Here is a 49,323-nt window from a genome sequence, read left to right on the forward strand (position 1 = left end):
ACTGGCCTTCACCGAGGTGCAAGCCATACGCCTGGACGATCACGACGGGCGGATCAGCCTGTCCACCGTGCCGCGCCCGGTGGAGGTGACCGATCTCGTGATCAGGGTCCGCGATCCGCGGACCGATCCCCGGCCCGATCCACGGACCGAACCGCTGTGCGCCGGCTCGGACCACGTGGCCGTCACGCCGGCACAGTACGTGCAGGTCGTCGGTGGTGGGCAGGTCGAACGCTTCCCCGACCGGGTCATAGTCCGGCGGTGCCCTATCGGCACGGATGCCTGCGCCCTGGCGCTGACCCTGCGTGGGGTCGTAGAGCCGTCGCTGCGGCGGGGGCTGATGCGGCTCGGCAACTCGTTCGTGCCGAAGCTTGACGGCGCGCTGTGGTATCTGCTCGGCAGCGGCCCGTTCCTGCTGGTGTTCGTCGCGGTGCGGCGCTGCGGGTACCGGCTGGGGGCGGCGTACCCGACCCTGCGGCGGATCGCCGGCGCCGCGTTCGCCGTACCGCTCGGCCTCACCGCCCTTGACCTCGCGGTCTGGGCCCTCGACAGGGTCCTCACCTGGGACACGTTCCGGCTGCCCGACCAGAGCTGGCCGGGGCACGCGCCGACCGTCCGCACACCCGCGTGGGACCTGGACTGGTACGCCGGGGCCGGGTGCGTGGTGACGGTCGCGGTGGGCTGGCTGTTCGCCGTCGGCCTGGTGCAGGCCGCCCGGCCGGTGCAGGCCGCCCAGCCGGCGACCGCGTCGCCGCCGGTGCTGGAATCGTCGGTGTGGTTTGCGGCTCTGGCCGCTGCCGCCGCCGTCGCGGCCACGGCGATCGTGGCCCGGCCGGGCGCCGACGGCACATACGTGGCCAACGTTGCGCTCTTCACCGCGGTGCTGGTCGTCGCGCTCGGCTTGATGTTCGACGTGGCGCTGCGATGGTGGGGAATCCGCAACCGACTCGCCGCGGTGCTCGGTGCCGCCATGACGGCGGGGACCGCGATGACCGGCCGGATCCTCGCCGTTACGTACTGGGGCGCGGAGAACACGGCAAGGATGTGGTTCTTCGGCGTGCTGGCGGTCGTGCTGGTGGTGTGTTTCGGTGTGTTCATCTGGGCAGCGACCCGGGTGCTGATCAACCTGGGCGGCGTCCCCCACTCGGGCGCGTGGCCCTGGCTGACGGCCGCAGTCTGCGCGACGGCCTTCCTCGGCTGGTGCGCGCTCGACCCGCTGCGCGCGACCGGGCCCGAGGCCGACATCGGGCCGTGGAACGTGAACAGCGTCTTCATGGCCATGCTGTGGATCGCCGGCTTCCTCGACCTCGCGCTGGTGACGATCGTGTGCGGAGCCGTCGACAGCACGTTGGTGCGGCCGGCCGTGGTGGCGGCGGCCATCGGCTTCGGGCAGTTGGCGTTCTACTGGGACGACCGGTGGTTCTACCTGCCGGTCACGCTGGTGATCGGCATCGGCGCCATCGCCCCTGCCGCTCCGCCACGACATCGACCGAGCCGCCGTCGCCCGACAGGCGCACCAGCTGCAGACGGTGATCCGGTCGGTGAACCGGGAACATCATGCGCTCCTCGCGCGCCGCAGGGCCCTCACCGACGCGTTCCGCACCGGCGACCAGCCGATCCGCGAGTACCGCAAGGACCGCAACGCGATCGACGGCGCGATCGACGCCATCGATCCGCGGATACAGACCCGCTGGCGCGTCACGCCCGGCAGGCTCGCTGAACTCACCGGCGGCGGCTGGAGGCACGGCATCCGAGCCGCCGCCATCGGCGGTGTCCTCGGCCTGCCCTGGATGGCACTGCTGCTCGCGGGCCTATGGAGGGCCGCGCCGCCGCTGCCGGGCGACGGTCTCGCGGCGGCCGAGTTCGTCATGATCCTGGCCTGGAAGCTGGTGCAGTGGCCCCTGCTGCCGCGAAGAGCCGGGCGCCGATCGCCATGACGCCGGCGGTGAACGCGAGTGCACGGCGGCCGCCGGCTCGGCTGGCGACGTCGTCAGATTCGATGAGGACCAGGCGCCGGCCTCGACGGGCTCCGCGCAGCTCACGAAGTCCGGGTCAGCGTGGCACGCGCGGCTGGTCGACGCATTCGGGAGGCAGGTCGAACCAGCGCAGCCGCTCGAATTCGGCCGGCACTGCCGGCGCGGTGGACGCCTCGGACACTGCCGGCGGTGCGCCGCTACCGTGGGCCGGCTCCGTTGCAGCGAAGATTGCCCGCGCGTCGTCGAGGTACCGGTCGAGCGGGACTGCCGGTGCGGCGCCGAGCCCCGTACCAGGGTGGCAGAGCGCGCCCGTCTCGTCATACGAGACGCCGGTCAGGCCGGGCGCCTGGGCGGGCCGGTCCCGGTGAGACCACAGGCCGCTCTGCGGGTCGAACCGGTAGCTCGGCTGCAGCCGGGCACCGTAGGTGGCAACCAGGTGGACCGCGGCGACGATGTACTCGAACGTCGCCTCCGACAGGTAGTAGCTGAAGCTGAGCCGGGTCCAGCCCGGCTTGATCCCGGACCAGCCGTCCATCACCTGCGCGGCCATCCGACGGGCCAGTTCCGGGCCGATGCGCAGCAGGTCGTGGCCGTACGGGCCGGCGCAAGAGCACCCGCCCCGGCTCTGGATGCCGAACAGGTCGCTGAGCAGCGCGACCACCAGGTTGTGGTGCAGCCGGCGTCCGCTCGGCCCGTGCACCACGAGCGAGACGATCGGCAGCCGTTCGCCGTCTGGGTCGCCGAGCAGCTCGATGGCCCGGTTCCGGCCCCACGACGTCAGCGCCCGGCGGACGAAGTCGGTCTCGCGACGGACGATCGCCTCGACGCCGACCGCGCGGTGCAGCTGGAACACCAGGCCGGCCCGGATGGACTCGACGATCGCGGGCGTGCCGCCCTCCTCGCGGTGCACCGGGTCGTCGAGGTAGTACCGGTCGCCGGGGTCCACGTAGGCGATCGTGCCGCCGCCCGGCACGGTGGGCACGGGGTTGCGGACCAGGTCGCGCCGCACGACCAGGACGCCCGGGGTGCCGGGACCACCGACGAACTTGTGGGGCGAGAGGAACATGGCGTCGCGGTGTCCCAGGGGGTACCTGCCGGTGCCGTTCATGGCGAGGCCGACGTGTGGACCGGCCGCCGCGTAGTCCCAGCAGGCGATCGCATCGTGCCGGTGCAGCAGGTCGCAGATCGCATCGGTGTCGGTGAGCACGCCGCTGACGTTGGAGCCGGCCGAGAACGAGCCGATCCGCAGCGGCCGGTCCGCGGACCGGCACAATGCCGTCTCCAACTGTGCGGGATCGACACGGCCGGACGCATCGGCCCCGATCCGCACGATGTCGGCGGTGCTCTCCCGCCAGAGCAGTTCGTTGGAGTGGTGCTCGTACGGGCCGACGAACACGACCGGCCGCGCCTGTGACTGCGTGGACCAGCCGGGCGACCGGGTCAGGATGCGCAACAGCTTGTCGATCGCGCTGGTCGCCCCGGAGCCGCAGAAGATCACCGCGTGCGTGTCGTCGCCGCCGACCCCCTCCAGCACCAGTCGGCGCGCCTCCTCCCGGAGTTGGGTGGTCCGCCGCCCGGTCGCCGAGGCTTCGGTGTGGGTGTTGGCGTACCACGGAACGACCTGGTCGCGGAGGAAGTCCTCGATGAACGACAGGGCCCTGCCGGAGGCGGTGTGGTCGGCGTAGACGAGCGGTCGTGGCCCGAACGGTCCTGGTATCGCGGCGCCGTCGCCGATGACGGCGTCCCGGATCCGGCGCAGCAGCGGAGTCTCATCGGTGGTCGGCTGCGGCTCGCTGATGCGCTCATCCATGGTGCGCTCCCGACAGAATGCGACGTGTGCCCCATGGCACGTCCAGACAGGCGAAACGGCACGGTGGAGTCGTCGATCCGACACGCGTCCTCAACGGCGACGGGAATGAGATCGCTGCGGGAGGGGTCGGCGCGGCGGAGCCGCGGAAGTGTCTCCTGCGCCCGCTCGGCGGGCCCTCATGGGTGAGTCGGGCCTCTTGGTTGAGCGGGGTGAGGAGTCAGCGTCATGATCGGTTTGAACTCGTCCAGCTTCGACGGCCGCGGCGGGAGCGGCTTGCGCGGCTCGGGCCACGCAGATTGCAGCGCCGAACGCACCGTGCGACGGCTGACCCGATACTGACGAGGTGGTCGCCCCGCACCTCCGGCAGCACGCACGAGTTCGTCGACCGGCGTACCGTCGGGGTTGCACACCTGTTGGTGTTCGACGACCTTGGCGATCAGATCCTTCTCGTAGTCTTCCGGCATGCAGTCGTCGGCGCAGCGGAAGACGTGCCACCAGGTGTAGTCGCCGTCGTTCTCGTACATCTGCTGCCGCCACTCGTGGATCGCGGCGCAGTAGGCGATGCACAGACCGGTGGTCGCGTCCCAGACCAGGATCGGGCCGTTGTGGTCGGGGATCGGGGTGTTCTTGTTCGGGACGAACACCACGTCGGCGCTGATCGACGGCGGCAGGGCGAGTCGAACTGCGGGATTGCGTCGCCCCAGCCGATCATGCGGATGCGGGACGCCCCGGTCTCGGGCGCCGACTTCGTTGTCGACAAGTTCCTCATGGACTGCTGGGAGTACGCAGCGCAGCCGTCGACGGACTGCAACTACGTCGATGCCGTCGAAGCGGCCGACAAGGCCGACTACTTCACGGACATCGCGCTCGAGGTGGGGGGCATACCTCGTCGGCCGGCGCGGCGGGCAACGCCCCGAGCTCAACGAGCAGCAGAAGGCGGCGAAGGAGTCGCTGGAGAACCTGGCGGCCAGAGCGTGCCGAGATGTCCCCCGGGGAGCGACCGAGGAAATGACGGACTGGGGCAAACGCGTACACAAACGGTTTCGACGAGCTGGCGAAAGGCCTGAACGACCCGAAATTCGCCGGCGAAACCGGCTATCTCGACGAGCAGGTCGTGGGCACCGTTGTCGGCAGCGCCAAACCGCTCAATTCGACGTGGCCGGACGCTGTGTACGGCGTCGGCGGCGTGAAGAAACCGGAGCTGATTTTTGATCTGAAACGGGTTCAAGGGCATTGCTGGAAAATGGGTCACTAAACTCACTGTCAACCTCCCGGCCGGCTTCAAGAACATTCCCGTCTTCCGGCTGGGCTGCTGAAGACATCTGAGGTGTCCGGAGGAGCAATCGATCCCGTACTTCGACGAACTCGGCACGACGACGGGCTTCCAGGCCGCCATCGAGGAACTGGCGCGCGAGACGCCGGAGGACCTCCACTACCAGGAGGCGGTGTTCTGCATTCGGCTGATCAACGGCGACGCGGCGGGCGCGCTCGACACCGCCGCCGCAGTGGCGGCACTGGCGGCGCACAAGGACGCGGAATGGGCGCGGAAGGCGGCGGACCGAGTGTCGACCGCGGCCGGGCAACTGCGGACAGATCCGGATGCGGCGATCCGCACCCTGCGGACGCATGCCGAAACCTCACGGAAGCACCTGCGCCTGCCCGACCCGAGCTGATCCACGCACCGCAGCGACCTGGACGGGTCGAGCAGTGCGCGGGCATAGGGATCGTGGATGGCGGTGGTCGCTGTGCTGCTGCTCGGCGTAGCTGCCTTCTGCCTGATCGTCTCCGTCGGCTCCGCAGCGGCCGCCGGGTCGGGACTGCCGTTCGCGGGGCCCGCCACCGTTGCGGGGGTTCCCGCTGGCCTGCTCGCGCTGGTCCGGCGGCGGACGCACGACCTGCTCGGTCCGCCTACGATGCCGCGACGGTCCAGTGGGAGCGGTCGGTGTTTTACCGGCAGTGTGCCGTGATCTGGGTGCCTGACGATACCCACACTCAGAGCCGCGGACACGCCCGTTCAAGTCGGCGGTTGGCGTCGTTGCGGCATCCGCACCGTTTGAAGATCACACCTGTGTCCGCCATGACCGCGCCCTTCTCTCCGCCCGTCCTGGCATCCAGGGTGAGTGGGCGTCGGTACGGTCCCGCTCGGTGACCTCGAAGATGTGCCCCGAACTGAAGAACACCAGAGTCGGCCGCATCGTCGGCGGCTGGGCGCCGGATCCCTCGGGCCGAGTGGTAGAGCTGCTGTCTGCGACGCGGAACAGGACCCGCTGCGGCTGCTCCACGCTCCGTAGCCAGCGGCCGACACGGCACGTGATCACACTGGCGATCAGCGCATCGCCAGACGGTATATTGGCCGCACCGATGGAAGGACGGATATGTGGGTCCCCAGTTGACGCGCATTCTCGACGAGCTCCGGCGACTCGTCGAAGCGGAGTCGAAAACCAATGACCTGCCCGCCATTGTCGGATGTGCCCGCGTGCTCTCAGCTGTCGGCACCGACATCCTCGGCTCCGTGCCGTTATCTGTCTCGACACCGCACGGGCCGGTGCTGCAATGGCGATTCGGGTCTGGTCCGGCGCGCGTGGGTCTGATCGGCCACTACGACACTGTCCACCCTGCTGGATCGCTTGAGCACTTTCCGTTCCGGATCGACGGTGACCGGGTCAGCGGTCCAGGCACCTTCGACATGAAGGCCGGTCTGCTCACCATGCTGCACGCCGCCGGCGCCGTCCGCGACAAGGATCCCGGCGGCCTCGACGGAGTCCTGCTGCATTGCGGTCCCGACGAAGAGGTCGGCTCCCCCTCGTCGAAAGCGTTGCTGCAGGAGGCGGTTGACGATGGCATGAGGGCGGCCCTCGTTTACGAAGGTGCGGCGCCCGGGGGTGCCATCTACGAGTCCCGCCGCGGCGGACTCTGGTTGAAGGTCGTGTTGAGCGGTCGGGACGCGCACGCGTCTCGGGCCTACGAGGGCGCGAACGCCCTGCATGCGCTGGCTGATTACGTCGGTCGAATACTCGACCTGGCCGCACCCGACCTGGGGACCACGGTCACGGCAACGGAGGCGGCAGCCGGGACAGCTATCAACACCGCACCGGGCCTCGCGTCGCTGACCGTCGACATCCGCAGTGCAACCATGAGCGAACAACTTCGCGTGTTGGAAGCCATGACCTCGATGGAATCCGCAGTGCCCGGCGTCATGGTTCACGTGTCGGTAATTCAGCAGGTACCGCCGTTGGAACTGACACAGTCCCGGCCTGCGCTGGAGTCCATCCGTGAGGCAGTGACGCTCAGCGGCATGCAGTGGCCCGGCGTCGCTACCGGAATGGGCATATCGGATGCGAACCATCTGTCACTGATGGGGGTGGCTGTGGTTGATGGGATGGGCCCGGTCGGCGGCGAGGACCACTCACCACGGGAATGGGTTTCTGCATCGAACATCCTCGACCGCATCAACCTTTCGGCCAGCTGCATTGGGGTGCTCCGGAAGGCGTTCAGCTGAGTTCGTCCCTCAGCTCGAGGAGGCGGTCCAACAGCGTGTTGAGCGCTGCGCGCTGATCCTGACGAAGCGGGCGCCAACCGTCAGACAACATCTGCTGGACGCCTCGGATGGTGTCGTTGAGGATCTGACGATCCGGCGGTACCCAGCCAGGTCGGCCTTCGACCAGGCAGTTACGCAGTTCGGCGTCCACATCGTCGGGGATGTGCGTAGGCACATATATGCGAGCTGCCTTCGGTTCCCCGTTCAGTGTGATGCTCAGGGTGTCACTGCGGTACCCGCGACCAGCTTCTGCAACGTCGAGCAACTTGAGCTGCTCGTGCGGAATCCTGAGGGCCAGAACCGGCTCACCTCGCGACTTCGTTGATCTCATCATGCCCAGCGCGCACTTCCGCGGACTTTGGCAGTCCGGCGGTGCGTAGAACGTGCGCGTCCAGCCGTGGAGGGTGACCATGCCGGCGGGCTGTGCACCCGGCGTCGTTGCGCGGTTGTAGTTCTTGTTCATATGGTCGCCGTAGGCGACGACCAACTCACTTTGCCCTAGCTTCTCAATCCCGTCTGCATCCAACTCGTTCTTCGGTTCATCCAGGGCGATGAAGTGTTTGGAGAGGCTGCGCGCGAACTCCTGATCGCCCCGGACGACCTCGGCAGTGACGAATCGAGTTCCGTCCCACGCGTCGGACTCGAACAGCAGGACAACGATGGCGTCACCGTCCGGGTCGACGATGCAGGCATCAAGCGGCCACGGCATGGGAGTCGACAGCACCCGGTATCGGTCACCGTAGTCGCGCTTGATCTGAGCCAGCATCGCTGCCCACGTCGGATCGACGACTGGACTCGTCTGGATCCGGATAAATTCCACACCGCGGGCGAGTGCGGTGCGTTCCGCCGCCTCGAGTTCGCGGAAGTATTCGGTGGGTGGCCTCAGGCTGCCGGTGCCGGAGCGGTAGATGTGCGACTGAGCACCGGCGGTGGCAATGACGAGTTCCCTCTGGAACGTACCCACGTCCTTGATGTGGGGCCTGCCGGTGAGCGCAACTTGCCCGGGCGCCGCAAATGCCTCGTCGTGCCGGTCACCCGCAACCGTAAGCTCCGGTTCCGCACCGTCCAGCTGTTCCGAATGGCCAACCGCGGAGGTGGCACCAGCCGCCGTTCGGACCGAGGCATCGGCGGGTGGCTGCTCTGCATCCGACGTTGCTGACGTCGTGGTGCCGACCGATTCGGCTGCCGCGTACAGCGCCAACGCCCGCATGACATCACGTTTCGTACCGGTTACGATCGCCCACGGCAAAACGAATTGATGTAGGTCGGGAAGCTTTCGTCCCAGCCCGGACGGCCGGTCGAAGGCGCGCCACGCGTCGCCCCAGCCCGATTTACTCGGATACGGGTGGATGTGCTGCTGGGCGAAGCCGGGCGGCATCTTCGCTTGGCGATCCAGCGGCGGGATCTTCAAAAACCCGTTCCGGATCTCGTCGAGGCCCCATGGCCGTACTGGTCGGCTGTTCTTGAGGTACGCGAGGTGATCGCGTAATTCGTCCCACTCCCGCTGTACCGCCAATGTTGGTCCCCGGGTCCAGGCCTGCCCGGTGGCGGGCCGAGGTGGTCGCAGTCGTCGGCAATCGTCCGATATTCGCGCTGGTAGCGCAATGTTCACAGGGTCGCGACCGGCCGCGACCATCCACCGACTACTCCCATCAACCGATATCCCCAGGTCAAGGTGTCCTTAGCACTCGACGATTCACGGCGCCGATTCGGGCGAGTGTCCACTCAGACCACTGAGCCTCTAGGGGAAACGTGATGACCATGCTACCCATCAATCAACTCGAAGCCCGGCCCGTGCCGGGTACAGCGGACATCAATCGACGCCCGCCGAACATTCGGCACCTCGTGGCGGTGCTCGCCCTAACTGCCATCGCCGTCGTCGGCAGCATCGCAGCGCCGCCGAGGCCCGCCAGCGCCGCCGACGGAGGGTCGGTGAAGTTCGACTACAACGGTGATGGGCGAGCGGATCTCGCCACGTGGCGGCCGTCCAACGGCAACTGGTACATCGCCGGTCAGTCCGTCACGCAGTGGGGCACCGCCGGCGACGTCCCGGTCCCTGGCGACTACAACGCAGACAACCGCACCGACATCGCCGTGTGGCGTCCGTCGGAAGGCAAGTGGTACGTCCCGGGCCAGGCCGCCGCGACGCAGTGGGGCGCCGTCGGCGACGTGCCGGTGCCAGCCGACTACAACGGCGACGGCCGCACCGACATCGCCGTCTGGCGCGCGTCAGAGGCCAAGTGGTACGTCAAGGATCAGTTCACCACCGTCCTCGGCGCCCCCGGCGACGTGCCGATGCCGGGCGACTACAACGGTGATGGCCGAGCGGATCTCGCCACGTGGCGGCCGTCCAACGGCAACTGGTACATCGCCGGTCAGTCCGTCACGCAGTGGGGCACCGCCGGCGACGTCCCGGTCCCTGGCGACTACAACGCAGACAACCGCACCGACATCGCCGTGTGGCGTCCGTCGGAAGGCAAGTGGTACGTCCCGGGCCAGGCCGCCGCGACGCAGTGGGGCGCCGTCGGCGACGTGCCGGTGCCAGCCGACTACAACGGCGACGGCCGCACCGACATCGCCGTCTGGCGCGCGTCAGAGGCCAAGTGGTACGTCAAGGACCAGTTCACCACCGTCCTCGGCGCACCCGGCGACGCGCCAGCAGTCGCCAGGTCGGCGGTGCTCACGGGGTCGTTGGGTGGACCCCAGTTGAACACCTCAAAACTCGCGATCACCAGCTGCATGACCAACGCACCGATGCCCGGCTCGACAGCAGCCCACCTCAACAACGACCCGCGGCCTGGACTGCGGATGGATACCAACGTCACCGTCGACCGGGCAACTGGCACGGTCACCGGATCCACCCGGATTCAGTCGCTGTACCAACTGGAGGGCTTCACCGGGAGCGTCTCGGTCATCATCCGTGACGCGTGCGGCCTGCCCCTGGCACAGACGAACGTCGTCACTGGCGGGGTCAACCCGATCGTCTCGTGTGCGCTTCCGCCGGGATGTGACCGGACTCTTCCATGGAGCCAGACCTTCCCGGTCGCGGCCTTGGACCATGCGTCCAACATCGAGATCGTCCACAACTGGAACCCGCAAAGCATCATCGCGCTGTACAACCGCTACGAACCGTACATCACCAAGATCGTCGCTATCCTCATCTCCATCTTCGGATAGGACGTCGGGTCCGTGCCGGACAGCAATCGCGTCCGGCACGGACCCACCGACGCTCACAGCGCGACGATCGCACCGGCGGCCGCGAACTCCAAGCCGATGTCGTGGGCCACGAACACGATGAGAATCGACTGGCAGATGACGATCTCGAACGGCAGCGCCCCAGACGGTGCCGAGCACCCGGCGATCAGGCCAGCTACCGATCTGCATCTTCGCTTCGGTGTCCTGCAGCCTGACGGTGCCGGTGGACATGCCAGCCGGACGGCAGATACACCTGGTAACCCGGTCGTGAAAGAAACACCTGCGGCGCCGACGCCGAAGGTGCGACGGCGAACAGCTTCGCAATGGACAGCTGCCAGCCGCGGCGGCCAGGGGCACGCTCAGGCATAGCAGCAGCGGCATCACCACAGCACACCATCAGCGTCTGGGGCGGTACCCGGCAGACCCGGGCAACGGCTAACAGCCCGACCTGAAGCCACGGCACCAGATGGCCGCGCAGAGCGCGGCGACCTGAAGTGCCGTGGCGTCGATCATTGCTCGCCCAGTTGGCTGGGCCGGCCTTTCAGCGCACCAACGACCCGGTGAACCTTCCCGGTCAGAGCACTAGCCGGCCTGGGGTAGGTCGGTCGTCGCGGCCAGTTCGGTGACCACGTCGAGCAGGTTGTGTAGTGCTGGTTTGTTCGTGTCGGGGTGCCATGCGGCGACGGTGTCGGCGTGGTCGCCGGTGAGGGGCACGAACGCCACGCCGGTGCGGCGCAGGCTGTGGGCTGATGCGGCGAGCCGGGTGACGCCGACGCCGGCGGCGACCAGTCCGAGCAGGTTCGACACGCTGGTGGCCCGCTGCACCACGTTCGGCTCGAATCCGGCGTGGTGGAAGTCCTGGTCGTATTTGTGGTGCCAGGGCGGCCAGGAGGTTCGTGGTGTGAGCACCCATGGTTCGTCGGCGAGGTCGCGCAGCCGCAGTTCGGCCCGGGTGGCGAGCGGGTGGCCTTCGGGTAGGACGGCGCAGACCGGTTCGGTGACCAACGTCTTGGTGGCGAGGTCGTCGACGAGGGGTGGCCGGGTGAACGCCGCGTCGTAGCGCCCGTCGCGGAGGCCGGCCACGAGTTCGCTGATACTCACGTCGTCGGTGGTCAGCTCGACGTCGGGGAACCGTTCACGGAACGCCCGCACGACCGGCGGGAGCATGTAGTTGGCGGTGGAGCTGAGGAAGGCGAGGTTGAGCCGGCCGATCTCGCCGCGTGCCGCGCGCCCGAGGACGGCCACGGCTTCGTCGGCTCGGGCGAGGACCGCGCGTGCCTCGGGCAGGAACATACGGCCGATCTCGGTCAGCCGGGCGCCGCGGGTGTCGCGGTCCAGCAGCCGCGCGCCGAGGACACGTTCCAGCACGGTGACCTGTTGCGACAACGATTGCTGGGCGATGTGCAGTGCGTCGGCGGCGCGGGTGAAGCTGCGGTGTTCGGCCACCGCCACGAAGTACCGCAGTTGCCGCAGCTCCGGGGTCACAGGCTCTGACTGTAGCCGCTGCAGGAAACGGGTGTTGGCCGCTCGCGAGGCGGCTGATCAAGACTGGAACGCGGGCCCGGCCGGGCCAGATCCGCTACGGAACATCGAGGAGCTGTACCGAATGTCAGAACGGGAACGCGTGTGGCTGATCACCGGCTGCTCGGCGGGGTTCGGCCGGCACCTCGCCCTCGCCGCGCTGGCGGCCGGCGACCGGGTCATGGCCACGGCTCGGCGCGCCGAGCAACTCGCCGACCTCGTTGCCGCCGGTGGTGACCGGGTGCGCGGCACCACCCTGGATGTCACCGACACCGCGACGATCGAGGAGGCGGTGGCGGCCACCATCGACGCGTTCGGGCGGATCGACGTGGTGGTCAACAATGCCGGCCACGGCTCGGTCGGGGCCGTGGAGGAACTGGCCATGCCGGACCTGCGCGCGCTGATGGAGGTCATGTTCTTCGGCGCGGTCGCGGTGACCAAGGCGGCGCTGCCGCACCTGCGCCGGCAGGGCAGCGGGGCGATCGTGCAGATCAGCTCGATGGGCGGTCAGCTCAGTATGCCTGGCTTCGGCGCATACTGCGCGGCGAAGTTCGCGCTGGAAGGGCTGTCGGAAGCGTTGGCCGCCGAGGTCGCGCCCTTCGGCATCCGCGTCCTGATCGTCGAGCCCGGCGCGTTCCGCACCGAGTTCGGCGGGCATCGCATGCACCGCTCTGAACACATCGAGGCATACCAGGTGTCGACCGGCCAGACCAGGATGGCCGTGGACAGCATGAACGGCAGCCAACCTGGTGACCCGGCCAAGGCCGCCCAGGCAATCCTGGAGGTGCTCAACAGCGACGACCCGCCGCTGCGCCTGGCCCTCGGAAACGATGCGGTCGACAGCATCCGCGGCCACCACGAGCAGCTCCGCACCGACCTGGACCGGTGGGAGAAGCTGAGCAGGTCGACCGACCTCAGCTGACAACCGGTCGAGGTGGAGTCCGCGCAATCGGAAGCGGTGGCTGGTACCGCGTGCCCACGTTGTGATCCATGGATCCTGGCAGACTGGGGAGAGTGACGCGTCCCGGCCACGCCGCCCCCGCGCTGCGGTGGCTGCGCCGACTCGGTATCACCGTGTTGGCCGGGTTCGTGCTGGTCACGGTGTTCTCGTTCGGGTACAACGCGGCCACCGCGGGTCGGGCCAGTGCCCCGGCCGGGCTGCGGTTCGTCACCGCCGACGGGATCCGCACCCGGTACCGGCAGTGGGACGGACCCGGGCCGCCGATCGTGCTCGTCCACGGCTTCGCCGAGTCCGCCGACACGTTCGACCCGCTCGGGCGGGCGCTGTCGAAGACCCGCCAGGTGTACGCGCTGGACCTCACCGGGTGGGGCTACAGCCAACGGGTCGGGCCGTACGACGCGCAGCACCAGGCGGCGCAGTTGCTGGGCTTCCTCGACGCGCTGCATCTCGGCCGGCCGGTGCTGGTCGGGCACTCGACCGGCGCGGCCGTCGTCGCCGAGGCGACGCTGCGCGACCCACGGCGGGTCGGCGGCGTGGTGTTCCTCGACGGCGACGCCCTGAACATCGGCGCCGGGTCCCGCTTCGGTGGGCTGCGATCCGGCCTTGTCGACCCGTACCGCACCACGCTGCTGCGGTTGGCCATCCACTCGGACCGGCTGATCCGCAGCATCTACTCGGCCAACTGCGGGCCATCCTGCCCGCCATTGGACGCGGCCGGGGTCCGGCAGTGGCGGCGCCCGTTCGAGGTGCCCGGCGCCGAGCGGGCCATCTGGCAGTTCACCGGCCTGGTGGGCCTGCCGGCGTCCCGGGTGGCCGAACTGGCGGACGTGCCGGTGCCCAAGGCGGTCGTGTTCGGCGCCGACGACGACGTGTTCGACCATTCGGCGCCGTACACGTCCGCGACGCGGATCGGCGCGCCGGCACCGACGGTCATCCCCGGCGCCCGCCACCTGTCGTTCATCTCGCACCCGGACGCGGTGGCAGCGGCAGTGTCCGCGCTGCCCGGGTAGGGGCGCGCCCGCGGACGTTGGTTCAGGGTCCGCGGCGATTGGCTTCCCGCGCGGCCGGAAATCCGGCGCGGCGAGCGGCTGGTGCACGACTGCGGGCGCCGAGCAGCGCACCGATCCGGGGCAGGCGGCCAGACGGGTGGCGAACTGCAGGGTGGTCAGGTCTGCATCGCGACACCTCGTTGTGAGCTCGCCGGGCGGTAGCCGGCCGAGGCGAGCTGCGCTGGTCAGTGACCGAGCGCGACCTGGACGACCTTGATGGTGACCAGGATCATCGCGACCGCGAGGTAGAGGCGAAGCGCGCCGATGCCGAGCTTGCGGCCGGCGGACATGGGGGCGCGGCCGAGTTCTGCCAGCGGCGTCATCCGCCAGTTCTCCCGGTCCTGCCGGTCGATCGGCGCCGCGACGGTCCGGCGAGTGGTGGTCAGGGCGAAGCCGAGCGCGGCCGCGGCGGCCAGGCCGCAGCCGGCGATGATGGCCAGGATCGCGGTCGTGGTGATGTCCGGGAAGAGGACCGAGGTGGTCAGGATCACCGAGAGGGTCACCAGGACCGCGACGACCAGCGCGGCGAAGGCGTTGCGCCCGCGGCCGTTGACCCATGGGCCGAGCACGTCCTTGTCGTTGCACAGCAGCAGCAGGAACATCGACGCGGACGGCAGCAGGACGCCGGCCAGGACCTGGACGCCCTGGGTGAGCAGGCCCAGCGGTGTGCCGGGCAGCAGGACCAGGGTCGCGGCGGTGCAGATCAGCAGCGCGTAGACGGCGTAGAAGGCTTTGGCCTGCTTGACCCCGCGGTGCAGGGAGTGCTTGACGCCCAGTGCGTCGCCGAGGGCGTAGGAGGTCGCCAGCGACACCGCGAACGCGCCGATGATCGAGGCGTCCAGCAGCGCGATCGCGAACAGTACCCCAGCCGCGTTGCCCGCGTGGGCGGCGATCCCGGCCGCCAGCCCGGTGGAGTCGGTGTAGGTGCCGGCCCCGGAGGTGCCGGCGAACGCCGCGGCGGCAGCTCCCATGATCGCCCCGGCGCCGATCACGACAATGAGGACGCCAAGCCACAGGTCGGCCTTCTCGTACCTCATGAACTGCGGCGTGATGCGCTTGTCGATGATGTAGGACTGCTGGAAGAACAGCTGCCAGGGGGCGACGGTCGTGCCGACGATGCCGATGATCAGCAGCATGACGGCGGAGAGCTGTCCGGCCCCGCCGGGCATCGTCGGGGTGAGGAAGCCGCGGGCCATCTGCGAGGTCGCGGGATGGGCCATGACGTAGACCGGGATCAGCAGCAGCGACCCGGCGCAGAACGTGACCGCGATGCGTTCGAACCGGCGGAAGCTGCCCGTGAACGCCGCGGCGACGATGACCGCGGCGGCCAGCAGCACGGCGGGGACCTTCGGCAGGCCCAGGTACCCGGCCGCGAGGGTGATCCCAATGAACTCGGTGACGACGGTCAGGGCGTTGAGGATGAACAGGTCGATCACCGAGAAGGCGCCCCAGAACCTCCCGAACCGTTCCAGGATCAGGCGTGCGTGCCCGACGCCGGTCACGGCGCCCAGGCGCACCACCATCTCCTGGTTGACGTACAGAACCGGGACGAGCAGCAGCAGCGTCCACAGCAGCGCGGTGCCGTAGTTCTGCCCGGCCTGACCGTAGGTGGCGAACGCGCCGGCGTCGTTGTCGCCGACCATGACGATGAGGCCCGGCCCGACGATCGCCAGCAGGGTCATCAGCTTGCGGCGCGGACCCCGGCGCGAGGTCACGTCGTCCCGGCGGATGGTGCCCAGGGCACCGCGGATGTCGCCGACACGCGCGTCGTCGCGCGCCACGGAACGCGTCGTGGTGGTCGTGGTCATGGCGGAACCCTCCCCGCCCCGCCGAGGGGCGTGCCATCACGGGAGGCGCGCAGCATGCATCCACCCAGCCGGGAGCACGGCGACGCATCGGTCACCGCAACATCCGGGTCACCGCAAATAGGGAAGGGAGGGGGCTACCGCGTGTCGGAAACGGAGCACAGGCACAGACAGATGGACGGCCTGAATCGGCCAGAATTCCTGGGTTTCATCTGGACTCGCCCCCTCCGGCCAGGGCACGCGAGCGTGCCGAACGATCGCAACGGGAGGTCCGGCATCATGTGCCGGGTGACACCCCCACTCGTCAGAGCTTTGGCACTCCACGGCGTAGCGCGAGACCGCTGAGGTCCTGCCTGCGCAGCCACCTGGCCTTTCCCCTTAGCCCGGGGAGAGGTGTCCTGATCCGGAGGGTCTCTCGACCGGCGGGATCAGTGGCCTGTGTCCGTGGAGACGCCTCACCGAACGAGGTGTCTCATGAAGAACACTTCAAAGTATGCGCCCACCCGAGCGGCGGTCCAAGGCCAGTGAGGCCTGACGAGAAGCTTGTTACTGCCTCTTGAGCTGCCGCCACCAGTGCAGATGTCTGTGCAGATGCCAAATCGGTCGCTCGTCCGGGTGAGCCAGCCGCGACGCGATACACAGCGTCGTCACGGCGCAAATGAGCAACAGCGCCATGAACACCAAAACGCCTGGGAGAACCATCCTCAGCCGCCCTTCGGGCCACCGCTTCCCCAGCAGAAATCCTATGTCGCTCAGCGGCACAACAGCCGCAGCAACAATCCCGGGGCGGCAGCGCTCCCAGCCCAGCACCAGCCCGATGCCCGATGCGCTCGGTGCTCACAGCACAGGCCTATGCGGGGCCTCGGGTCCCGTCGGACCGCGCGGCGTCCAGGGCGGCGCCGGTCTGGTCGGCGAGGGTGACGGCGACGAGGCGGGCTTGCAGAGGCACGGAGGCGCCAGGGGTGGGCTGGAGCATGAACCGTCCGTAGAATTGCCCGGCGGCCGATGCCCGCAGTTCGACCTCTTCGTCCGGGAGCTCGTCGCGGGTGGGGTGCCTGCGGGCACGTCCATGGGTGATGCTGCCGTCGCGTTCCAGGCGTGCCGGGCGACCGAGCAGCTTGCCATACTCAAACTGGCATCCCTGCAAGTGCAGCAGGTCGACCAGCTGCGTGCGCACCTGGTCGACCACAACGCGGCTCTCGGCACCGGACTGGACCAGCGCGGTGGTGCGCTCGATCTGCGCCAGGTGGTCGGCGTCGGTGATCGTGACCAGGTGCAGGCGCCGTGCCCGCGCGGCGAGCTGCGAGACCGCCAGGCCCACGACGAGCAACAGCACCGCCGTGGCGATGTCGGCGGGCGCCGTGATGGTGAACTGTCCGTAGGGTTTGGTGAGGAACAGGTCGAACCACGCTGCGGCCGACAGAGCCGCGAGCGCCCCGGCCAGCCGGTTGCCGTTGGCGGCCACCGCCACGACGACCACGACCAGGACGAGTGCCGCGTTCGCCGCCGACAGCCTGCCACGAAACGGGGTCAGTGCCACGGTGATCGCGAGCGGCGCCACAACGGCGGCGGCCAGTGCGAGCAGGTCTCTGCTGGGATTCTTGGGCATGGGACGCACCTCCTGCCTCCGGTGTGACCGTAGCGCGCGCGGCGCTCGCACCCCAGCACGCGACGGACCAGCCGGGCCCGCACCGCTCAGCGGTGCGCGGCGCTCATCACGCCGAGCGACGTGCTCGCCAAGTTGCTGAAGCACGCTCGTGGACCTGTCGGTCACCCAGGTGGCCGCGCCGGCGGGCGCCGCGGACACGCAGTGTCGGGCGCGCCCGACACAGGAGATGTCCGGCCCCCCACATCGCCAACCACTCGGATCGCAGTCCGACGAGAGCGTGTGCGTCATGTGGCGTACCCATCCGAATCGCTACGCCTGCGGCGATCTAAGGTCGAGTCCATCCAACGAACGTGATCGGCGGTAGGCGCCGGATCAGGAGGGCAGGTGCGTCGTTGTGCGGATCGCGAGTGTGAACGCCTGGGGTGGCGCGCTGTCCGACGAGCTCGTTGCGTGGCTGCCCCGCAGCGAGGCGCATGTCGTCTGCCTGCAGGAGGTGACTCGGACGCCTGGCCTGACTGGATGGACCCGCTTCGAAGACGGTGAACGCACGCTGCCGCAACGTGCTGATCTGCTCGACGATGTCCGCGTCGCGCTGCCACGCCATCAGGCGATCTTCCTCGCCAGCGACTCCGGCCCCGTGCATGACGGCACGGGCGGCCGTCATCGGCAAGACTTCGGCCTGGCGACCTTGGTCGCCGAGCACCTGCCGGTGGTCGGTGTCGACTCCGCCTTCGTGCACGGGCAGTTCGTCGACCACGTCGAGTGGACGGTCGCGGACCGTCCACGCATCGCACTGGCCGTGCGTACCGTCGACCGCGCCGCCGGCCGGTCGGTGTGGGTGGTACAGGTACACGGGCTGCGCGACCCGGCCGGCAAGGCCGACACCCCGGCCAGGCGCGGCCAAGCCGACCGACTCGCGGAACTCGTACGCCGGATCCGCAGTCCGCAGGACCTGGTGGTGGTGTGCGGAGACTTCAATCTGCTGCCCGACAGCGCGACGTTCGACGTCCTGGCCGAGATCGGCCTGACCGACCTGGTCGGCGCGGCAGACACCCGGACGTCTCGCTACCCGAAGCCGGTGCGACACGCGAGCTATCTGCTCATCTCCGACGTCGCCGCCGTCAAACGGTTCGAGATCCTGACCGAACCAGAGGTTTCCGACCACCGTGCACTGATCCTCGACATCTAACCCGCGCGGGAACCGCCCCGAACACGCGCAGACCTGCTCAACGTCGGCAAGGACCTCGGACGTCATAGGATCGGGTCGTGCGGGAGCGGATCGTCGTGATGGTCGCCTACGATCACGCGGAACTGCTCGACATCGCCTGCGTGACCACCACCTTGGGTATGGCCAACCATGTGGGTGCGCGCTGCCCGTACCGTCAGGTCGTCGTCACACCGGCGGACCGGTCCATCGAGTTGCACTCGGGGCTGACGCTGACCGGCCAGCAGTCCCTCGAACGGTTCACCGGGCCGCTGGACACCCTGATCGTCTCCGGTGGTCCGGGCCATGACGAGGCCGCCGCCGATGCTCGGCTGGTCGGTCATGTTCGTTGGCAGAGTTCTGCATGCTGCTGGACGTAGCGCTCGGCGTCGGCGTCGCGATCCTCGCGGTGTTCGGCTAGAAGATCCAGGATGGTTTGGTTGCGCGAGCGGCCGCGCTGTTGCGGGCCGGCGCCTCACCGTCGGAGGTGTTCGCGCCTGTGGCCACCGGCAACGGCGGCGGCGGCGTGTCCGGGTGGTATTCGGTAGCCACCGCAAGGTCACGGATCTTCGACGAGTCGGGGTCGGCGGTGCCCCCACGGTGGCGGGCATGCCATGGCTACAGCAAAGTCGTCAGCAACGTATCTGGCCCAGCGGTCTCGATGCCCCATTCGAGCTCCTCGCGCACGCCTTCGACCGTGTCGTCGTGGCCCAGCACCTCGGCAACATCGTTGCCGAGTTCCAACTGCTCGAGCATGTCGTACGCCTCGCCCAGCGTCGAGGCACCCATCTCGCGCGCCCAGCGCAAGGTATTCCGGGCCCCCGTCGAAGGGGCGAACTCCTCATCCCATGGACTGCTCACCGGCTACATCTAACCATTGGCGTACCGCGCGATCGCGGCATCCGGATCCGCTGCGATCTACGCGGTCCTCCGCCGATTGGCGTGGCCGTAGACCCGCCGCAGCAACGAGTCGACGTCGACGTACGCCTGCTTCGCCGCGCCGGGGAGCAGCGGCGTGGCCGTGGCGAGGGCGCCCAGCAGGCCCCGGGCAGCGGCCTCCAGCTTGCAGGGCGTGGCCCCAGGTGAAGAACCGCAGGAACGACCCCAGCGTCGAGGGCGCGTACATCCCGCCGAACAGCGTGGACATGCCGCCGTGCCGCAGCACGTTCAGGTCTCAGACACGCCCTTGACCATCCACAGAACCGCTAACTGAACGGCGTTGCCCCTAGAACACGGTTACGAGGAGCCAACTCAGGGCCGCGGTGAAGACGATCGCACCGATGAGGTACGCGGCGATCTTGAGCCGGAGCCGGCGGTCGTCCAAGCGCTCCCGGGTCCGCTCGACGACGGTGCCGATGAGCTTGAGGTCGTCGACGAACCGTGTACCAGACTGTGCTGACCGGCGCTGCCCGGCCACGGAGTCCGCGGCAGGAGAAGGCGACGCCGTGGGCGTACCTGGAGCCGTTGACGGCACGTCGGCCTCAGCGGGCGGCGTGGCGGCAGGCGGTGTTGCGGATGCCGTCGTCGGCTCGGGCGATGGCCAGGACGCGGACGGAGCGGGTTCAGGCGAAGGCGCCGCGCGAACGCCGGTGAAGGTGGCCGGTGGCGTCGCAGCGAGGTCGGCCATGTAGAGGGCGCCTTCGGCGACGACGAGTTGCGGCTCCTCGAGCACGGTGGGCGCTACACCGGATGTACGGTGCAGCAGCGTGGCGACCAGCGGCGTGCGAGTACCGCCCCCGACGAGGAACCAGCCGACGACCTCGTCGGGCCGCACTCTGGCCTGCTTCAACGTGTCGAGTGCGAGGTCGACGGTCCGTTGGAGGACCGGTTGGGCCGCAGCCTCGAATTGCTGCCGGGTCATCAGGACCTCCTGGTCGGCGGCCGCGATGAACATGCTGGCGGAGGATTCCCGCGACAGCGCTTCGCGCAGGTGCCGGGCATCGGTCCACATCATCGTGACGTGCCGCAGGTCGGCCGCGCCCTGAGGCGTGGACAGCCGTTGCCAGACATCCGGCGCCGCCGGGGCGATGACCGATCGGGCGTGGGCGACCACGAGCGCGTCGAGGTCGACGCCGCCGACGTCGTCCAGACCGCGACAGGACAGTTCGCGGAATCCGTCCTCGGTACGCTGCACGACGCTGGCGTCGAACGTACCCGCACCCAGGTCGTATACGACCACGCATTGCCCGGGCCGCATCCGGTGCCCGAGCACGGAGGCGAAGTAGGTGGCCGCGGCGACCGGCTCCGCGACCAGCGTCGGCCTCGGCAGCCCGGCAGCCATTGCGGCATCGATGAGCACCTGTCGGCGGGCGGTTCCCCAGGTCGCCGGATAGGTCATCGTGACGTCTGGAACCGTGCCACCGCGAGTCCGTGCGGCCTCCGCACGCACCCTCGTCAGCACTGCGGCGACGAGTTCCGTGACGGCGTAGGCGCGCTCACCCAGCAGCACGTCCAGATCGTCGATGCGCCGCTTCGGGTGTGGCTCGAACCTGGCCGGATCAAGCCGGGCGGAGCGCTCGGCATCGCGGCCGACCACGAGACGACCGTCGTCGGTGATGAACACGGCCGACGGCAACAGCGGCGAAGAATCGAACAGCAGCGGCCGGAACTTGCCGTCTGGATGGCGTAACACCGCCACCGTGTTGGAGGTCCCGTAGTCAATTCCAAGCGATGCGTCCAACACGAACATCAGAATAGAGATCAACGCGCGGGTCGTTGCATCAGACGATTGGCCGTCGGGGCGGCAACGATTGACCGATGGAGAGCGTCGTGTAGCGGCTCGGCGACCCGGACGCGGTCCTGGATCGCCTCGACCACTCAGGACACTAGGGCAGCTTCGCGAGAATCAGCTTCACGTATTCGACCAGCACGCGGTCGACATAGAAGGCAAGGGCAGCGCCCTTTTGGCCGGCGAAGTTCACGTCCTTCGTCACGCCGCCCGACAGCGTGAAGTCGACCCCGCCCTTCCGGCACTTGTACGCCGCAGACGTGCGGTGACACATGTCGGCGCCCGGCAGGGCCACCTCCGTGCCGTAGTCGTCATAGTTCTGCTTGACGTAGAACTCCGAGCCGACGAAGTCGAGCGTCACATGGACGTTCGCGTGCTCGGGCTCGCCGTTGCCGGGCAGGTCGAACTCGATCTGGCACGATGCCTCTGGAACCTCAAAGGAGTTGGTCCCAAGGGCACTCTTGAATTTCTGTCCTGCCGGCTGCCGCTTGACGGCAGTGGCCTGAGACAGCACCGCGTGCAGCTCGTCGTCGCTGATGAGGCTGCACGCGCGAGGCCACTGCGAACCCGGCACCACGCCGCTGCTCGCAGGCTCGTCGATGACCACCCGCGTCGGGTTCTGCGGTGCCGCACCCACACGAACCTCGGGCCCAGGGCGCTCGATCCACCAGGTAATGCCGCCGCAACACGCAACGAGCGTCAACACCACGCTCACGATGAAGACGACCCGACCGATCGACCGTTGGGAGCGCTCCCCTGTATCTGCCACGGCCGCACACCTTACGACCGTTGATGCACTGTCGCGATCCGCATACCGCCAGGTGGACGAACGGCCGCTGCCTGACCTGTCCCGACTCCGATATAGGTCCGAACCGATCTCGGGTAGCGTCGCCTGACGCCCTTGGAGATCGGGGCTTGAAACGGATCGGGACGTCGAGGGCCGGTGATTGATCGATGGGGATGAGCTTCACGGTGATCGCGGTTGCCGGGACGGGCCAGGAGCACTCGCCCGGCGGTTCACCCAGAGCTTCCACGCCGACAACCCGGGCCGCTTCAACACCGTCGGCGGGGTCACCCCTTCCGGCGGCACCGCGGGGTGAGCGGACCGCGCACCTGCCGGCGAGCGAGCCATCGCGCGCCACGGTCCGCAGCCGTCCCGGGACCCGGGCCGGACGGTGCCAGGATGCGATCGGGTGACAGGCAGTATGGCTGCTGGCCGAAACGCGGTGAGCGCTCACCGGCCCCGGTGACAGTGGCGCCATGCGGAGAACGCTCGCTGTCCTGCTCTGCCTCGTGCTGGCCGTCCCGGCGACGGACGTGCCCATCCACCCCCATCCGCATCCGGCCCGTCCCGCTGGCGCCGGCGGCCCCGGCAAGCCCGCCACGTCGGATCGGCCGTCCGTGGGCTTGCTCGCCGCCCCGGCCCGGCCGGCCAACCTCAGCGTCGTCGCCGCCGGCGACCTGTTCGTCCAGCCCGCCCTGAGCCAACAGGCCGCCGACGACGCCCGTTCAGCCGGCCGGACCGGCCACGACTTCACCCAGATCCTCGCTGCGGTCACCCCGACCGTCCGGCAGGCGGACCTCGCGATCTGCCACATCGAGCAGCCGCTGGCCCCGCCCGAGGGCCCGTTCACCGGCTACCCGATCTTCAGCGCACCGCCGCAGCTCGCCGACGCGGCGGCCGACAGCGGCTTCGACACCTGCTCGACCGCCTCGAACCACACCCTCGACTACGGCGAGGCCGGCGTGCGGCGCACCCTGGACAACCTCGACCGGGTGCGGCTGCGGCACACCGGGTCCGCCCGCACGGCGGAGGAGGCCGCCACCCCCGACGTCGTCAACGTGCGGGGCGTGAAGATCGCCCAGCTGTCGTACACCTTCAGCTTCAACGGCCTGCACCGGCCGACCGGCAAGCCGTGGATGGCCAACCTCATCGACGTCGGCCAGATCCTCGGCGAGGCCCGCGCGGCCCGGCAGGCCGGCGCCGAGATCGTCATCCTGTCGCTGCACTGGGGCACGGAGTACCAGAACCAGCCCGACCGCGGCCAGCTCGGCCTCGCCCGGGAGCTGCTGGCCAGCCCCGACATCGACCTGATCATCGGCATGCACGTGCACGTCGTGCAGCCGTTCGAGAAGATCGGCGACAAGTGGGTCGCTTACGGCCTGGGCAACCTGCTGGTCCGGTTCGCGGACGGGTCGAAGGAGAACACCCAGGACTCGGTCGTGCCCCGCTTCACGTTCACCGAGGTCGCGCCCGGCCGGTGGCGGGTCACCGACGTCACCGTGCGGGCGTTCTTCATGCGGTACTACCCGCAGCCCCGGCTCGTCGACGTCGCCGCTGCGGGCGACGCCTACGGCGGCGTGTACCGGCGCATCGCCGGCTACGTGGACCTGCGCGGCGCCGTGGCCGACGGCCTGCGGATGGTCCAGTGAGCGGTCCGGAGCGCAGCGGAGGGGCCGCGAACCCGCCCACCCGGCGTGGCGAAGCCCGGCCAACGCGCGCCCTCCCGCGATGCTCAGCATGATCGAGCGAGCCGGCGGTGCGAAGGCTACCGCCGGTCAGCGCCTGGCAGCGGCAACATGAACCCGCGATCCTCTGCCTCGGCCGTCCACGCGGCGCTGGGCTCGAGCATCCCGGCCAGCCGGTCCACCTCCGGCAGCAGGCGTACCGCGAGGATGATCTCGCCGAAGCCCACACCGGCGGCGGCGACGACCAGCCCGGTCGCCGGTGCGACGGCGACCGCCATCGCGGCGATCAAGGAGCAGACGGCCCGCACCCACAGGCAGCCACGGGCGAGGCTGGGGAACTGCGCCGCGACCCCGGCGTCGGCGGCTGCCGCGACGCCGAAGGCCAAGCTGGTCATCGCGACCGCGACAGCCGATTCGTACGCCGGCTGCTGGATCACGATCACGCCGGCCACCGCCAGCAGCGCGGCGCCGGACTGCAGGATGTGGGATCCGCCGTACCGGGCCAGCAGCAGCTGCCCGCCGCCGAACCTGCCGAACGCGACGAACAGCAGCCATGTGCCCACGGCGGCGGCGCCGAACGCCCGCACCGACGACGGCCAGAGCGTTGCCAACACCGCGAGCAACAGGCTGAGCAGACCGAAGCTCGTCACCGCCCACCAACCGAGCACTCCGTTCAGACGGCCGGCATGACTGCCCGTGGCGCGCAGGCCCGTCATCGTGTCGAGCCCGGCCGCGCGCAGCCGGGCTCGGACCCGGTGGGCATCGACGGCAATTGAGGGATGCATGGGCCGCCTCCTTCGAACGGGGCCGGCAATCTGGTACCCGCCGCACCGGCCGATCGAACGGACGGCTTCGCCTCGCGTTCGGTACCGACCCGACCATCGTCACCGGTGGCAGGTGGTGCCGGCCATCGGTCCGGGGTTATGCCACCCGATCGAGGTCCGATCAGCCCGGACAGGGGTCAGGCCGAGCCCGTCCCACACCGCAGCCGGGCCCACCGCCACGACACCGCCGTGTTCGGCCCACGCCGCCGGACCTCGGCCTCCCCCACCACGAGTCCGATCCCAAGGCCACATGGCCCAATGCTGCGGTCGCACCCAAACCTATTCATGAAACACGCCGTAGCGACCTGCTGTCGCTGTCGGGACGGACATGCGGCGGACGACGACGCCGAGGAGGTGGCGTTCCTCGGCGTATCCGAAGTGCCGGGAATCGGTGCTGATCGGGCTGTCGCCGAGCAGGACGAGCCTGCCGGGCGGCACTGCCGGCTCCGGTACGTCGGCGAGCGGCGGGACCCGGTCGCGTGGCACCGGGTCGCCGGGCACGGCAACCGCCCGTTTGATGATGTGATGGATCGTGTGCGGGCCGGGCGTGTACCGCATGACGACGACGTCCCCGGTGCGGACGCGCCCCAGGGTAGTGCGGCGCACGAGCACCCGGTCGCCGTCGGTGAAGGTGGGCAGCATGCTCCCGCCGTCGACGGTGACGACCACGAAACGCCTGCCGGCCCAGATCGCGGCCGCCGTCAGGCCGAGCAGCACAGCAATCGCTACGAAGATCATGAGGTGTACCCGTTCGCCTGCATCTTGAAGAGCCGGGCGTAGACGCCACCCGCCTCGATCAGCTCGTCGTGCCCGCCCAGTTCGGTGATCACGCCCTCGTCGAGGACGGCGATCCGGTCGGCCTCGCGCACCGCGTTGAGCCGGTGGGAGATCAGCAGGCTGGTGCGGTCGGCGCGGTGTTTGAGCATGCGTTCGTGCACGTCGTGCTCGGCCTCCGGGTCCAGGCCGGAGCTGGGTTCGTCGAGGATCATCAGGTCGCACGCGTCGCGGAGGAAGGCGCGGGCCAGGGCGACCCGCTGCCACTGACCGCCCGAGAGCATGACGCCGGTGTCAGGCCCGTCCATGCCCTGCCCGGCCGCGAACATCCGGGTGAGCATGGTGCCGTAGCCGCCGGGGAGGGCGGTGAGCTTGTCGTGGGCACCGGCACGGACCGCGGCCGCGCTGATCCTGTCCAGGTCGTCCAGCGCGGTCAGATCACCCACGGCGATGTTGTCGGCGGCAGTGAAGTCGTAGGCCATGTGGTCCTGGAAGACCGCGCCGATCCGCTCGCGCAGCCGGACCGGGTCGACGTCCCGCAGATCGGTGCCGTCCCAGAGGATCGTGCCCCTGGTCGGGTCGTACAGGCGGCAGAGCAGCTTGACCACGGTGGACTTGCCCGCGCCGTTGAGCCCGACCAGCGCCACGGCCGCGCCGTGCGGGATGGTGAGATCGACCCCGCGCAGGATCCACGGATGGTCGTCGCTGTATCGGAACCACACGTCGCGAAGCTCGATCGAGCCCCGCAGACCCTGCAGCGCGACGGGTTCGGTGGCCACCGTGAGGTCCGGTGCGCTGTGGACGATCTCGGTGAAGTGGCCGAACATCAACAGCCGCTGGTGGGTACCCGCCGCGTCCCGGATCAGTCCGCCCAGCGCCGACCGTACTGCGGCCACCGCGATGATGAACATCGACACATCGCCGATCGTCAGCTGATTGCGGCGGGCCGCCAGCAGCGCCCACACGAGGGCGCCGCCGGTGACGAGGGCACCGAGGACCTCCAGCCCGGCACGCGTCAGCAGGTCCTTGCGATCCATCCGCCGCTCGGCGGCGTCGGCGGTGCCGCGCTCCCCCAGCATCCGCCCCAGCAGGAACGACCCGAGGTTGAAGAGCCGGATCTCCTTGGCGGCCTCGACGGTGCTGAGCAGCTGCCCGTAGAAGAACTCGCGGCGCTGGTGCGGCGCGATCTGCCACATCACGCCCGCGCGGTTGCGCGACAGCCCGAACTCGGCCCAGAGCGACGGGATCGCGGCGACCGCGACGACGACGGTCACCACGGGGCTGATCACGGTGAGCGCGGCGAGGAACCCGATGAGGCTCACCGCGCCGCGGCCGAGCCCGAACACCCCGGTCACGAGGTTGCCAGCGGCGCTGACACCTTGCTGGGCGAGGCGCAGGCGGTCGAGGAAGGACGGGTTCTCGAACGGCGCGAGGCCCACGAACCGGTCGGTCGCGGTGAAGAGCCGCTTCGACGCGCCGAGGCTCACCCGGCGGCCCAGATCGTTGCTCAGAAACCTTCCGAGCTGCGGCACCAGCGCGACCACCACGCCGGTGGCCGCGAGTGCGGCGGCGAGCGCCGCGATCGGCTCGTCACCGACGAGCCGATCGAGGATGGACTTCGTCAGCCACGCCACCGTGACGGGTGCGACCGCTTCGACGAGGGTGGTCAGTCCATAGAGGACGGTCAGAGCGGGAGCGGTACGCCAGACAAGGCCTCCCGCCTCGGCGGCGCTGCGTCTCATCGCATCGACGGCTTCGGCAGCACCGTCATCTCGGTGCCGCTGCTGACGACCTTTCCCTCACCGTCCAGCACGTACAGCGCGGGATAGGTCCGGGACTTGAAGGCCTCGGAGATCTGGCCCTCGAACCCTTCGGTGACGACGCGCGCGACCGGCGTGAGCTGGCCGACGTAGTCACCGGCCTGGCGGGTGTCGCCGACGACGACCGCCATGACCTGCGCCCGCCCGCCCGGCAGGGTGGCGGCGTAGTCGGAGAAGGCGGGAATCATCGCGCCGCAGGGCTTGCAGCCCGGCGAGAAGAAGGCGACGACGCTCATGGCCGGGAGCATCTCGCGGGAGATCGGCTCGCCGTCGGTGGTCGTGGCGGCGAAGTCGGCGACCTGGGTGCCCTCTTCGAGCAGCTGCATCGGGCCGCCGCCCACGACGCGCTGGGTGGTGCTGGCGAGGAGCTCGGTGTGCTCGCGGAGGCGGCGGATGACGCCCACGGTGAGCAGGAGATCGATCACGCACAATGCGCCCACGATCACCACGGCGGCGGTTAGAAGACCCATCGGAAACTCCTCGGGCAGGTTGGCATCAGGCCCGGTGACGGTATTCAGCGCGGATACATTGCGGATACTTGTCCGCCACATCCCGGCGGTTTCGCGATATACGGCTCGTATCGCCGGAATGTGCCGGTCCTCCCTAGCGTGACCTGGACGAAAGGAGGGCCAAATGGTCAAGACCATGAACGCTGTCAGCGACCGGCTGCTGAGCATCGTTGCCCCGAAGGCAAAGGCTCAGGCGGTATGTTTCGCGGGCGGCCACGGCTGCAACTACTGCGGCGCCGGCGCGTACCAGTACTGGTGGCGTATCTACTGCGAGGGTCAGGGCGTGACCACGTACTACAACCCGTGCGGTAGCTGCTAAAGAGTGATCGATGCCGGCCGTGCCTGTTGCACATCGAACAGGCACGGCCGGTGCCAGTTCTGGTCGGCATCACGTCGTGGCGTGACAGCTCCGCCACTGACAGAACCCGGTCGACGGCGACGCGGCCGCGGGCCGGTGGGCGCCGGGATGTATCGGGATTGTGCATGGTGTGTGCCGGGCGCTCGTAGCGTGCGGGGCATGGGGTATGTGGCGTTCGGTGCCCAGGTGCTGCTCTGCGTGACCTTCGCGGTCGCGGCGGTGGCGAAGCTGCGTGACCTGGCCGGGTTCTGGGAGTCCCTGGACCGGCTGCTGCCGCTTGCGCACACGTTGCCGGCGGGCACCAGGATGACGGCGGCTGCAGCGGTACCGGTGGCCGAGTTGACGATCGCGGTGCTGCTCGTCGTTCCGGGCGCGGCGACCATCGGTACCGTGGCCGCCCTGGTGATGACGGTCGGCTTCACCGCCGTGGTCGGGCTGGCCCTGCGACGCGGGGACCGGGCGCCGTGCCGGTGCTTCGGGGCGTCGGAGCGGCGGCTGGGACCGCAGCACCTCGTGCGCAACGTCCTGCTCACGGTGTTCGCGGCGCTGGGCCTCGCGGGCGGCGTGACCGAGCCCGCTGGTCTCGTCGTCGCCGGGTTCGCGGGTGTCGTCGGGGCACTGCTGGTGGTGTGGGCCGACGACATCGCGGGACTGTTCGGCCCCGGCCCGGCGTATCGCCGATGATGCTCCGCGGTATGCGGTGACCGTGTTCCGGCCCGCCGGGTGCGCCGGCGTCCTCCTCGTCTTCCCGGATCTCCCAGGTCATCGGCGTGATGGCGCGCCCGCCCGGATGAAGGACCGTGAGTCTGCGCGCTGTTTCCGGTAGGTGGCAGGGTCTTTACAATCGCTCGCTATTTTGCGAACTTTGCAGCAGATATTGAACGATGTCGTGCAAGTCCATGACGACCATCTGTCTGTATACGGGGAGCGTTCGTGAAATTTCAGCTGCTCGGACCGGTTACAGTGCGATGCGGCGCGGAGTCCCTGCCGCTCGGACCCGGCAAACAACGGGCGCTGCTGGTGGCGTTGCTGCTCGACCGGGGCCATGTCGTGCCGATGGAACGGCTCCTCGAGGTGCTGTGGGACGGCGAACCGCCCAACTCGGCCGTCTCCAACATCCGCACGTACGCCTCCCGGCTGCGCGGCACGATCATCGACGGGTGGCGGCGCCCCCGGGTGCACGGCCGGACCCCCGGATACCTGATCGAGGTCGACGACGACGAGCTGGACACGGCCGTCTTCGCGAACCTGGCCGGCGCCGGCCACGCCGCACTCGCCGACGGCAAGGCCGACCGGGCAGCGACGTACTTCCGGGACGCGCTGGACCTGTGGCACGGCGCGGCGGGTGAGGACGTGCCGCGCTCCAGGTACCTCGACCGGCGGCTGTCCGCGCTGGACGAGCAGCGCCTCGTGGTCGTCGAAGAGTGGATCAACGCGCGGCAGCAGACGCACGGCGACGCGGACCTGATCGCCGACCTGCGCCAGCTGACCGAGAGCCACCCGTTGCGGGAACGGCTCTGGGGGCATCTGGTGCTGGCGCTGTACCGGGTCGGTGACGTCGGCGCCGCCCTGACCGCGTTCCAGCGCGCCCGTACCGTGCTGATCGAGGATCTCGGCGTCGAACCCGGGCCGGACCTGGTCCAGCTGCACCAGGCCGTGCTGGCCCGGGACCCGGCGCTGGGCGGGCCGGTCGCCCACCCGCGGGCGCTGCGACGGCCGGCCGGCGCGCCACGGCCCGTGGTCACCATCTGGACGCCGCGGGAACTGCCGGTCACGGCACCGACGCTGATCGGGCGGGACCGGGAGGTCGCCTCCGTCGTCGCCACCGTCGCGTCGCGCTGCGGCGAGGGCGCGGTGCCGGCCGGGAAGCCGTCAGAGATGCGGACGGGGATGCGGGCGGGGATGCCGGCCGGCGTGCCGGCGGGGATGCCGACCGTCGTGGCGATCCACGGGCCGAGCGGCGCCGGCGCGTCGGCGGTCGCGATCCGGGCCGCGACGGAGCTGATCCCGGTGTTCCCCGACGGTCAGCTGTACGCCGACCTGCGCACGGCGGGCGCGGCACAGGTGCTCGGCTGGTTCCTGCGGGCCCTGGGCACCCCGGCGGGCCAGGTGCCCAGCGACGTCGAGGAGGCGGCGGCCCGGTTCCGTTCCGCGTCGGCGGACCGGCGATTACTCGTCCTGCTGGACAACGCCACCGACGAGGCACAGGTGCGGCCGCTGCTCAGTGCGACGAGCGGCAGCGCCGCCATCGTCACCAGCGCACGGAAGCTCGCGGCGCTGGACGCGACCGCGCACGTCGAGGTGGCGCCGCTGGGCGACGACGACGCGATCCGTCTGCTGGCCACGATCTCGGGCACGGGCATCCGCTCGGCATCCAACCCTTCGCTGCAGACGCTCGTCGAGCTGTGCGGTGGCCTGCCGCTCGCGCTGCGCATCGTGGCGGCCCGGCTGGCCAGCGCCCCCGACGTGCCCCTCGACCGGATCGCCGCGGAGCTCGTCACCGAGCGCCACCGCTTCCGCGCGCTGTCCTGCGGTGACCTGCGCATCTCGTACCGGCCCGCGGCCTGACACCGGTGGCGCCACGTCGCTGCCCAGTCGAAGAGCTTGCCGATCTGATCGCGGAAAGTCAGCGCCGACAGCACCCCGAACAGTGCGATCGACCAGACGAGCGCGACGAGGCCCACACCCCGGACCCGGATCGGCGCGGGCAGGATCCTGCGATTGATCAGGGTCAGCAGGCCGGAGTACAGGAACATCATGAAACCGCCGACGACGGCCGCGATGACCAGCAGCAGGATCGGCTCTCTTGGCATGTCGTGACCGATCCTCGCAGCGGCCTTTCACCCTGCACGTGCAGGCTTGCGTCGTAGCATCCGATTGTTGCGGTCATTTGGCCTAACTATTGCAGCGATGTGTCGGCAGGTGGAAGTATGACCGGCCAGGTAGATGAGAGGAGTGTCCATATGTCAATCTCACGTCGGAAGTTCGTCGCCTCGGTCGCGTCCGGCACCGCCCTCGCCGCGGTCTCCACCGGCGAGCTGGTCTCCGCGTGGACGTCGGCGGCGTTCGCGGCGAGCCCGCCCGGTGACGTGGTTGGCAAGATCAGTGTTGGTTACCAGGGCTGGTTCGCCTGCCCGGGTGATGGCGCACCGATCAACGCGTGGTGGCACTGGAGCCAGAACAACAACACGCCGCCGTCGCCGTCCAACACGACGATCGTGTCGTGGCCGGACATGCGAGAGTTCACCAAGGGCTACACGACCGCGTACGCCAACCTCGGCAACGGTCAGCCCGCCCAGCTGTTCTCCTCCTACGACCAGCAAACCGTCGACACACACTTCAAGTGGATGCGTGACTACGGCTGCGACACGGCCGCGCTGCAGCGGTTCAACCCGTTCGGCGGCGAAGGCCCGACCCGCGACGCCATGGCAGCAAAGGTCCGTTCCGCAGCGGAGGCCTACGGACGCAAGTTCTACATCATGTATGACGTCACCGACTGGACCAACATGCAGTCGGAGATCAAGACCGACTGGACCAACAAGATGTCGGCGTACACGTCCTCACCCGCGTACGCGCGCCAGAACGGCAAGCCAGTCGTTTGCATCTGGGGCTTCGGGTTCAGCGAACCCTCCCGCCCGTTCACACCCGCCCCCTGCCTAGACGTTGTGAACTGGTTCAAGGCACAGGGCTGCTATGTCATCGGCGGAGTACCGACATGGTGGCGGGCCGGCATCAACGACTCACGGCCAGGCTTCCTGGACGTCTACCACGCGTTCCACGCGATCTCGCCGTGGATGGTGACCCGAGCGAACAACGTCGGGGAACTGGACTCGTATTACAACAACGTCAACGTCGGTGACCAGGCCGACTGCAATGCCCGCGGCATCGACTACCTGCCCTGCGTCATGCCCGGCACCCTGTCCGTCGGCGCTCGCGCCCACGGCGATTTCTACTGGCGGCACATCTACAACATGACCCGCCTCGGCGCGCAAGGCCTCTACGTGTCGATGTTCGACGAGTTCAACGAGGGGAACCAGATCGCCAAGACCGCCGAGAACGCATCCATGCAGCCGACGAACTTCGGCTACCCCGCGCTGGACGCCGACGGCGTGGCCTGCTCCTCGGACTACTACCTGCGCATCACCAACGACGGCGGGCGCATGTTCAAGGGCCTGACCCCGCTGACCGCCACCCGCCCGACCCAACCCAACGGCGGAACGACACCACCCCCGACCGGGAACCTCGCGCTGTTCAAGCCGACGCAGGCAAGCAGCCAAAACCAGACGTTCACGTCGGCCAACGCCACCGATGGCTCTCAGGACAGCTACTGGGAGTCGGCGAACAACGCCTTCCCGCAATGGGTGCAGGTCGATCTCGGGTCGGTGGTCGCGGTGAACAAGGCGGTGCTGAAACTGCCGGCATCATGGGGCTCACGCACGCAGACGCTGGCGGTGCAGACGAGCGTCGACGGCGGCGGGTTCACCACCGTGGTGAACTCCGGTGGCGTCGGCTTCAACTCGGGCAGCGCCAACACGGCCACCCTCAACTTCGCCCAGGCCAACGCCCGCTACGTCCGGGTCACCTTCACCGCCAACACCGGCTGGCCCGCCGGGCAGCTGTCGGAGCTGGAAGTCTATGGCCCGGCGACCGGCGGCGACACCCAGCCGCCAGCTGCGCCCGCCAACCTCACCTCGACCGGGAAGACCTCCAGCAGCGTCTCGCTGTCCTGGACGGCCTCCACCGACAACGTCGGTGTCACCGGCTACCAGGTACGCCAGGGCAGTGCCGTCGTCGGGACGACCGCCGCCACGTCGTTCAACGTCACCGGTCTGAACCCGTCAACGTCGTATACCTTCACCGTCACCGCCCAGGACGCGGCAGGCAACACCTCTGCCGCCTCGAACGGCGTCACCGTCACGACCGACCCGGCGCCCAACACCAACCTGGCCCGCGGGAAGTCCACATCGGAGAGCAGCCACACGCAGGCCTACGGCTCCGGCAACGCCGTGGACGGCAACCAGGACACCTACTGGGAGTCTGCGAACAACGCCTTCCCGCAGTGGTTGCAGGTCGACCTCGGCTCGGCGACCTCGATCGGGCGGATCGTGCTGAAATTGCCGGCGTCGTGGGGTGCGCGTACCCAGACACTCTCGGTGACGGGCAGCACGGACGGCGCAAGCTTCACCACGCTCAAAGCGTCCGCCGGCTACACCTTCAGCCCGAGCGCCAACACCACCAGCATCACGTTCACCGCCACCGCCACCCGCTACGTCCGGCTCAACTTCACCGCCAACACCGCCTGGCCCGCCAGCCAGGTCTCCGAGTTCGAGGTGTACGCCTCCTGACGCCGGCGAGCGGCCATCGACCAACACACGGACTGCGCACCCGGCAGGTCCAGGCCATTCGTCCTGGACCTGCCGGTGTGCCGGCCCAAGGCACTCGCCGGCGAGGCCGCCCGGCCCTTCAGCCGGGCGCCGTTCCCGCCCTTGCTTCGGAAGCTCGACCTACGAACCTCATCCAAGTTCAGATGCACCGACGATCTTCTTGTGTGCTGCCACAGCCAGGCGCAGGCGCAGCAGGTCAAGGAACAGCTCACCGCATGGCTGACACCGAGGGGCCATTCTTTCAACGAGGACAAGACGACCATCGTCGCCCTCGAACGCGGCTTCGACTTCCTGGGTTCAACGTCCGCCGTTATCAACGCGGCGAGCTGCTGATCAAGCCGAGCAAGACGGCGGTCAGGCGGATCCGGGAACGACTCGCGACGGAGGTCCGCGCACTGCGCGGCGCCAAACGCGATGGCGGTCATCGGCCGGCTGGACCGTGGTCGAGACCACGGCCCGCCACTGGCGGATCACCGTGGCCGCCCTGCCGGCCCCCAGGACCGTGGCGTTGCGGATCGGCAACCTCCGGGCCTGGCCGTCACACCGCTGAACACCTCGCGGTGGCCGCGCTCATCGCGGCGCTCCGACGGCCCCGTCCGGGGGGGTTGACCCGACCCGCCATCATGATCGACGTGCCGGGTCCGATCTTCTCTGCCGACGGCTACCTCGCCCTGTTCGGCGGCCTGGACGCCGGCCTGCCCGCGCTCGCCGCCGACCCGCTGCTGGCCGGCGTCGACGACCGGGCGCCGCTGCGCCGGCTGGCCACGGACCTGGCCGCCGCCGGCCGCCAGCCGGAATTACGCGCGCTGCTGCTCACGTCGGCCGAGACGGATGCCGGCCCGGTCAACGTCTGGTTCCGAGCCCACGAGACGCACGGGTCGGCTGACGGTTTCCTCGCCGACGTGGCGCTGGCCCGTCGGCACGCCGCCCACCTGGCCGACGAGGTGTTGTTCGGCCTGGTCGCGGCGAGCGTGCGCAGCCGGCGCGGGCGCGTCTCGGGCGACCTGGTCCGGCTGCTCGTCGCCGACGGCCTCTGGACCCCGGAGCAGGCGCTGGCCCGCGTCCGCGCCCCCGGGGGTGACCGGATGCTGCGGGCCGTCGAACTCCTCACGATCCTGCCGCCGTCCTGGCACGAGGAGCTCGTCGCGGACGCGATCGCCGCGCTGCGGGAAGGCTGCGACGGGTACTGGCACATCGACGCCGCCGTCGACCTGCTGCCCCACGTGCCGGCCGGCCGGCGGGCGGACGTCGTCACCGCGGCCCTGGACTCGACGCTGGGACTGACGGACGAGGAAAGCCGGACGCGGGCGCTCGGCCGGCTCGTCGCGCACCTGGCACCGGAGCAGGTCGAGCGGGCGCTCGACGCCGTCGACGCCATGGCGGAGGACGACGTGGATCGATTCGACGGGTGGATGGCGCTGCTGCCGTACCTGCCGGCCGGCCGGCGCCCCGGGATCGTTGAGCGGGGCCTGGCCGCCGCCGTCACCTTCCACGACCCCTACCACCTCTGCACGGGCCTGGCCGCGCTCGCGCCGTACCTGTCCGCAGAGCAGTTCCAGCGGGCCCTCGCCGCCGCGGCCGACACGCCGCTGCCGCACCGGACGGCGGAGGTGCTGGGGGCGTTGGCATCACACCTTCCCGCCGATCGGGTGGCCCCGGTGCTCGAGTACGCGCTGTGGCTCCCGCTGGAGGACGCGCGGGCGTCTCTACTGGCCGCGCTCGCCCCGCGGCTTCCGGCGCGCCTGCTCCCGCACGCCCTCGCCGGCGCCAAGGCGCTCACCGGACCGGACCCGCGGGCCCGGGCGCTCACCGCGCTGCTGCCGCACCTGCCCGAGGCGGTCCGCGGCGCCACCCGGCGCCGGGCACTCGACGCCGCCCTTGCCGTCGAGCGGCCGCACCGGCGGGCCGAGGCCGTCGCTGCCCTGGCCGGACACCTGGCGCACGCGCAGCTCGACCGCGCGCTGGCGGCCGTGCTGTCGATCGGCAACCCGTCCGAGCGCGGCCCGGCGCTGCTGGCGCTCGTGCCGCACCTGCCCGAGGACCAGCTCGGCCGCGCGCTGGATGCAGTGCCGGCCCTGCCGGAAGCCTCGGCGCGTATCGAGGCGTGGGTCGCGGTCGCCCGGCGTATGCAGGCCGGGCGCCGCCGGTCGGTCCTCGTCCTGGCCGTGGCGGCGGCGGACGCCATCCGGGACGACGCGTGGCGGGCCCGGGCGCTCACCGGGCTGGCCGCCGCGCTCCCTCCGGGGGCGGCCCGTGTGGCCGCGCTGGACGCGGCCCTCGACACGATCGGCACGATCAGCCTGGAGCAGGGCCGGTACATGGCGTCGGCGCCGAACCGCGCGAATGCCCGGGCCTCGGCGCTGACCCGGCTGGCCCCGCACGCCTCCGGCGATCAGCTCGGCCGGGCGGTGGCGGTCGCCGCCGCCCTCGACGCCCGCTGGGCGCGGACGTCGGGCCTGACCGGTCTGCTGCCGCACCTGCCCGCCGGGTCACGGGCCGCCGTGCGGGCGGGTGCCCTCGACGATGCCGTCGCTCACTTCGAGCACGACCACAGCGGCAGAAGCCTGGCCGGGCTGGCGCCGCACCTGCCGGCCTGCCTGCTGCGGCACGCCCTGGCCTTGGTGTCCGCCGCTCCGGGGTACCGCGACGCGTGGGGTCAGGCCCTGCGCGGACTCGCCCCGCACCTGCCGGCCGGGCTGCGCCGCCGCGAGCTGCTCGCCGCCGTCATGGCGACGCCGCATCAGGAGGGGCTGGTGCGAACGGTCGTCGCGGTGGCCCGGTTCCTGCCCGGCGACGCCCGTGCCGTCGCCGTCGCCCGGGCGCTCGACCTGCTCGTCGAGCCGGGCGGACAGTACTGGCGCGGCTGGGGCTTCGCCGGCCTCGCACGGTACCTTTCGCCCGAACAGCTCGACCGCGCGACCGGCGCCGCCCTCGCCACCACGAGCGAGAGGGCCCGCGCGCGGGCGATCGCCGGGCTGGCGCCGTACCTGCCCGCCGCCCGGCGCCACCAGGTGATCGCCGCCGCGGCCGCCGTCGTCGACCCGCCGGACCGGGCACTGGCGCTTACCGCGCTCGCTGCCCACCCATCGGCCGATGCAGTGCCCCGGGCCGTTCGCGGCGGCCGGCCGGACTCGGGCGCCGCCCAGGACGAACGGGCCGCGGTGCTCGCACAGGCGTGGCGGGCCGCCTGCCTAATCGGCGACCCGCAACGGCGGTCCCAGGCACTGGCCCGGCTCGTGCCGTACCTGCCGGACGGCGAACGCGCCGGCGCCGTCGCCGCGGCGCTCGACGCCGCCCGGGACATCCAGGACGAGTACGACCGTGGGCGCGCGCTGCGCCGGCTCGGCCCGCTCCTGCCGACTGAGCTGCATGACCCGGCGCTGGCCGTGGCGCAGTCCATCACGTCCAGCCACGCCCGCGGCACGGCCGTCGCTCGGCTCGCCGCACATCTGCCACCCGCATTGCTCCCGCGCTGCGCGGCCTTGGCGCCGGACGCGGACACGATGGCCGCGGTCGCCCGGGCGACCCGCTCTACCCCAGGTTCGGCGACCATCGCGGCGTGGGTCGGTGTGCTCCGCGCCGCCCTCGACGCGCCGGACCGCGAGATCGCGCTCGCCGCCCTCGCCGAGCTCGCGCCGGTCGTCGTCTCCGGTGCCACCAGCCACGACCCGTTCATCGCGGCGGTCCTCCAAACAGCTGCGTGGTGGCGCTGATCGGACCGAGGCGCAGCCGACCGACCGATGAGCAGGACGCTGGCGGTGTTGCGGGACAGCCACACCGCCGCGTCCGGCCACTGGTAGTGCCCGGTGATGAGCCACACGCCAGTGGTGCCGAGCCCGGCACCGAACGCGGTGCTCGTCGCAGCCGCCCCGAGCAGGATCCACAGGTCACGGAGACGGGCTGCCGCGACGAGCCGAGGGCCGGGGTCGACGCCGTACGGCTCGACGTGCAGTCCTCGCTCGGCTGCCCACCAATGCACCGATTCCATGAGCAGGCCGTTGGCGCATCCGAGGTCGAGGAACGTGCCGTCGCGGTCGATACCGTCGACGATCATTACTCGGCTGGCACGCCACTGTTCGGCGGTGCCGCCGAATCCGGACCCAGCTTCCGGCGTGGTCGCCCGTAGGTAGGCGGGTTCCAGCAGGCGGAGGGTGTCGGCGTAGTGGTCGCTGTCGTCGAGGCAAGCTCATGGGCGGCGAGACGTTCACCCTCGAGGCCGCTGAAGATCTTCGCCGCGTCGCGCCGCCACCTCGGAGCTGCCAGCTGGCGGGAGCTGTGCGTGCCGCCTGCGGTTCGGCGTGCCGGGGCCGGTTTATGTCCGCGGCGACTTGGTAGAGAAGGTGCAGCGACGGGCGGGTCCGCGCTTGGTGCGTGCCTGCGGTGCGGCGCTGGACACCAACGATGCAGGAGCCCCTGCGGGATTTCGTCATACATCGACACCTGGAATGCGGATGCTGAAAGGCTTCAAGAACTTCTTTATGCAAGGCGACCTGATCGTTGTCGCAGTGGGCCTGGTCGTTGCTTTAGCCTTCAGTACCTTGATCAAGGCCTTCACCGACAGCGTCATCACACCCCTGATCAACGCGATAGCGGGCGGGGGGTCGGCCGGGAAGGGAATCGGTTGGACGGTGAACGGCCAGCGGATCGACCTCGGTGCGTTCATCGGTGCGCTCGTCTACTTCGTCATCTTCATGGCCGTGATCTACTTTCTGATCGTGGTGCCCTACCGGGCCTACATGCGCAAGCGCGGCAAGACCGTCTTCGGTGACCCGCCACCGACCAAGACCTGCCCAAGCTGCAAGCTCAACGACTTGGCCGTTGACGCGATCCGGTGCCCGCACTGCACCACCGACCTCGCCACCTGACCCACACCAAAGCATCGGCCACGGCCGCTATCCCGCCGAGCAGGCGCCGTCAGGTCTGCGGCCGTACCCGTCTGATCAGGTAAGCCGCAATCTGTCCGGGTATTTGTCGCCGCCTCGGATGTCGTAGCGGCTCAACGCGCGGATCACCCCGTTGACCATGTCTGTGATCAGGTCGCGTGCGTCGGCATCGTCGTCGACCTGCCAGCAGAACTCCGGCACCTCGTCCACGAACACCAGCACCGGCCGCAGGTATGGGGTGAGCCGGAACACCAGGCTCCAGGTCGGGCCGTGCACCCGCATCAGGAGCCCGCCTGGACCAGAGTCCGACCGCACCTCCCCGCGCCGCGCGTTCGCCACGACCGCCGGCGTCTTCCGCAGCGCCGTCAACGCCCCCGGTGCCTCCTCCACCGACGACGGCAGCGACGTGGACATCAGCAGGGCGCTGCCGCGATAGCCCCGGCCCAGCGGGGTGGCGAGCATCTCCGCGTACACCCGGTCCGCGAGCATCCGACGCCGCCGCGCCCGCTCGGTCGATCCTTCCGGTTGCGCATCCATGTCCGGGGTGTCGTAGCCGGGCACGGTCGGGTCACCGCTCGGCAGCGTGACCAACGTCGACGGCGCACCACGCGCCCGCGCCTGCCACTGCGCATCACGCAACATCTCTTGCCGCAGGTTCGAGTCGTCGTCGGCCCACGCCGCCCACGCCGCACGCGTCACCGGCTTCGGCAACCGCCACCCCAGCGGGGCCACCGAATACCGAAACAGCATGCGAGACCGCACACTGCGACGCGCCGGGAAACGCCACCGACGGCGACCACCCACCCACCCAGCTTGACACCTCCGACCGTTACCACACGAGCAGCCCGTTCCGGCCGGAAGCGCCCGTGGTCGCGCCGAGACCGTCGTCTTCGGCGGGCAGGTGGCCGGTAGCCGGGTCGGTACCGCCCCGGACGGGGGTGGACACGATCACCGTCGACGCCGGGATCGCGGTGGGCGCAGTCCCCGATGCGGGCGAAGCGGCGCCTGACGAGATCCCACACCGCGGCGGTGGGCGCCTCGATGGTGATCTGGCGGGTCAACATGGACATGACCTCAGGGTCCGGCGTGCCGAACCACGGGTCCATTCCCGGGTACGGCTTGGGGTGTGATCAGCGTGGAGGACTGGGCCGAGATCCGTCGGCTGCATCGGTCTGAGGGTGTGAGTCAGGCGGCGATTGCCCGGCGTTTGAGGATTTCGCGGAACACGGTGGCGCGGGCGTTGGCGTCGGATCGGCCGCCGAAGTATCAGCGGGCGCCGCGGGGTTCGGCGGTGGACGCGGTGGATGCCCGGATCCGGTCGTTGTTAGCGGAGTGGCCGACGATGCCGGCGACGGTGATCGCGGAGCGGATCGGGTGGACCCGGTCGTTGACGGTGCTCAAGGACCGGGTGCGTGAGCTGCGGCCGTTGTTCGTCGGGGTGGACCCGGCGGACCGGATCAGCTACGCACCGGGCGAGGTGGCGCAGTGCGACCTGTGGTTCCCGCCGCTGCCGGTGCCGGTGGGCGCCGGCCAGCAGCGGGTGTTGCCGGTCCTCGCTATGACCTGCGGGCACTCTCGGATCACCGACGCGGTGATGATCCCGTCGCGGCGGGGCGGGGCGGGGACATCCTGGCCGGGATGTGGGAGGTCATCGCCGACTGGGGTGCCTGCCCGCGCACGCTGTTGTGGGATCGGGAGTCCGCGATCGGCGGGACCGGCCGGTTGACGGTTGAGGCCGCCTCGTTCGCCGGGACCCTCGGCGTCCGGATCAGGCTGGCCCCGCCGCGGGACCCGGAGTCCAAAGGCCTGGTGGAGCGACGCAACGGGTTCTTCGAGACGTCGTTCCTGCCCGGGCGCACGTTCACGTCACCGTTGGACTTCAACACCCAGATCAGCCAGTGGTTGGCCGAGCGGGCGGATGTGCGGCATCTGCGCGCGATCGGCGCCCGGCCGATAGATCTGTGGCCCGTCGACCGGGCCGCGATGGTGGCCCTGCCGCCCATGTCACCGGCGATCGGGCTGACCGGCCGGGTCCGCCTCGGCCGGGACTACTACGTGCGCGTCGACGCCAACGACTACAGCGTCGACCCGAGGGCAGGGCCACACCGGCAGCGCCAGCCTCCTCGTGCGCTACCTCAACCAAGGCCGCGCCGCCACCGAACGCACCCCACCGCCACCACGCCGTTTATGGTGATTCGAACCATTAGTGCCCGAGTCGTCAGTACAAGCGCGTTGCGGCGTCCTTACGTGTCTGAGGGTTGCCGGTATCCGGGGTGGACACCGGCGGTGAGGTTCTGCTGCTGGGCCACGCGCGTGAGCAGCTCCCGCAGGGTGACGCGTTCTTCTAGGGTGAGCGCGGCGCACAGGTCGTCGTCGTGGGCTTTACCGACAGCGCCTAGCTGCCGCAGCAGATGCTGACCGGCTTCGGTCAGGTGCAGGGCGTAGGAACGGCGGTCGGGCTGACCGGGCCGGCGTTCGATCAAGCCGCGGTCCTGCATGGCGTCGACGAGGATGACGAAACGGCTGGGCGGCGTGCCCAGCCGTTTGGCGTATGCCTGCTGGCTCAGCCCTGGCGTGACCGCGATCATGCGAAGGAGCCCGGCCTGCGCAGGCGTCAGGTCCAGGCGGGCGATGCGCTCGGCAAATAACGCAGCGGCATGCGCGCCCAGTTGTGCGAGCAGGAAAGCGACCCCGCCCGAGGACCTGCCCGGTCCGTCACCCGTCTCTGACACAAACGGATCGTAGCACTTGAGAAACGATATACGTTCGTATATCGTTGCCTAGTGTATATCAATTAGGGAGTCGTCATGTCTCGACCTCAATCCGGCCCGCCGCTGATCGTCCCCGCCGTGGCCTTCACCGCCCTGACCATCGCCGGCATCGCTACCGCCGCAGGTGTTCCCCGCCCGGACGTGCCCGACTCCGAGGTGCTTGCCTACCTGCAGGACCACGCTTCGACAATGCGACTGTCGGCGTTTCTGGCCCTCGGCGCCGCTGTCCCGCTTGCCATCTGGAGCGCCGCGGCGTACCGGCGGCTGCGGGCGTTGGGCATCACCGCGCCGGGCTCGGCGATCGCCCTTGCCGGTGGGGTGCTCGCCAGCGGATTCGGGGCGCTGTCCGGCCTGATCGGCTGGGTCGCCTCCCGGACAGCAGACAGCGCACCCCTGGCCTCGGCGCTGCGGGACCTCGCCTTCGTGACCGGCGGACCCGGGTTCGTGACGTTCTTCGGGCTCCTGCTGGCCGGGGTCAGCGTCCCGATGCTGCTGCTGCGCATGTCCCGGCCCGTCGCGATCGCCGGCCTGGTCCTGGCTCTGATCGCCGAGCTGTCAACACTGACCCTGCTGACGCTCGATGCCGCGCCCACCCTTCCAATCGCCCGCTTCGGCGGCATCATCTGGCTGATCGCCGTCAGTCTGCTGCTGCCCACCAGCCGCCGCACCACGACCGCGAGCGAGTCATGATCGCGTTGGTGACCGGCGGGACCGCCGGCATCGGTCGGCAGATCGCCGCGAAGCTCCGCTCTGCCGGACTGACCGTCCTGATCACCGGCCGCGACCAGCCACGCGGCGCAGCCGCCGCAGCGGATCTGGGCGCATCCTTCCTGCCCGCCGACCACGCGACGATCGCCGGCAATCTCCACCTGGCCGAGCGAGTGCGTGAGCTAGCGCCGCACTTGGATGTCCTGGTCAACAATGTGGGTGGCGCGGCGTTCACGCAACGGACCGTCACCGCGGAGGGCCACGAGGCCACCCTCGCACTGAACTACCTCGGTCCGATTGTCCTGACCCAGGCTCTGCTGCCGACGCTCACCGCAGACGCCCGCATAGTCCAGGTCGTATCGAGCGCCTTCACCATGCACCCCGGCGACCCGTTCACCGAACCGGCCAGGTACACGGCGATCAGCGCCTATGCCCGGGCGAAGCAACTGAACCTGCTCGCCACGATGAGCCTCGCCCGGCAGCTGACCGACCGCGCCACGGTCAACGCGGTTAACCCAGGCATGGCCTGGACGCCAGGCGTACAGGCACTCACCCCAGAAGCCGTCCCGGCCTGGCGGTACATCTGGCCGCTGGTCCGCATGATCCAGCGCCGCGCCTCACCCGAGAAGGCTGCCCGCACCCCCGCACTGCTCGCCCTGCACCCCACCGGAACCGGCCAGTTCTACGAAAGCGACGAAACAGCCAAGTCTCTTCCACAGCGGCTGCGCGACCCGGCGCTGCAAACCCGCGCCTGGCAAACCGCCGTCGACCTCACCGCACCGCGCCACATCGTCGACCGGCCCCCGAACGCCTCCGAACCCACTCGCAAGGAGTAACCCATGCCACCCGAAATCACGTCGCCACGCCGCGAACGGCCAAGCCCCAACACCGGCCAACATCAAGACATCACCACGCGGGTTCTTCTCGCGGCAGGCGTCGTGGGTCCTGTCTTATTCGTCGTCACCTTCACCGTCGCCGGCTGGCTCCGCCCCGGATACTCGGCCATGGCCAGCGCGGTCAGTGACCTGGGGGTCGGGGACATGGCATGGATCCAGAATGCCAACTTCCTGCTGTTCGGCACCCTGCTCATCGCCTTCGCTGTTGGATTCCGGCGCGTGATGTCCGAGCTCATCGGAGGTCGCGCGACGTGGGGAGCCATCATGATCGCAACAACGGGCATCGGCATGCTGGGAGCTGTCCTGTTTCCAGCCGCTCCTCCGACGGAGATGCTCCACTTCCTCCTCGGGTTCCTGGTTGTCATCGTCTCCGCCGTAGCGGCCGCCTTCTACCTAGGTCGTCAGTTTCGTCGCGTGCCTGGATGGCGCAGCCTGTCCCGCTATTCCACCTGGACCGGGCTGACCGCGGTCGCCCTGGTGCTTCTCACCTTCGTCGCGCTCAACCCCGCCTCACCCTTGGAGGAAGCCGGAATCGGCGGCCTGGTCAACCGGATACTCGCGGTCGCGACCTTCGCCTGGTACACCGTGACTGGATGGTGGCTGTGGCGACACGCCAGCCGCGGCCGGGACGCCGATCGGACCAGAGCCACACAATGATCCTTTTCGCGGCCAGGATTCCCCATTGGACAGTCCCGCCTCACCAACGTCAACTTCGTCATTCCTCACGCCCCTGAGCCAGGGGTCTCCGCCGCCCCCACCGCGCCGCCCAGCTCTTTGCCGCCGCAGCCGATCAATGCCGGTGACGCATGGGGGCTGCCGACTCTGATCATGCTCATGGCGCTAGCTGGTGAGTTGTCAGCGGCCGAGCAGGTACGTCGATTCGGGATAACTGACGAAGCGGAACCGGCAAGTGCACTGGCCTGGTAGACGCCGCGTCTCGGAACTCAGTTCAGAATGCGCTGGCGGAGGCAGATCATCGAGCAGGCACGGCTGATCAGTGATCGGTGGATGTCGGCGTGGCGTTCAGCACGCAGGCGAAGCTTCTTGAGCGCGTGGAGCAAGGCGATGGTGCGTACGACACACCAGCGGTGTTCACCGAGTCCGGGGCCGTGACCGATGTGCGGGGTGATGCCACGGGCACGGACGAATAGCGGTACGTGTCGTGGCCGGAAGACGTCCAACCGGGAGCGGAAGACAGCTGCGCCGCTGAGCGAGGTCGCCGCGCTCGCGCTGCGTACCGGCTGGCACGGCCTCGAGCTCCGCTCGGCTCCGGATGAGCCCGTCCACATCGGACTGTCCGCCACCGGGCGGCAAGCAGCCGTTGAGATTCTGGGCGGCCTGGCCACGCTGTGCATTGCGTCCTACGTCAAGGTCGCCAGCGGCCAGGTCTCCGACGAGCAGTGCGTGAGCGATCTGCTCGCCGAGGCCGGGCTCGCCGCGGATCTGGGCGCCCGCGCGGTCCGCGTGTTCCCTGGCGGGACGACGGGCATGGTGACGCCCGCGCGATCGCGAGACTTCGCGCCGCCGCGCCACAACAGCCCGTTGTACGTTCCCGGTGGGACTGTTGAACGTCCAAAACGCCTATCTTGCTATAAACTGTAGCATTTCTCGCGGACCACAAAAGATCTTGGCAATATGGACCAAATTGGACTGGCGCCCACTCCGGATGTGGGACATCGTGGGCTTGTGGCACAGGCACCGCACAAGACCGACCAGGAGCTGAAGACCGCCGTAATCGAGGAACTGCAATACACCCCGAGCGTCGACGAAACCGGCGTCGAAGTGCAGGTCAACGACGGAACGGTGACGTTGTCCGGCGAGGTCGCCAGCCTGCCGGAGCGGCTCGCGGCGAAGCACGCCGCCATGCGGGTCGGCGGCGTCAAGAATGTCACCAACAAGACGTCCGTCCGCGCTCCGATCACCTCCGGCGTCAACGATCAGGACATCGCGCAGGCCGCCAGCCAGATCCTTGCGTGGGCCGTCGACGTCCCGCCGAACGCGGTCACCGCACATGTTCGCGACCGCAAGGTCACCCTCTCGGGTGAGGTGACATGGGAGTACCAGCGCAACGCCGCAGCGCGGGCGGTCATGTACCTCAAGGGCGTGACGCAGATCAGCAACGAGATCTCGCTCGAGTCGCAGCCGTCGACCGCCGACACCAAGGCAGCGGTCGAGGCCGCGATACGACGCAACGCCATGCTGAACCCGCGGTGGATCACGATCGACCTCGACGGATCCGAGCTGACGCTGCACGGCAGCGTCGGGTCGTGGTCGGAGCTGCGCGAGGCGGAGCGATCCGCCTGGAGTGCCGCCGGCGTGACGAGCGTGCGGAACGAACTGCACGTCGCGTCCTGACCCGGCTGTGATCAACGGCTGCGAGCGCATCCGCGCCCGCAGCCGTTCGCTGTCTCCGCGCGACGACGCTGGTCTCAGCGGCGCGCTGCGGTCCCCTCGGTTCCGGTCCCGTCTTCGGGCCGGCCTGCGGCGCGGACGGCACGATGGCGGGATCGGGTGACCTCCGCCTCCGCCTCGGCGCGGTCGGCCCAGACGCCACGCTCGGCGTCGACGGTCTTGCCCGGTTCGAGATCCTGGTAGATCTCGAAGAAGTGTTCGATCTCCAGCTTGTGGAACGGTTCCAGATCGGGAAGGTCCACCAGGTATGCCAGGCGCGGGTCGGCGGTCGGGACGCACAGCACCTTCGGGTCCGGGCCTTTGACGTCGCGCATCCGGACCATGCCGAACGCCCGGCACCGGATCTGACAGCCCGGAAAAGTGGGCTCCCGCACCAGCACGAGCGCGTCCAGCGGCTCGCCGTCCTCGCCGAGGGTGTCCTCGACGAAGCCGTAGTCCTCCGGATACTGGGTGGAAGTGAACAATGTGCGGTCCAACCGGATCCGACCGGTGCGGCGATCCACCTCATACTTGTTGCGAGTGCCCTTGGGACTCTCGACTGTCACGTCGAACTCCATACGCTCCGCCCCTCGCGTGCTTCGCGACCACCGACTCACCCGGGAAGTCGTGCGACGCTGCGGCCGGATCCGCTGACCGTCGGCGCGCCGCGACGGCGCTTCTGACGGTACCGCGACTGGCACCTCCACTCCCCCGGCAAACCCGTGACGCTGAGATCGCCGGGGTCGTCAGGAACGTCGACGGGGCATCGCGTCGTTCTCGTGTTGCAGGCGTAGAGTTCACTCTTGGCACTCGAGACCCCGGTGACCGAGACATGCACCGCCGACGGACCACGGTCGGCCAGGTCGTTGGCGTGTTTCGAGCGGAAGATCTGCCGGTGCCCGGCGTCGTGGCCGGGGAAGCCGATCTGGGTGAATATCACGGCGAGGAACGCAGCGACCGTGAGCTGCCACCACGAGTCGCCCAGCAGGGCGAAGACGGTCCACGCCGCGATGTAGAGTCCGCCGGTTACCGCGATCGTCGTCAGGTAGTAGCCGTGTCGCCGCTGCAGCAGGCCGGCGGCCTTGACCTGGCGCAGCAAGTTGGCGTAGTCGCTGCCGGGTGCCGCCACACGCAGTGCGTCATTGTCGCGACGGGGTTGGATGGTCGATGCCGCCAGTGTTGCCATGGTGGACCTTTCCGGTGCGCATCGTGATCGTGCCGATGATGCGTCGCCCAGGGTCCGGGCCGACCATTGCTGTTTCGCCGTTCACCACACCAGGCGATGGTCCTGCTTGTGCGGGCATTCGTCGATCTCGACGTCAGCACTTCCAGGGTTCGACGCCACAACGGTGTCGTCGGCCGCCCCTACCTCGTCCTGCGGTTTGGATCGATCGAAGCGACCGAACGGGGTGCGCCACACGCACCACGGCTGCCAGTCGATCAGATCGTCGAACGGCGTAGCGAGGGCAGCGGCTCAGGCTCAACTCGCCGCGATGACTTCGATGACCTCGTCGCATGGGCGGCGCGGTGGCGGCGGTACCGCGGGCGCGCTCTCGTTGACGCCGAGCCGGACCGTCAGTTGTGGGTACCCGGCTGGTGCGACCGCCCCGCGTAGTACCGTCCGCGCACCGGGGACCTCGACCACATCGCTCATCGCCGACGACGCCAGCCCGATGGTTGTGGCGGTGAGCAGGACCGCGCTGACCGCCTCCCCGGTGCGCAGCCAGTCCGCCCTGGTGTCCTGTGCGGTCGCGAACGCCAGGCAGGTCGTGTACCGGTCGTCGCCGGGCCCGGGAGCCAGACCCGGCATCGCGCCGGGAGCGAAGTTGCGTGCCGGCCCGGTCCGTGTCACCTTCGGGACGGCCGCCGTCACCGGCACACCGTCGCGGGTCGCTGGGACATGACGGGTCGTCCAGGTGGCGATCTCGTCCTGGTAGCCGGCGTCGCGTTGCTCGACTGTCGCCGCCAACCGTGCGGCGAGCGCGAGGAAGCCCACCTGCGACGGGTCGAACGCATGGGTGCTGACCTCGAACGGTTCGGTGGTGTGCCGCAGCAGGTCTATCACCTCGTCCGGTAGCGGCCGGACGCCCAGGAACGGGCGTCGATCGGTGCAACGCGTGCGCAAAGCATGATGCAGGCGCATGTCTTCGGCTGTCACCTGGTGCGGGCCGGTAAGTGTCAGTCTGGCGAGCAGGTCCGGGTCGGCTGGGTCATCGATCCGTTCGACGGTGGCCGCGGCCCCGAGGACGGCGAGCACGACGGTGGCATGGTGCAGAACCGCGCCGCAGCTGACGATCATCAACCGACCCTGCGGATCGGTGGCGGTCAACTGGCGGGAACGATCCGCGTACAGCTCGAGGGTGTTGCCGCGGATGCGCCAACGCCACGGCTGGGAGTTCTCGATCGACGGGGCCAGACACGCCACGCGGGCCGCCTCATACAACACATCCCCAGCCGGCAACGACGCCGGTTGCTGCATCTCACTCATGGTGGTGCCTCCGGGGGTGGCGGTGGCTGGTCGTTACCCCAAGGTCCGAACGGATGGGATCGCCGACGTAAACGCCGACCGTCGTGTTGACACTCGACAACCCGGCCCCGAGCTCAACGGTACGCGCTGGCCGATCCGTTCGGCGCCTTGTCGGTCGCGATCTGCCTGCTTTCCGCGGAAGACGCCCGCGACGCCGAAGCGGTGACCGGGTTGCCGGCGTAGGCTGGCGACTGGCAAGCCGTTTGAGGAGCTCGTCGCGTTCGACCAAGCCCTTGTCGTCCGTCACCGGCCCGTCGCGGCCGCACGAACCGTTGAGGTGTCGGAGGCGGCCTCGTGGTCAGCCGGCCGGGGTTTTGGCCCAGGCAGTGCCAGGCGGAAGATGTTCTTCCAGACGTTGGCGGTTTGACGGACCAGTGAGCCGGTGTTGTATCGCAGGCCGTAGCGCTGGCAGAGGTCACGGACCTTGGGCGCGATCTCGGCGTAGCGGTTGCTGGGCAGGTCGGGGAACAGGTGGTGTTCGATCTGGTGGCTGAGGTTGCCGGTCATGATGTGCAGCAGCGGGCTGCCATCGATGTTGGACGAGCCGAGCAGTTGGCGGATGTACCACTCGCCGCGGGTTTCGTCGTCGAGTTGCTCTTCGGTGAAGACCTCGGAGCCGTCCGGGAAGTGGCCGCAGAAGATGACCGCGTGCGACCAGACGTTGCGGGTGACGTTCGCGGCGAAGTTGCCGAGCAGTGTGGGTAGGAACGCCGGACCCGCGAGCAACGGGTACGCCACGTAGTCCTTGACGACCTGGCGGGCGGACTTGCGCAGGACGCCGCGGAGCTGGGTCAGCGCCTCGGCCCAGCTCTTCTCGCCGCGCCAGACCCGTTCGAGCTCGACGTCGTAGAACGCGATGCCCCACTCGAAGAACGCCGCGAGGATCGCGTTGTAGACGGGTTGGGCGAGGTAGACCGGGTGCCATGGCTGCTCGGGGTTGACCCGCAGGATGGCGTAGCCGATGTCGCGATCCTTGCCGAGGATGTTGGTGTAGGTGTGGTGCACGAAGTTGTGCGAGTGCTTCCACATGTCGGCCGGCGTCGCGGAGTCCCATTCCCAGGTGGTGGAGTGGATCTCAGGGTCGCGCATCCAGTCCCACTGTCCGTGCAGGACGTTGTGGCCGATCTCCATGTTCTCCAGGATCTTCGCGACGGCCAGACACGTTGTGCCGGCCAGCCAGGCCGGCGGCAGGATCGAGGCCATCAGCAGTATCCGGCCGCCGACTTCCAGGCCCCGCTGGACCGTGATGACCCGGCGGATGTAGCGGGCGTCGCCGTCGCCGAGGCTGGCGGTCACCGCATCTCGGAGCTGGTCGAGTTCGCGGCCGATCTCTTTGATGTCGACCTCGGACAGGTGGGCGGTCGCGGACACGGGCGCGGTTGCAGTCATTGCCTGGTCTCCTACGGGTCGTTTACAGGTCGATCTCGACGGGGCCGGCGGCCGCCGATACACAGGTCTGGACCAGTTCTCCTTCGTCGCCGTGTTCATGACCTGCGCGCAGGTCGCGTACCCGGCCTACACGCAGCCGGGCCGCGCAGCTGTAGCAGATGCCCGTGCGGCAGCCGCTGGGCATGAGCACACCGGCGTTCTCGCCGGCGACCAGCAGCGGGGTGGCG

Annotated in this window: 43 protein-coding genes, 2 pseudogenes and 1 riboswitch (1 of these 46 only partly in view); of the genes and pseudogenes, 24 read left to right on the top strand and 21 right to left on the bottom strand. The window is 69.5% G+C overall.

Annotation, left to right across the window (positions count from 1 at the left end):
• Window positions 1-1,717, top strand: partial view of a DUF2339 domain-containing protein gene (locus tag ACFPIJ_RS00260; RefSeq protein WP_380112453.1) — the 3' portion only. It extends 62 nt beyond the left edge of the window; the window shows 1,717 of its 1,779 coding nt (coding positions 63-1,779); its start codon lies beyond the left edge, outside the window; the stop codon is at window positions 1,715-1,717.
• 332 nt (window positions 1,718-2,049) lie between these two features.
• Here the strand turns inward: ACFPIJ_RS00260 and ACFPIJ_RS00265 are convergent, their stop codons facing one another.
• Together ACFPIJ_RS00265 and ACFPIJ_RS00270 are read right to left on the bottom strand one after the other, a co-directional pair.
• Window positions 2,050-3,783 carry an aminotransferase class V-fold PLP-dependent enzyme gene (locus ACFPIJ_RS00265; RefSeq protein ID WP_380112454.1) on the bottom strand — a complete coding sequence of 578 codons (1,734 nt, stop codon included), beginning with the start codon at window positions 3,781-3,783 and terminating at the stop codon, window positions 2,050-2,052.
• A gap of 176 nt (window positions 3,784-3,959) precedes the next feature.
• Window positions 3,960-4,430 carry a hypothetical protein gene (locus ACFPIJ_RS00270; RefSeq protein WP_380112455.1) on the bottom strand — a complete coding sequence of 157 codons (471 nt, stop codon included), beginning with the start codon at window positions 4,428-4,430 and terminating at the stop codon, window positions 3,960-3,962.
• 467 nt (window positions 4,431-4,897) lie between these two features.
• On the opposite strand from ACFPIJ_RS00270, the gene ACFPIJ_RS00275 reads away from it, so the two are divergent.
• From ACFPIJ_RS00275 to ACFPIJ_RS00285, 3 genes are all read left to right on the top strand, one after another.
• Complete coding sequence (locus ACFPIJ_RS00275; protein WP_380112457.1) at window positions 4,898-5,038, top strand: hypothetical protein; 141 nt, start codon at window positions 4,898-4,900, stop codon at window positions 5,036-5,038.
• Between the two features lie 190 nt (window positions 5,039-5,228).
• Window positions 5,229-5,456 carry a hypothetical protein gene (locus ACFPIJ_RS00280; protein WP_380112458.1) on the top strand — a complete coding sequence of 76 codons (228 nt, stop codon included), beginning with the start codon at window positions 5,229-5,231 and terminating at the stop codon, window positions 5,454-5,456.
• A gap of 716 nt (window positions 5,457-6,172) precedes the next feature.
• Complete coding sequence (locus ACFPIJ_RS00285; RefSeq protein WP_380112459.1) at window positions 6,173-7,282, top strand: M20/M25/M40 family metallo-hydrolase; 1,110 nt, start codon at window positions 6,173-6,175, stop codon at window positions 7,280-7,282.
• On the opposite strand, the gene ACFPIJ_RS00290 is transcribed toward ACFPIJ_RS00285, so the two are convergent.
• Window positions 7,275-8,837 (bottom strand): hypothetical protein, encoded by a 1,563-nt coding sequence (locus tag ACFPIJ_RS00290; protein ID WP_380112460.1) that lies wholly within the window; start codon window positions 8,835-8,837, stop codon window positions 7,275-7,277. The genes ACFPIJ_RS00285 and ACFPIJ_RS00290 overlap by 8 nt on opposite strands.
• A gap of 416 nt (window positions 8,838-9,253) precedes the next feature.
• On the opposite strand from ACFPIJ_RS00290, the gene ACFPIJ_RS00295 reads away from it, so the two are divergent.
• Entirely contained in the window at window positions 9,254-10,498 is a 1,245-nt protein-coding gene (locus ACFPIJ_RS00295; RefSeq protein WP_380112461.1) for an FG-GAP repeat domain-containing protein, read from the top strand.
• A gap of 600 nt (window positions 10,499-11,098) precedes the next feature.
• Here ACFPIJ_RS00295 and ACFPIJ_RS00300 read toward each other — a convergent pair.
• Window positions 11,099-12,001 (bottom strand): LysR family transcriptional regulator, encoded by a 903-nt coding sequence (locus ACFPIJ_RS00300; protein WP_380112462.1) that lies wholly within the window; start codon window positions 11,999-12,001, stop codon window positions 11,099-11,101.
• A gap of 121 nt (window positions 12,002-12,122) precedes the next feature.
• Between ACFPIJ_RS00300 and ACFPIJ_RS00305 the strand changes: the two genes are divergently transcribed.
• Both ACFPIJ_RS00305 and ACFPIJ_RS00310 read left to right on the top strand, forming a co-directional pair.
• Window positions 12,123-12,959: an oxidoreductase gene (locus tag ACFPIJ_RS00305; RefSeq protein ID WP_380112463.1), complete on the top strand. Its 837-nt coding sequence runs from the start codon at window positions 12,123-12,125 to the stop codon at window positions 12,957-12,959.
• A gap of 92 nt (window positions 12,960-13,051) precedes the next feature.
• Entirely contained in the window at window positions 13,052-14,008 is a 957-nt protein-coding gene (locus ACFPIJ_RS00310) for an alpha/beta fold hydrolase (protein ID WP_380112464.1), read from the top strand.
• Window positions 14,009-14,232: 224 nt separating this feature from the next.
• Here ACFPIJ_RS00310 and ACFPIJ_RS00315 read toward each other — a convergent pair whose 3' ends face one another.
• A complete protein-coding gene (locus ACFPIJ_RS00315; RefSeq protein WP_380112465.1) occupies window positions 14,233-15,855 on the bottom strand; it encodes an NRAMP family divalent metal transporter in 1,623 nt (540 codons plus the stop codon).
• Window positions 15,856-16,140: 285 nt separating this feature from the next.
• Window positions 16,141-16,326: riboswitch (M-box (ykoK) riboswitch) on the bottom strand.
• Window positions 16,327-16,702: 376 nt separating this feature from the next.
• Window positions 16,703-17,461: a DUF4118 domain-containing protein gene (locus ACFPIJ_RS00320; RefSeq protein ID WP_380112466.1), complete on the bottom strand. Its 759-nt coding sequence runs from the start codon at window positions 17,459-17,461 to the stop codon at window positions 16,703-16,705.
• A 394-nt stretch (window positions 17,462-17,855) separates the two neighbouring features.
• On the opposite strand from ACFPIJ_RS00320, the gene ACFPIJ_RS00325 reads away from it, so the two are divergent.
• Window positions 17,856-18,650 (top strand): endonuclease/exonuclease/phosphatase family protein, encoded by a 795-nt coding sequence (locus tag ACFPIJ_RS00325; RefSeq protein WP_380112467.1) that lies wholly within the window; start codon window positions 17,856-17,858, stop codon window positions 18,648-18,650.
• 77 nt (window positions 18,651-18,727) lie between these two features.
• Window positions 18,728-19,045, top strand: coding sequence for a type 1 glutamine amidotransferase family protein (locus ACFPIJ_RS00330; RefSeq protein ID WP_380112468.1), 318 nt, complete (start codon window positions 18,728-18,730; stop codon window positions 19,043-19,045).
• A 238-nt stretch (window positions 19,046-19,283) separates the two neighbouring features.
• Here ACFPIJ_RS00330 and ACFPIJ_RS00335 read toward each other — a convergent pair whose 3' ends face one another.
• From ACFPIJ_RS00335 to ACFPIJ_RS00350, 4 genes and pseudogenes are all read right to left on the bottom strand, one after another.
• Entirely contained in the window at window positions 19,284-19,526 is a 243-nt protein-coding gene (locus ACFPIJ_RS00335; RefSeq protein ID WP_380112469.1) for a hypothetical protein, read from the bottom strand.
• Between the two features lie 72 nt (window positions 19,527-19,598).
• Window positions 19,599-19,839: pseudogene (locus ACFPIJ_RS00340) on the bottom strand (IS1380 family transposase); the annotation flags it as partial.
• 51 nt (window positions 19,840-19,890) lie between these two features.
• Window positions 19,891-21,348, bottom strand: coding sequence for an Hsp70 family protein (locus tag ACFPIJ_RS00345; protein ID WP_380112470.1), 1,458 nt, complete (start codon window positions 21,346-21,348; stop codon window positions 19,891-19,893).
• A 142-nt stretch (window positions 21,349-21,490) separates the two neighbouring features.
• Entirely contained in the window at window positions 21,491-22,108 is a 618-nt protein-coding gene (locus tag ACFPIJ_RS00350) for a hypothetical protein (protein WP_380112471.1), read from the bottom strand.
• A 545-nt stretch (window positions 22,109-22,653) separates the two neighbouring features.
• Between ACFPIJ_RS00350 and ACFPIJ_RS00355 the strand changes: the two genes are divergently transcribed.
• Window positions 22,654-23,826, top strand: a complete 1,173-nt coding sequence (locus ACFPIJ_RS00355; RefSeq protein WP_380112472.1) for a CapA family protein — start codon at window positions 22,654-22,656, stop codon at window positions 23,824-23,826.
• Between the two features lie 116 nt (window positions 23,827-23,942).
• Here ACFPIJ_RS00355 and ACFPIJ_RS00360 read toward each other — a convergent pair whose 3' ends face one another.
• From ACFPIJ_RS00360 to ACFPIJ_RS00375, 4 genes are all read right to left on the bottom strand, one after another.
• Window positions 23,943-24,647: a hypothetical protein gene (locus ACFPIJ_RS00360; RefSeq protein ID WP_380112473.1), complete on the bottom strand. Its 705-nt coding sequence runs from the start codon at window positions 24,645-24,647 to the stop codon at window positions 23,943-23,945.
• Between the two features lie 318 nt (window positions 24,648-24,965).
• Window positions 24,966-25,424: a signal peptidase I gene (lepB, locus tag ACFPIJ_RS00365; RefSeq protein WP_380112474.1), complete on the bottom strand. Its 459-nt coding sequence runs from the start codon at window positions 25,422-25,424 to the stop codon at window positions 24,966-24,968.
• Window positions 25,421-27,202, bottom strand: a complete 1,782-nt coding sequence (locus tag ACFPIJ_RS00370; protein ID WP_380112475.1) for an ABC transporter ATP-binding protein — start codon at window positions 27,200-27,202, stop codon at window positions 25,421-25,423. Before ACFPIJ_RS00370 ends, lepB begins: the two co-directional genes overlap by 4 nt.
• The gene (locus tag ACFPIJ_RS00375; RefSeq protein ID WP_380112477.1) at window positions 27,199-27,750 is read right to left on the bottom strand and encodes a TlpA family protein disulfide reductase; all 552 of its coding nucleotides are present in this window, start codon (window positions 27,748-27,750) and stop codon (window positions 27,199-27,201) included. Before ACFPIJ_RS00375 ends, ACFPIJ_RS00370 begins: the two co-directional genes overlap by 4 nt.
• 163 nt (window positions 27,751-27,913) lie before the next feature.
• Here ACFPIJ_RS00375 and ACFPIJ_RS00380 point away from each other — a divergent pair, with 163 nt between their 5' ends.
• The 7 genes from ACFPIJ_RS00380 to ACFPIJ_RS00410 all read left to right on the top strand — a co-directional run bounded on the left by ACFPIJ_RS00380 (window position 27,914) and on the right by ACFPIJ_RS00410 (window position 38,396).
• A complete protein-coding gene (locus ACFPIJ_RS00380) occupies window positions 27,914-28,108 on the top strand; it encodes a hypothetical protein (RefSeq protein ID WP_380112478.1) in 195 nt (64 codons plus the stop codon).
• 198 nt (window positions 28,109-28,306) lie between these two features.
• Window positions 28,307-28,831, top strand: coding sequence for a MauE/DoxX family redox-associated membrane protein (locus ACFPIJ_RS00385; RefSeq protein ID WP_380112479.1), 525 nt, complete (start codon window positions 28,307-28,309; stop codon window positions 28,829-28,831).
• A 249-nt stretch (window positions 28,832-29,080) separates the two neighbouring features.
• Window positions 29,081-30,715 carry an AfsR/SARP family transcriptional regulator gene (locus tag ACFPIJ_RS00390; protein ID WP_380112480.1) on the top strand — a complete coding sequence of 545 codons (1,635 nt, stop codon included), beginning with the start codon at window positions 29,081-29,083 and terminating at the stop codon, window positions 30,713-30,715.
• A 395-nt stretch (window positions 30,716-31,110) separates the two neighbouring features.
• Window positions 31,111-33,492: a galactose-binding domain-containing protein gene (locus ACFPIJ_RS00395; protein WP_380112482.1), complete on the top strand. Its 2,382-nt coding sequence runs from the start codon at window positions 31,111-31,113 to the stop codon at window positions 33,490-33,492.
• A gap of 75 nt (window positions 33,493-33,567) precedes the next feature.
• The gene (locus tag ACFPIJ_RS00400) at window positions 33,568-33,864 is read left to right on the top strand and encodes a hypothetical protein (RefSeq protein WP_380112483.1); all 297 of its coding nucleotides are present in this window, start codon (window positions 33,568-33,570) and stop codon (window positions 33,862-33,864) included.
• A gap of 299 nt (window positions 33,865-34,163) precedes the next feature.
• Window positions 34,164-37,244 (top strand): hypothetical protein, encoded by a 3,081-nt coding sequence (locus ACFPIJ_RS00405; RefSeq protein ID WP_380112484.1) that lies wholly within the window; start codon window positions 34,164-34,166, stop codon window positions 37,242-37,244.
• A gap of 738 nt (window positions 37,245-37,982) precedes the next feature.
• Window positions 37,983-38,396, top strand: a complete 414-nt coding sequence (locus ACFPIJ_RS00410; protein ID WP_380112485.1) for an MscL family protein — start codon at window positions 37,983-37,985, stop codon at window positions 38,394-38,396.
• Window positions 38,397-38,471: 75 nt separating this feature from the next.
• Here the strand turns inward: ACFPIJ_RS00410 and ACFPIJ_RS00415 are convergent, their stop codons facing one another.
• The gene (locus tag ACFPIJ_RS00415) at window positions 38,472-39,164 is read right to left on the bottom strand and encodes a hypothetical protein (RefSeq protein WP_380112486.1); all 693 of its coding nucleotides are present in this window, start codon (window positions 39,162-39,164) and stop codon (window positions 38,472-38,474) included.
• A gap of 376 nt (window positions 39,165-39,540) precedes the next feature.
• Between ACFPIJ_RS00415 and istA the strand changes: the two are divergent.
• Window positions 39,541-40,511, top strand: a pseudogene (gene istA / locus ACFPIJ_RS00420) (IS21 family transposase); the annotation flags it as partial.
• 146 nt (window positions 40,512-40,657) lie between these two features.
• Here istA and ACFPIJ_RS00425 read toward each other — a convergent pair.
• The gene (locus tag ACFPIJ_RS00425; RefSeq protein WP_380112487.1) at window positions 40,658-41,146 is read right to left on the bottom strand and encodes a MarR family winged helix-turn-helix transcriptional regulator; all 489 of its coding nucleotides are present in this window, start codon (window positions 41,144-41,146) and stop codon (window positions 40,658-40,660) included.
• Between the two features lie 75 nt (window positions 41,147-41,221).
• On the opposite strand from ACFPIJ_RS00425, the gene ACFPIJ_RS00430 reads away from it, so the two are divergent.
• From ACFPIJ_RS00430 to ACFPIJ_RS00455, 6 genes are all read left to right on the top strand, one after another.
• Complete coding sequence (locus ACFPIJ_RS00430) at window positions 41,222-41,875, top strand: DUF4386 domain-containing protein (protein WP_380112489.1); 654 nt, start codon at window positions 41,222-41,224, stop codon at window positions 41,873-41,875.
• The gene (locus ACFPIJ_RS00435; RefSeq protein WP_380112490.1) at window positions 41,872-42,729 is read left to right on the top strand and encodes an SDR family NAD(P)-dependent oxidoreductase; all 858 of its coding nucleotides are present in this window, start codon (window positions 41,872-41,874) and stop codon (window positions 42,727-42,729) included. The genes ACFPIJ_RS00430 and ACFPIJ_RS00435 overlap by 4 nt, the downstream gene beginning before the upstream one ends.
• 3 nt (window positions 42,730-42,732) lie before the next feature.
• Window positions 42,733-43,446 carry a DUF998 domain-containing protein gene (locus ACFPIJ_RS00440; protein WP_380112491.1) on the top strand — a complete coding sequence of 238 codons (714 nt, stop codon included), beginning with the start codon at window positions 42,733-42,735 and terminating at the stop codon, window positions 43,444-43,446.
• A gap of 359 nt (window positions 43,447-43,805) precedes the next feature.
• Entirely contained in the window at window positions 43,806-43,940 is a 135-nt protein-coding gene (locus ACFPIJ_RS00445; protein ID WP_380112492.1) for a hypothetical protein, read from the top strand.
• A complete protein-coding gene (locus ACFPIJ_RS00450; protein WP_380112493.1) occupies window positions 43,918-44,391 on the top strand; it encodes a hypothetical protein in 474 nt (157 codons plus the stop codon). The genes ACFPIJ_RS00445 and ACFPIJ_RS00450 overlap by 23 nt, the downstream gene beginning before the upstream one ends.
• 84 nt (window positions 44,392-44,475) lie before the next feature.
• Window positions 44,476-45,144 (top strand): BON domain-containing protein, encoded by a 669-nt coding sequence (locus tag ACFPIJ_RS00455; protein WP_380112494.1) that lies wholly within the window; start codon window positions 44,476-44,478, stop codon window positions 45,142-45,144.
• A 74-nt stretch (window positions 45,145-45,218) separates the two neighbouring features.
• On the opposite strand, the gene ACFPIJ_RS00460 is transcribed toward ACFPIJ_RS00455, so the two are convergent.
• The 5 genes from ACFPIJ_RS00460 to ACFPIJ_RS00480 form a co-directional block, all read right to left on the bottom strand.
• Window positions 45,219-45,758, bottom strand: a complete 540-nt coding sequence (locus ACFPIJ_RS00460) for an inorganic diphosphatase (protein WP_380112495.1) — start codon at window positions 45,756-45,758, stop codon at window positions 45,219-45,221.
• A gap of 35 nt (window positions 45,759-45,793) precedes the next feature.
• Window positions 45,794-46,309, bottom strand: coding sequence for a fatty acid desaturase family protein (locus ACFPIJ_RS00465; protein WP_380112496.1), 516 nt, complete (start codon window positions 46,307-46,309; stop codon window positions 45,794-45,796).
• Between the two features lie 351 nt (window positions 46,310-46,660).
• Complete coding sequence (locus tag ACFPIJ_RS00470; RefSeq protein ID WP_380112497.1) at window positions 46,661-47,668, bottom strand: Acg family FMN-binding oxidoreductase; 1,008 nt, start codon at window positions 47,666-47,668, stop codon at window positions 46,661-46,663.
• A gap of 282 nt (window positions 47,669-47,950) precedes the next feature.
• Window positions 47,951-49,096: a fatty acid desaturase family protein gene (locus ACFPIJ_RS00475; RefSeq protein WP_380112498.1), complete on the bottom strand. Its 1,146-nt coding sequence runs from the start codon at window positions 49,094-49,096 to the stop codon at window positions 47,951-47,953.
• A gap of 22 nt (window positions 49,097-49,118) precedes the next feature.
• Window positions 49,119-49,323: 2Fe-2S iron-sulfur cluster-binding protein (locus ACFPIJ_RS00480; protein ID WP_380112499.1), on the bottom strand; the 205-nt coding region annotated here is incomplete at its 5' end.

Source organism: Dactylosporangium cerinum (assembly GCF_042653625.1).
Lineage (GTDB): Bacteria > Actinomycetota > Actinomycetes > Mycobacteriales > Micromonosporaceae > Dactylosporangium > Dactylosporangium cerinum.

Coding starts and splice junctions, on each gene's coding strand:
- ACFPIJ_RS00265 (WP_380112454.1), bottom strand. CDS start 3,783: ATGGATGAGCGCATCAGCGAGCCGCAGCCGACCACCGATGAGACTCCG.
- ACFPIJ_RS00305 (WP_380112463.1), top strand. CDS start 12,123: ATGTCAGAACGGGAACGCGTGTGGCTGATCACCGGCTGCTCGGCGGGG.
- ACFPIJ_RS00315 (WP_380112465.1), bottom strand. CDS start 15,855: ATGACCACGACCACCACGACGCGTTCCGTGGCGCGCGACGACGCGCGT.
- ACFPIJ_RS00320 (WP_380112466.1), bottom strand. CDS start 17,461: ATGCCCAAGAATCCCAGCAGAGACCTGCTCGCACTGGCCGCCGCCGTT.
- ACFPIJ_RS00355 (WP_380112472.1), top strand. CDS start 22,654: ATGCGGAGAACGCTCGCTGTCCTGCTCTGCCTCGTGCTGGCCGTCCCG.
- ACFPIJ_RS00360 (WP_380112473.1), bottom strand. CDS start 24,647: ATGCATCCCTCAATTGCCGTCGATGCCCACCGGGTCCGAGCCCGGCTG.
- lepB (WP_380112474.1), bottom strand. CDS start 25,424: ATGATCTTCGTAGCGATTGCTGTGCTGCTCGGCCTGACGGCGGCCGCG.
- ACFPIJ_RS00370 (WP_380112475.1), bottom strand. CDS start 27,202: ATGAGACGCAGCGCCGCCGAGGCGGGAGGCCTTGTCTGGCGTACCGCT.
- ACFPIJ_RS00375 (WP_380112477.1), bottom strand. CDS start 27,750: ATGGGTCTTCTAACCGCCGCCGTGGTGATCGTGGGCGCATTGTGCGTG.
- ACFPIJ_RS00380 (WP_380112478.1), top strand. CDS start 27,914: ATGGTCAAGACCATGAACGCTGTCAGCGACCGGCTGCTGAGCATCGTT.
- ACFPIJ_RS00385 (WP_380112479.1), top strand. CDS start 28,307: ATGGGGTATGTGGCGTTCGGTGCCCAGGTGCTGCTCTGCGTGACCTTC.
- ACFPIJ_RS00395 (WP_380112482.1), top strand. CDS start 31,111: ATGTCAATCTCACGTCGGAAGTTCGTCGCCTCGGTCGCGTCCGGCACC.
- ACFPIJ_RS00410 (WP_380112485.1), top strand. CDS start 37,983: ATGCTGAAAGGCTTCAAGAACTTCTTTATGCAAGGCGACCTGATCGTT.
- ACFPIJ_RS00415 (WP_380112486.1), bottom strand. CDS start 39,164: ATGCTGTTTCGGTATTCGGTGGCCCCGCTGGGGTGGCGGTTGCCGAAG.
- ACFPIJ_RS00430 (WP_380112489.1), top strand. CDS start 41,222: ATGTCTCGACCTCAATCCGGCCCGCCGCTGATCGTCCCCGCCGTGGCC.
- ACFPIJ_RS00435 (WP_380112490.1), top strand. CDS start 41,872: ATGATCGCGTTGGTGACCGGCGGGACCGCCGGCATCGGTCGGCAGATC.
- ACFPIJ_RS00440 (WP_380112491.1), top strand. CDS start 42,733: ATGCCACCCGAAATCACGTCGCCACGCCGCGAACGGCCAAGCCCCAAC.
- ACFPIJ_RS00450 (WP_380112493.1), top strand. CDS start 43,918: ATGCCACGGGCACGGACGAATAGCGGTACGTGTCGTGGCCGGAAGACG.
- ACFPIJ_RS00460 (WP_380112495.1), bottom strand. CDS start 45,758: ATGGAGTTCGACGTGACAGTCGAGAGTCCCAAGGGCACTCGCAACAAG.
- ACFPIJ_RS00470 (WP_380112497.1), bottom strand. CDS start 47,668: ATGAGTGAGATGCAGCAACCGGCGTCGTTGCCGGCTGGGGATGTGTTG.
- ACFPIJ_RS00475 (WP_380112498.1), bottom strand. CDS start 49,096: ATGACTGCAACCGCGCCCGTGTCCGCGACCGCCCACCTGTCCGAGGTC.